The organism is Nocardia amamiensis NBRC 102102 (genome assembly GCF_001612745.1).
Taxonomy (GTDB): Bacteria; Actinomycetota; Actinomycetes; order Mycobacteriales; family Mycobacteriaceae; genus Nocardia; species Nocardia amamiensis.
Genome location: NZ_BDBA01000002.1, coordinates 56,091 through 113,163, shown reverse-complemented (window position 1 = coordinate 113,163; position 57,073 = coordinate 56,091). Strand labels below are relative to the sequence as shown.

53 protein-coding genes and 1 tRNA gene are annotated in these 57,073 nt (G+C 65.9%); 44 read left to right on the top strand and 10 right to left on the bottom strand.

From position 1 onward, the window contains the following. The first annotated feature begins 110 nt into the window (after positions 1-110). Complete coding sequence (locus tag NA4_RS00795; RefSeq protein ID WP_067462219.1) at positions 111-1,076, top strand: NAD(P)-dependent alcohol dehydrogenase; 966 nt, start codon at positions 111-113, stop codon at positions 1,074-1,076. A 50-nt stretch (positions 1,077-1,126) separates the two neighbouring features. Next, positions 1,127-1,978: a helix-turn-helix transcriptional regulator gene (locus tag NA4_RS00790; protein ID WP_307188560.1), complete on the top strand. Its 852-nt coding sequence runs from the start codon at positions 1,127-1,129 to the stop codon at positions 1,976-1,978. Between the two features lie 125 nt (positions 1,979-2,103). Here NA4_RS00790 and NA4_RS00785 read toward each other — a convergent pair whose 3' ends face one another. Continuing rightward, positions 2,104-2,508: a VOC family protein gene (locus NA4_RS00785; RefSeq protein ID WP_067462216.1), complete on the bottom strand. Its 405-nt coding sequence runs from the start codon at positions 2,506-2,508 to the stop codon at positions 2,104-2,106. A 54-nt stretch (positions 2,509-2,562) separates the two neighbouring features. Next, positions 2,563-2,976: an arsenate reductase ArsC gene (locus NA4_RS00780; protein ID WP_067462213.1), complete on the bottom strand. Its 414-nt coding sequence runs from the start codon at positions 2,974-2,976 to the stop codon at positions 2,563-2,565. A 273-nt stretch (positions 2,977-3,249) separates the two neighbouring features. Between NA4_RS00780 and NA4_RS00775 the strand changes: the two genes are divergently transcribed. Next, positions 3,250-3,996 (top strand): SIR2 family NAD-dependent protein deacylase, encoded by a 747-nt coding sequence (locus NA4_RS00775; protein ID WP_067462210.1) that lies wholly within the window; start codon positions 3,250-3,252, stop codon positions 3,994-3,996. A gap of 42 nt (positions 3,997-4,038) precedes the next feature. On the opposite strand, the gene NA4_RS00770 is transcribed toward NA4_RS00775, so the two are convergent. Together NA4_RS00770 and NA4_RS00765 are read right to left on the bottom strand one after the other, a co-directional pair. Further along, positions 4,039-5,337 (bottom strand): D-arabinono-1,4-lactone oxidase, encoded by a 1,299-nt coding sequence (locus NA4_RS00770; RefSeq protein WP_067462207.1) that lies wholly within the window; start codon positions 5,335-5,337, stop codon positions 4,039-4,041. 54 nt (positions 5,338-5,391) lie between these two features. Further along, complete coding sequence (locus NA4_RS00765) at positions 5,392-6,069, bottom strand: TetR/AcrR family transcriptional regulator (RefSeq protein ID WP_067462204.1); 678 nt, start codon at positions 6,067-6,069, stop codon at positions 5,392-5,394. A 112-nt stretch (positions 6,070-6,181) separates the two neighbouring features. Here NA4_RS00765 and NA4_RS00760 point away from each other — a divergent pair, with 112 nt between their 5' ends. The 5 genes from NA4_RS00760 to NA4_RS00740 all read left to right on the top strand — a co-directional run bounded on the left by NA4_RS00760 (position 6,182) and on the right by NA4_RS00740 (position 11,758). Then, positions 6,182-7,681 (top strand): MFS transporter, encoded by a 1,500-nt coding sequence (locus tag NA4_RS00760; RefSeq protein ID WP_067462201.1) that lies wholly within the window; start codon positions 6,182-6,184, stop codon positions 7,679-7,681. A gap of 433 nt (positions 7,682-8,114) precedes the next feature. After that, entirely contained in the window at positions 8,115-8,477 is a 363-nt protein-coding gene (locus NA4_RS00755) for a DUF190 domain-containing protein (protein WP_067462198.1), read from the top strand. Beyond that, positions 8,474-8,725 (top strand): hypothetical protein, encoded by a 252-nt coding sequence (locus NA4_RS00750; protein ID WP_067462195.1) that lies wholly within the window; start codon positions 8,474-8,476, stop codon positions 8,723-8,725. The genes NA4_RS00755 and NA4_RS00750 overlap by 4 nt, the downstream gene beginning before the upstream one ends. Positions 8,726-8,772: 47 nt before the next feature. Further along, positions 8,773-10,416, top strand: a complete 1,644-nt coding sequence (pgm, locus tag NA4_RS00745; RefSeq protein WP_067462294.1) for a phosphoglucomutase (alpha-D-glucose-1,6-bisphosphate-dependent) — start codon at positions 8,773-8,775, stop codon at positions 10,414-10,416. Further along, positions 10,406-11,758 carry an MFS transporter gene (locus tag NA4_RS00740; protein ID WP_084496661.1) on the top strand — a complete coding sequence of 451 codons (1,353 nt, stop codon included), beginning with the start codon at positions 10,406-10,408 and terminating at the stop codon, positions 11,756-11,758. Before pgm ends, NA4_RS00740 begins: the two co-directional genes overlap by 11 nt. A gap of 325 nt (positions 11,759-12,083) precedes the next feature. On the opposite strand, the gene NA4_RS00735 is transcribed toward NA4_RS00740, so the two are convergent. Then, positions 12,084-12,482 carry a GNAT family N-acetyltransferase gene (locus tag NA4_RS00735; RefSeq protein ID WP_067462192.1) on the bottom strand — a complete coding sequence of 133 codons (399 nt, stop codon included), beginning with the start codon at positions 12,480-12,482 and terminating at the stop codon, positions 12,084-12,086. 288 nt (positions 12,483-12,770) lie between these two features. Here NA4_RS00735 and NA4_RS00730 point away from each other — a divergent pair, with 288 nt between their 5' ends. From NA4_RS00730 to NA4_RS00720, 3 genes are all read left to right on the top strand, one after another. Beyond that, positions 12,771-13,472 carry a DsbA family protein gene (locus tag NA4_RS00730; RefSeq protein WP_067462189.1) on the top strand — a complete coding sequence of 234 codons (702 nt, stop codon included), beginning with the start codon at positions 12,771-12,773 and terminating at the stop codon, positions 13,470-13,472. 393 nt (positions 13,473-13,865) lie between these two features. After that, positions 13,866-13,938 (top strand) — tRNA-Ala (locus NA4_RS00725). A 763-nt stretch (positions 13,939-14,701) separates the two neighbouring features. Further along, positions 14,702-15,655: an NAD(P)-dependent alcohol dehydrogenase gene (locus NA4_RS00720; protein WP_067462186.1), complete on the top strand. Its 954-nt coding sequence runs from the start codon at positions 14,702-14,704 to the stop codon at positions 15,653-15,655. Positions 15,656-16,059: 404 nt separating this feature from the next. Here NA4_RS00720 and NA4_RS00715 read toward each other — a convergent pair whose 3' ends face one another. Then, positions 16,060-16,356, bottom strand: a complete 297-nt coding sequence (locus NA4_RS00715; RefSeq protein ID WP_067462291.1) for a DUF1330 domain-containing protein — start codon at positions 16,354-16,356, stop codon at positions 16,060-16,062. A 188-nt stretch (positions 16,357-16,544) separates the two neighbouring features. On the opposite strand from NA4_RS00715, the gene NA4_RS00710 reads away from it, so the two are divergent. The 3 genes from NA4_RS00710 to NA4_RS38565 all read left to right on the top strand — a co-directional run bounded on the left by NA4_RS00710 (position 16,545) and on the right by NA4_RS38565 (position 19,487). Next, entirely contained in the window at positions 16,545-17,447 is a 903-nt protein-coding gene (locus tag NA4_RS00710; protein ID WP_067462183.1) for a LysR family transcriptional regulator, read from the top strand. A 709-nt stretch (positions 17,448-18,156) separates the two neighbouring features. Further along, positions 18,157-19,077 (top strand): hypothetical protein, encoded by a 921-nt coding sequence (locus NA4_RS00700; RefSeq protein WP_067462177.1) that lies wholly within the window; start codon positions 18,157-18,159, stop codon positions 19,075-19,077. Continuing rightward, on the top strand, positions 18,993-19,487 hold the full coding sequence (locus NA4_RS38565; protein ID WP_084496659.1) for an NAD-dependent epimerase/dehydratase family protein: 495 nt from the start codon (positions 18,993-18,995) through the stop codon (positions 19,485-19,487). Before NA4_RS00700 ends, NA4_RS38565 begins: the two co-directional genes overlap by 85 nt. Here the strand turns inward: NA4_RS38565 and NA4_RS40000 are convergent. Then, a complete protein-coding gene (locus tag NA4_RS40000) occupies positions 19,472-19,681 on the bottom strand; it encodes a hypothetical protein (RefSeq protein WP_157128724.1) in 210 nt (69 codons plus the stop codon). The genes NA4_RS38565 and NA4_RS40000 overlap by 16 nt on opposite strands. Before the next feature lie 149 nt (positions 19,682-19,830). Here NA4_RS40000 and NA4_RS00690 point away from each other — a divergent pair, with 149 nt between their 5' ends. From NA4_RS00690 to NA4_RS00590, 21 genes are all read left to right on the top strand, one after another. After that, positions 19,831-20,913: a ParB/RepB/Spo0J family partition protein gene (locus NA4_RS00690; RefSeq protein ID WP_169810956.1), complete on the top strand. Its 1,083-nt coding sequence runs from the start codon at positions 19,831-19,833 to the stop codon at positions 20,911-20,913. A gap of 1,015 nt (positions 20,914-21,928) precedes the next feature. After that, the gene (locus NA4_RS42380; protein WP_245671014.1) at positions 21,929-22,765 is read left to right on the top strand and encodes a hypothetical protein; all 837 of its coding nucleotides are present in this window, start codon (positions 21,929-21,931) and stop codon (positions 22,763-22,765) included. 173 nt (positions 22,766-22,938) lie between these two features. Next, positions 22,939-24,009, top strand: coding sequence for a type III polyketide synthase (locus NA4_RS00680; protein WP_174552891.1), 1,071 nt, complete (start codon positions 22,939-22,941; stop codon positions 24,007-24,009). Between the two features lie 61 nt (positions 24,010-24,070). After that, the gene (locus NA4_RS00675) at positions 24,071-24,601 is read left to right on the top strand and encodes a cupin domain-containing protein (protein WP_067462171.1); all 531 of its coding nucleotides are present in this window, start codon (positions 24,071-24,073) and stop codon (positions 24,599-24,601) included. Positions 24,602-24,607: 6 nt separating this feature from the next. After that, positions 24,608-25,765 carry a DegT/DnrJ/EryC1/StrS family aminotransferase gene (locus NA4_RS00670; RefSeq protein WP_067462168.1) on the top strand — a complete coding sequence of 386 codons (1,158 nt, stop codon included), beginning with the start codon at positions 24,608-24,610 and terminating at the stop codon, positions 25,763-25,765. Then, positions 25,762-26,760 carry a methyltransferase gene (locus tag NA4_RS00665; RefSeq protein ID WP_067462166.1) on the top strand — a complete coding sequence of 333 codons (999 nt, stop codon included), beginning with the start codon at positions 25,762-25,764 and terminating at the stop codon, positions 26,758-26,760. Before NA4_RS00670 ends, NA4_RS00665 begins: the two co-directional genes overlap by 4 nt. Before the next feature lie 26 nt (positions 26,761-26,786). Further along, positions 26,787-27,704 (top strand): aromatic prenyltransferase, encoded by a 918-nt coding sequence (locus tag NA4_RS00660; RefSeq protein WP_084496655.1) that lies wholly within the window; start codon positions 26,787-26,789, stop codon positions 27,702-27,704. A gap of 89 nt (positions 27,705-27,793) precedes the next feature. Beyond that, complete coding sequence (locus NA4_RS00655) at positions 27,794-28,258, top strand: TetR/AcrR family transcriptional regulator (protein WP_067462163.1); 465 nt, start codon at positions 27,794-27,796, stop codon at positions 28,256-28,258. 190 nt (positions 28,259-28,448) lie between these two features. Next, positions 28,449-30,584: an MMPL family transporter gene (locus NA4_RS00650; protein WP_067462159.1), complete on the top strand. Its 2,136-nt coding sequence runs from the start codon at positions 28,449-28,451 to the stop codon at positions 30,582-30,584. Positions 30,585-30,718: 134 nt separating this feature from the next. Beyond that, positions 30,719-32,380 (top strand): AMP-binding protein, encoded by a 1,662-nt coding sequence (locus NA4_RS00645; RefSeq protein WP_067462156.1) that lies wholly within the window; start codon positions 30,719-30,721, stop codon positions 32,378-32,380. Beyond that, positions 32,377-33,546 (top strand): acyl-CoA dehydrogenase family protein, encoded by a 1,170-nt coding sequence (locus NA4_RS00640; RefSeq protein ID WP_067462277.1) that lies wholly within the window; start codon positions 32,377-32,379, stop codon positions 33,544-33,546. The genes NA4_RS00645 and NA4_RS00640 overlap by 4 nt, the downstream gene beginning before the upstream one ends. Then, entirely contained in the window at positions 33,543-34,670 is a 1,128-nt protein-coding gene (locus tag NA4_RS00635) for an SDR family oxidoreductase (RefSeq protein ID WP_067462152.1), read from the top strand. The genes NA4_RS00640 and NA4_RS00635 overlap by 4 nt, the downstream gene beginning before the upstream one ends. After that, the gene (locus tag NA4_RS00630) at positions 34,667-35,665 is read left to right on the top strand and encodes an NAD-dependent epimerase/dehydratase family protein (protein ID WP_067462149.1); all 999 of its coding nucleotides are present in this window, start codon (positions 34,667-34,669) and stop codon (positions 35,663-35,665) included. The genes NA4_RS00635 and NA4_RS00630 overlap by 4 nt, the downstream gene beginning before the upstream one ends. Further along, positions 35,658-37,148, top strand: coding sequence for a PEP-utilizing enzyme (locus NA4_RS00625; protein ID WP_067462145.1), 1,491 nt, complete (start codon positions 35,658-35,660; stop codon positions 37,146-37,148). Before NA4_RS00630 ends, NA4_RS00625 begins: the two co-directional genes overlap by 8 nt. Continuing rightward, the gene (locus NA4_RS00620; RefSeq protein ID WP_067462143.1) at positions 37,141-37,398 is read left to right on the top strand and encodes an acyl carrier protein; all 258 of its coding nucleotides are present in this window, start codon (positions 37,141-37,143) and stop codon (positions 37,396-37,398) included. The genes NA4_RS00625 and NA4_RS00620 overlap by 8 nt, the downstream gene beginning before the upstream one ends. Positions 37,399-37,407: 9 nt before the next feature. Then, positions 37,408-38,001 (top strand): hypothetical protein, encoded by a 594-nt coding sequence (locus NA4_RS00615; RefSeq protein WP_067462140.1) that lies wholly within the window; start codon positions 37,408-37,410, stop codon positions 37,999-38,001. Between the two features lie 11 nt (positions 38,002-38,012). Continuing rightward, a complete protein-coding gene (locus NA4_RS00610; RefSeq protein ID WP_067462137.1) occupies positions 38,013-39,050 on the top strand; it encodes a PEP-utilizing enzyme in 1,038 nt (345 codons plus the stop codon). Continuing rightward, positions 39,047-39,808: a maleylpyruvate isomerase family mycothiol-dependent enzyme gene (locus NA4_RS00605; RefSeq protein WP_084496648.1), complete on the top strand. Its 762-nt coding sequence runs from the start codon at positions 39,047-39,049 to the stop codon at positions 39,806-39,808. The genes NA4_RS00610 and NA4_RS00605 overlap by 4 nt, the downstream gene beginning before the upstream one ends. Before the next feature lie 32 nt (positions 39,809-39,840). Further along, positions 39,841-40,452, top strand: a complete 612-nt coding sequence (gene wrbA / locus NA4_RS00600) for an NAD(P)H:quinone oxidoreductase (RefSeq protein ID WP_067462131.1) — start codon at positions 39,841-39,843, stop codon at positions 40,450-40,452. 36 nt (positions 40,453-40,488) lie between these two features. Continuing rightward, positions 40,489-42,069: a class I adenylate-forming enzyme family protein gene (locus NA4_RS00595; protein ID WP_067462128.1), complete on the top strand. Its 1,581-nt coding sequence runs from the start codon at positions 40,489-40,491 to the stop codon at positions 42,067-42,069. Further along, positions 42,026-43,156 (top strand): methyltransferase, encoded by a 1,131-nt coding sequence (locus tag NA4_RS00590; protein WP_218022223.1) that lies wholly within the window; start codon positions 42,026-42,028, stop codon positions 43,154-43,156. Before NA4_RS00595 ends, NA4_RS00590 begins: the two co-directional genes overlap by 44 nt. 33 nt (positions 43,157-43,189) lie before the next feature. Here the strand turns inward: NA4_RS00590 and NA4_RS00585 are convergent, their stop codons facing one another. After that, on the bottom strand, positions 43,190-44,110 hold the full coding sequence (locus tag NA4_RS00585; RefSeq protein WP_067462125.1) for a hypothetical protein: 921 nt from the start codon (positions 44,108-44,110) through the stop codon (positions 43,190-43,192). Positions 44,111-44,329: 219 nt separating this feature from the next. On the opposite strand from NA4_RS00585, the gene NA4_RS00580 reads away from it, so the two are divergent. The 4 genes from NA4_RS00580 (at position 44,330) to NA4_RS00565 (ending at position 48,203) form a co-directional block, all read left to right on the top strand. Continuing rightward, positions 44,330-45,241 carry an alpha/beta hydrolase gene (locus tag NA4_RS00580; protein ID WP_373862746.1) on the top strand — a complete coding sequence of 304 codons (912 nt, stop codon included), beginning with the start codon at positions 44,330-44,332 and terminating at the stop codon, positions 45,239-45,241. A gap of 515 nt (positions 45,242-45,756) precedes the next feature. Further along, positions 45,757-46,836, top strand: coding sequence for an amidohydrolase family protein (locus NA4_RS00575; RefSeq protein WP_218022222.1), 1,080 nt, complete (start codon positions 45,757-45,759; stop codon positions 46,834-46,836). 115 nt (positions 46,837-46,951) lie between these two features. Then, positions 46,952-47,650, top strand: a complete 699-nt coding sequence (locus tag NA4_RS00570; protein ID WP_157128723.1) for a class I SAM-dependent methyltransferase — start codon at positions 46,952-46,954, stop codon at positions 47,648-47,650. After that, positions 47,637-48,203, top strand: a complete 567-nt coding sequence (locus tag NA4_RS00565) for a TetR/AcrR family transcriptional regulator (RefSeq protein WP_067462119.1) — start codon at positions 47,637-47,639, stop codon at positions 48,201-48,203. Before NA4_RS00570 ends, NA4_RS00565 begins: the two co-directional genes overlap by 14 nt. Before the next feature lie 35 nt (positions 48,204-48,238). Here NA4_RS00565 and NA4_RS00560 read toward each other — a convergent pair whose 3' ends face one another. Then, positions 48,239-49,747, bottom strand: coding sequence for a lipase maturation factor family protein (locus NA4_RS00560; RefSeq protein WP_067462116.1), 1,509 nt, complete (start codon positions 49,745-49,747; stop codon positions 48,239-48,241). Between the two features lie 355 nt (positions 49,748-50,102). Further along, complete coding sequence (locus NA4_RS00550) at positions 50,103-51,467, bottom strand: flavin monoamine oxidase family protein (RefSeq protein ID WP_067462265.1); 1,365 nt, start codon at positions 51,465-51,467, stop codon at positions 50,103-50,105. Positions 51,468-51,699: 232 nt separating this feature from the next. On the opposite strand from NA4_RS00550, the gene NA4_RS00545 reads away from it, so the two are divergent. The 5 genes from NA4_RS00545 (at position 51,700) to NA4_RS00525 (ending at position 57,040) form a co-directional block, all read left to right on the top strand. Continuing rightward, positions 51,700-52,953 (top strand): cytochrome P450, encoded by a 1,254-nt coding sequence (locus tag NA4_RS00545; protein WP_067462109.1) that lies wholly within the window; start codon positions 51,700-51,702, stop codon positions 52,951-52,953. 133 nt (positions 52,954-53,086) lie between these two features. Next, positions 53,087-54,343 (top strand): cytochrome P450 family protein, encoded by a 1,257-nt coding sequence (locus NA4_RS00540; RefSeq protein ID WP_067462106.1) that lies wholly within the window; start codon positions 53,087-53,089, stop codon positions 54,341-54,343. Positions 54,344-54,406: 63 nt separating this feature from the next. Then, positions 54,407-55,351 (top strand): metal ABC transporter substrate-binding protein, encoded by a 945-nt coding sequence (locus NA4_RS00535; protein WP_084496644.1) that lies wholly within the window; start codon positions 54,407-54,409, stop codon positions 55,349-55,351. 35 nt (positions 55,352-55,386) lie between these two features. After that, the gene (locus tag NA4_RS00530; RefSeq protein WP_067462262.1) at positions 55,387-56,130 is read left to right on the top strand and encodes a metal ABC transporter ATP-binding protein; all 744 of its coding nucleotides are present in this window, start codon (positions 55,387-55,389) and stop codon (positions 56,128-56,130) included. A 25-nt stretch (positions 56,131-56,155) separates the two neighbouring features. After that, positions 56,156-57,040: a metal ABC transporter permease gene (locus NA4_RS00525; protein WP_067462101.1), complete on the top strand. Its 885-nt coding sequence runs from the start codon at positions 56,156-56,158 to the stop codon at positions 57,038-57,040. Positions 57,041-57,073 lie beyond the last annotated feature (33 nt).

Sequence of the window (57,073 nt, the reverse complement as noted above, 5' to 3'; positions counted from 1 at the left end):
CAGGGTGGTGTCGGGGTGTTTCCGGATAGCGCGCCTATCGTCTGGTCGCATAGCCTGCGATTACCGAGCCGGAGGCTTCGGTAATGCGCCGACGCAGGGAGTAGAAGCCGATGAAAGCGGTCGTTTTCGACAGGTACGGCGCGCCCGAGGTGCTCGAGCTGCGCGATGTCGGCAAGCCCGTCCCCGGAGACCGTGCTGTGCTGATCAAGGTGCATGCGACAACCGTGACGACGGCAGAGTGCATGCTGCGCGCCGGGAAGCCGAAGTGGGGGCGAGTCATCAGCGGCATCACGCGGCCCCGCAAGAGCATGCGGACGCTGGGGACCGAGCTGGCTGGTGAGGTGGAGGCAGTCGGTCGGCAGGTGCGACGGTTCCGGCCCGGCGATCAGGTTTTCGGGTTTGCCGGCTTCCATATCGGCGCGAACGCCCAGTACATATGCCTGCCCGAGACAGCGTCGCTGGCTTTGAAGCCCGTCAACCGGACCTACGAGGAGTCGGCCGGCGCGGTTGACGGGGCAACGACCGCGCTGTACTTCCTCATGGGCAAGGCGAAGCTCCGCAGCGGTCAGCGCATCCTCATCAATGGGGCGTCCGGCAGCGTCGGCACCTACGCTGTGCAGTTGGCCAAGATCTGCGGAGCTATGGTCACGGCCGTGTGTGGGCCCAGCAACGTCGAGCTGGTCAAGTCGTTGGGGGCCGATGATGTAATCGACTACACCCGCATGGATTTCACCCTCAACCGTGATTCGTATGACGTCATCTTCGACGCGGTCGGCAAGAGTTCATTCGCGAAGTGCAGGAAGGCACTCACGAGCAGAGGTTGCTACTTGCCGACGAGCGGGTTGACCAATCTCCTTTGGTCGGTCTGGACCTCGATCACCGGTGGTAAGAGAGTGCTGACGGGGATGTCGGTCCGGAAGAACGAAGGGCTGGTATATCTGCGAGAGCTGCTCGAGGCGGACAAGCTCACCATCGTCATCGACCGGCGTTACGACCTCGACCAGATCGTCGAGGCCCATCGGTATGTCGATCAAGGGCACAAGCGCGGAAACGTGGTCGTGACTGTGCCCAACTAGACGGGACCGGTTTGCTCAGGCGGCACACTCCGTGCTCGGCCGATGGCACCGTGTGGGCATGGCTGGCGCATCATCAGTCGGGTCAGCCGGTAGGCGCCGCCGATGTGGCCCCGGTGGCCGGGATCAGCATCGCGCTGTTCGCGACAGTTGGCTTCGCGGCGCCGTCGGTGGTCCGGGGTAGCGTCGGCGACATGGACGATGTCGCGGCTGGCTATCGCGAGCGGAGGTCGCGGTACGAGGGCGCCGTGCTGTGGACCAAGACCGTCGACGGCCGCGCCTCAGCGCTGCCCGTGCTCCCCGACGGGTGCATGGATCTGATCTGGATGGCGGGGCGGCTGGTGGTCGCGGGTCCGGATACGCAGGCATACCACCCTGCCGAGCTGCGCAGCGGCCGGTACGTCGGCATCCGATTCTTCCCGGGTACCGCGCCCGCTCTGCTCGGCGTCCCGGCGCACGAACTGCTGAACCAACGGGTCGATCTCGCGGACCTGTGGCCTTCGGCGGCGGTCCGGCAGCTGATCGGTCGGCTCGAGTGCGCCGACGATCAGAGCATGGCGCTGGAACGAATCGTGCTGCGGCGGTCGACCGGGGCCGAACGGGCCGATCCGCTCATGCGGCGAGTGGCCGCCGCGCTGGCAGCTGGGCGGTCGGTGGCCGCGGTCGCCGAGGCTGCGGGACTCGGCGAGCGGACCCTGCACCGGCGCTCGCTGGTCGCCTTCGGGTATGGCCCGAAGACTCTGGCCAGAGTGCTGCGCCTGCAACGTGCTCTGGCTTCGGCCCGCGGCGGTGTTCCACTTGCGGAAACCGCGATGCTGGCGGGATTCGCCGACCAAGCGCACCTGTCCCGAGAGGTGCGCGCGCTGGCCGGGATTCCGTTGCGGGAGTTGCTCGCCAGGTCCTAGGTGATCCGAGAGCACCTGGCCCGCTGACGATCGCGATCAACGCCACCGGGCGCGGTGGCTTCGACGGCGCTGGTGACGGTCGCGATCAAGGCCACTCGCGCCGACTATGACGGCGCTGAGGGCGGCTATTCGGCGGCCGTTGGGAGCGCGGCGTACAAGTCGACCCCGTTGCCGTCGGGATCCAGCACCACCGCGTACCGCTGCCCCCAGAAGGCGTTCCACGGCTTCATTTCGCCGTGGTATCCGGCGTCCACCAGCTCCGCGTACACGGCGTCGACCTCCGCGGGGTCGGCGCAGCGGAACGCGATCCCGACGCGACCCGCTTGGGTCGGAGGCGTCCACTCGGAGTGGAACGACTTGATGACGGCCTCGGTGTCCAGCGCGAGCCGCAAGCCATTGGGCGACGCTGCCTCGGCGTGCCCTTCTTTTTCCGAGCCCGAGGGGAAATCGAGGCCGAGACGGCGGTAGAAGGCCACCGAGGCGGCCATATCGGTGACGATGATGCTGATGACGTCGAGTTGTGGAGTCATAACGGCAGAGTAGGCAGCGGCGCGCCGGACAGTCTTGAACGAATCGGACAGCGTTCAGCGCGCGGGTGCGGGGACCAGTTCGGCGATCAGGTTCTCCACCAGGATGCGGATGCGGTCGCGGATGGTGCGCACCACGTCGATGCTCTGGTCGGCGGGGTCCGGCAGCACCCAGTCGCGGTAGCTGATGCCGGGGAAGAACGGGCAGGCGTCCCCGCAACCCATGGTGATCACGACGTCGGAAATGCCGACCGCGTCCATGGTGAGCGGCTTGGGGGTGTGGCCGGAGATGTCGATGCCGATCTCGGCCATCGCGTCGACCACGGTGGCGTTGAGTGTCTCGGCGGGTGCGCTGCCCGCCGATCGCACGTCGAACCGGTCCCCGGCGAGGGCGGTGAGAAACCCGGCAGCCATCTGCGAGCGGCCCGCGTTCTGCACGCAGACGAACAGCACACTGGGCTTGTGGGACATGCGAACGCCTTTCGATGAACAGGGTGGAGCCTGCGTGTGCTGGCCGCCGGACGGGCCGTCCGGTGTCGTGGTGGAGCCGAAACGCTGTCGTAGCGTACGAGATACGTATACCAGCGCGCCGCGAAGTGTTACCGCCGGCCGTGCGTCGAGGCGACGAAACACGGAAAGATCGCAGGTCATCGGCCTGAAGGCGTTGTCGCGCAGCTGTTGCTGCGATGTGGCGTCGGGGAGCGCGTCCGAGCCTGCCGCCGCGCTGTCCCTAGGCTGGCAGGCATGACGACCGAGTGGCGCAGTCGGACCGGCCGGATCGGAGTGCTCACCGGTGCGGGCATCTCCACCGATTCCGGTATCCCGGACTTCCGCGGCCCGCGCGGGGTGTGGACGAAAGACCCGATCGCCGAACTGCTTTCCACCTATCAGAACTATGTGGCCGATCCGGATCTGCGGAAGCGGGCTTGGCTGGCCAGGCGGGACAATCCGGCGTGGCAGGCCGTGCCGAACCCGGCGCACAACGCGCTGGCCGATCTGGAACGGGCCGGTCGGGCGGTCACCATCATCACGCAGAACATCGACCGCTTGCACCAGCGGGCGGGGTCCTCGCCGGAACGGGTGGTCGAGATCCACGGCAACATGTTCGACGTGGTCTGCATCGAATGCGACTACCAGACCACGATGTCCGCCACTCTCGAGCGTGTGAGCGCGGGCGAACCCGATCCGCCCTGTCCCGACTGCGGCGGCATCCTCAAAGCGGCCACTGTGATGTTCGGCCAGCAGATGGACCGGCGCACCATGGCCAAGGCCGTCGTCACCGCGGAGACCAGCGACATCTTCCTCGCGATCGGGACATCGCTGCAGGTGGAACCGGCCGCATCGATGTGCGCCGTCGCCGTGCGCAGTGGCGCCGACCTCGTCATCGTCAACGCCGAGCCGACGCCATACGACGAACTGGCCACCGAGATCATCCGCGAGCCCATCGGAACCGCCGTTCCCCGACTCGTGGCCGAGATTCTCGCGGCCTGATCGCTGAATCCGCAAGTGGCCGCGGCCCTGGCGTCTTTCGCGTCAGCCGACCGGGCCGAGCACCCGATCGAGGTAGGCGTTGGCGAAACGACCTTTGGGGTCGAGTCGGCGGCGCACCTCCGCGAAGCGATCCCAGTCGGGGTAGCGGTCGCGCAGGGTCGCGGCGGTCTGGAAGTGGCGCTTGCCCCAGTGCGGTCGTCCCTGGTAGCGATCGAAAACCGCTTCGCAGGCACGGAAATACGGATCGAAGTCCATGCCGCGGTACTGGTGCACGGCGATGTAGCAGGTTTCCCGGCCGCCCGTGGGGGAGAGGAACGCGTCGTCCGGCGCGACCCACCGAACCTCGATGGGCATCGGCGTGTCGAATTCGGTGGCCAGTTCCTTGATCTCGCGGATGGCGTCGGCGGAGTGCTCGCGCGGGATGGCGTACTCCATCTCGGTGAAGCGGAGCAGCCGCGGCGAGGCGAACACGCGGTAGGACCGGTCCACCTGGCGGCGGTAGCTGCCGGCATAGGCGGCGCTGCGGTGGATCAACGGGACCAGGCGCGGCTGTCGGCGGCTCAGCTTGCACAGGCCGTCGAACAGATAATTGGACATCAGGATGTCGGCGAACCAGTCGACGGACTTGGCGCGCGGCCGCTCCGGCAGGGGCACGCGGTTGTTGCGCTTGGTCATGGCCAGCGAGCTGTGCGCGAACATATAGAATTCGAAATGCTCGTTGCCGTCGACGAATGCGTCCAGATCGGCGAGCACGTCCTCCACCGGGACCGGGCGCTCGATGCCTTCCAGTACGAAAGAGGGCACCATGCGCAGCGTCACGGCGGTGACCACACCCAGGGCGCCGACACTCACCCGCGCCGCGCGCCAGCCGTCCGGGTCGGTCTGCTCGTTCAGCTCGACCCGGCTGCCGTCCGCGAGCATCAGTTCCACGGAATGCACTGCTGCGGAGAGGTTCTGCAATCTCGCGCCGGTACCGTGGGTGGCGGTGGCGGTGGCGCCTGCCACGGTCTGCACGTCGATGTCGCCGAGGTTCGGGAAGGCGAGGCCGTGCTCATGTAAGGCGGTGCTCGCGGCGTTCAGGGTGATGCCCGCCTCGACCCGGACGAGGCCGGTTGCGCGGTCGACGTCGAGAATGCGGTTCAGCCGCTCCAGGTTCAGCAGCATGCCGTCGGTGAGGACGGCATCGCTGAACGAATGACCGGTGCCTGCCACGCGCACGGTGTGCCCCTCGGTCTCGGCGTTGCCGAGCAGATCGGCCAGTTCGTCGACCGAACGCGGCGTGGCCACAATCGCGGGCGCGCACTGCTGATCGCCGGCCCAGTTCACCCACGAATTGGTCATATGACCAACTCTACGGCAGCAATCGTGACACGCGCTACTTATGCGGCGATTTCGCTACCGCCTGCGGCTTCCGCAGGCGTGCTGCTTGGCGTGTTCGACTTCGTCGTCGGTCAGCGGCGGGACGACGAGATGCTGGCGCGGCGTGCCGTCCGCGCGTACGCCATTGAGCGCGATGGCCATATAGCGCTGCCACACATCCGGATTGACCGGCCTTGCGAACTCGGCGACGCCATCGACCATGTGCACGAGCGCGAAGAAGTCCGATGGCTCGATGCCCTCGGCCAGCACTCCCGCGTCGCGTGCTCGGGCGCAGATGGCCGTGACGGTGGGCTTGATTCGATCGCGCACGACGACGAAACGGTCGGTGTCGTCGTCCTCGAGTTCGAGCATCACCTCGCTGAACCCGCGATTGGTGGCCAGGTGCCGACAGGCGTACTCGAAGAACTCGACCAGTCCGAACCAGGGATCCGGATGTCGGTAGGCGGCGTCGGCGGCGTCAGCGAAATCGTTGAGGTTCTGATCGAAGACTTCGACGATCAGTTCCTTCTTGTTCGCGAAGCGGCGGTAGACCGTGCCGACGCCGACGCCAGCACGCTCGGCCACGTCGTCGAGGGTGATCTCGAGCCCGTGATCGGCGAACAGTTCGCGCGCTGCGGCGATGATCCGCTGTTGATTGCGCGCGGCATCGGCCCGCAGGCGCCGGGGCGGAGAGGCGACCGTGGCGTGATTCACATACCCATTCTATCAATATCCGGGATTAAGTGGAGGCGTTGTCTCCGTTAACGTGATAGGTTTATCAGTAAGCGGAGGTATCGCCTCCGGATCATTGAGGCAAAGGGGACACATGACTACCGCGATCGATCGTGGGGCACCCGCCCCCGCGAAGACGGGAAGCGGCAGGCGCGGCTCGCACGCGCTGCGCTGGTGGGTACTCGCCGTCCTCGGCGTCGCTCAGCTCATGGTCGTGCTCGATGCGACCGTGGTGAACATCGCGCTGCCAGCCGCGCAGCAGGACCTCGGCTTCAGCGACGGCGACCGCTCCTGGGTGGTCACCGGATACGCGCTGGCATTCGGCAGCCTGCTGCTGCTCGGCGGACGTCTCAGCGACCTGTTCGGCAGGCGCAACACCTTCATCGTCGGCCTGGTCGGTTTCGCGGTCGCCTCCGCCGTCGGCGGCGCGGCCACCAGCTTCGAGATGCTCGTCGCGGCTCGTGTCGGTCAGGGTGTCTTCGGCGCGCTGCTGGCGCCCGCCGCCCTGTCGCTGCTCACCGTGACCTTCACCGAACCCTCCGAGCGTGCCAAAGCATTCGGCATCTTCGGCGCGGTCGCCGGTACCGGCGGCGCTATCGGCCTGCTGCTCGGCGGCGCTCTCACCGAGTGGGCGTCCTGGCGCTGGGTGATGTTCGTCAACCTGGCCTTCGCCGCCGTCGCGTTGGTCGGCGCGGTGCTGCTGCTGGCCAAGCACGCGAGCACCGAGCGGCCCAAGCTCGACATCCCCGGCACCGTCGTGGTCACCGCGGGCCTGTTCGGCATCGTCTACGGGTTCTCGCACGCGGAATCGGACGGGTGGACCAACGGCGTCACCCTCGCCTTCCTGATCGGTGGCACCGCACTGCTCGCGGTGTTCGCCTGGCTGGAGACCCGGGTCGCGCATCCGCTGCTTCCGGTGCGGATCGTGCTAGACCGGATGCGCGGCACCTCCTACCTGACGGTCTTCGTCATGGGCATCGGGATGTTCGCGATCTTCCTGTTCCTCACCTACTACATGCAGCTGACGCTGGGCTACTCGCCGATCATGACCGGAGTGGCGTTCCTGCCGATGGTCGCCGCGATGATCGCGTCGTCCACAACCACCCCGTCGCTGCTGCTGCCGAGGATCGGACCGAAGATCGTGGTCAGCGGCGGCTTCCTGGTCGCGGCGGCGGGCATGCTCTGGTTGACCCGGATCGGTTTGGACACCGGCTACGCCACCCACATCCTGCCCGCCCTGATCCTGTTGGGTCTCGGCCTCGGCGGCGCGATGGCGACGGCCTTCCAGGGCGCGACCTCGGGCGTGCAGCACGAGGACGCGGGCGTGGCCTCGGCCATGATCAACACCAGCCAGCAGGTCGGCGGGTCGATCGGCACGGCGCTGCTCAGCACCATCGCCGCCTCCGCGGCCAGCGACTACCTGTCCGCCCGGAAGCCGGATCCGCTGACCATCGCCCAGTCCGCGATCGAGAGCTACACCACCAGCTTCTGGTGGGCCACCGCGATCTTCGTGGCGGGTGGCATCCTCACCGCGGTGCTGATGCCGAGCACGGTACCCGTGCCCGCCGAGGGTGAGCCGGTCCTCGCTCACTGACCGAACACGGCGCCGATCCGGCGCCCGAAGCAGCGGCCGCCGCTCCCGCGATCTCCTCGCAGGGGCGGCGGTCGTTCGTCTGCATCGGCCTCGCCCAGCGGCGGGGAGACGCCCCCGTCCGACTCGGACCGTAATTGTCGTGGGATGCTTTGCAATAGGAATCTCGATGATTCCGGCCGCCGCGGCGTGGGTAGCTAAAAGACTGCTACGTCCCCTTCCGCGGCACCGGCGTGCGCGGCGGCGGTACCACCCTCTCCACCCAACCCGCGAGGTTCGTAGACTCCTCGGATCGAGCGCGGTACTCCTCGCGCTCGTCCGCCGGGGAGTGGCGGTGGCGTAGCCGGGGCGTCGAAGCCCGGCGGGGGACAGGCACGGCGGCTACCTGGTTCGGCTCGGCGATGACGGGAACGGCACGACGAAAGGGGGTCAGGCAGTGAGTGGTCCGCAAACGGGTTCTCCCCCAGCGGGACAGTGGCGGCCGGCGGCACGGCTCACCGTGCTGCTGGACGAGGACGACAAGTGGCGGCACACGCCCCTGTACCACGAGATCGTGCGGCGGGCCAGGGACGCCGGACTGGCGGGTGCCAGCGTATGGCGCGGCATCGAGGGATACGGCGCGTCCGCGCACGTCCACACCACCAGGATGCTCGATATGGCCGACCATCTTCCGCTGATGCTGGTGCTGGTCGACGAGCCGGAGCGCCTGCGCGCGTTCGTCGAGCAGAACGCCGAACTGTTCGACTCGGTCAACGTCACGATGGCACCGGTGGAACTGTGGCAGGGAGGTGGGCGATGACAGTACCGTGCGGCGTACCAGCGGATTTCGACGCGCCGGTGCCGAAGGGGGCGTCGACCGTTACCATTGTCGGTTCGGCGCGGCTGGGTGATCGCAGCGACGCGAGGACTGGCGTGCGGCGGCTCGCCGCCGCGGGATCGGATGCCCGCACCGCGCCGACCACGTGCAGCACGTTCGGCTACAAAAGGATCCGGCTGGTGATCGACGTGGCCGTGGGGCCGGCGGTGACCAGGCGGTCGTGGACATGATTCTGATGACGAGCCGGGCGCAGCCGATACGGAAGGGAGACCCGAGCATGGCCCACGATCGAGCCGGGCGTCCCGCACGTCCCACCGATCTGGAGGACATCGCGCACCTGGTGACCGCGTACTACAGCCGCGTCCCCGATGTGCTGGATCCGGCCCAGCGTGTGGCGTTCGGTACCTCGGGGCATCGCGGCTCCAGCCTGGACAGCGCCTTCAACGAAGCGCACATCCTCGCGATCACCCAGGCGATCGTCGAATACCGTGCCACCCGTGGCATCACCGGGCCGGTCTACCTGGCCAGGGACACGCACGCGCTGTCCGAGCCCGCGTGGACCACGGCGCTCGAGGTGCTCGCAGGCAACGGCGTCACCGCGGTGATCGACGCGCGCGATCGCTACACCCCCACCCCGGCGCTGAGTCACGCTGTGTTGCGCCACAATCGAGGCGGCGCCAAGCACCAGGCTGACGGCATCGTGGTCACCCCCTCGCACAACCCGCCGCGCGACGGCGGCTTCAAATACAACCCGCCGCACGGCGGCCCGGCCGACAACACGGCCACCGACGCCATCGCCGCCCGCGCCAACGAACTGCTGCTCGGCGGGCTGGCGGAGGTCAAACGCACCGCACTGTGGCGTGCGCTGGCAACGGGCGTGGAACGCTACGACTACCTCGGCCACTACGTCGACGACCTGCCCAGCGTGCTGAACCTGGACGCCATCCGCGGCGCGGGCATCCGGCTCGGCGCCGACCCGATGGGCGGCGCCAGCGTCGACTACTGGGAGGAGATCGGTCAGCGCTTCGACCTCGAGCTCGAGGTGGTCAACCCGTTCGTGGATCCCACCTGGCGGTTCATGACGCTCGACAGCGACGGCAAGATCCGGATGGACCCGTCCTCGCGCTATGCGATGGCTTCGCTGATCGCGATCAAGGACGACTACGACATCTCCACCGGCAACGACGCCGACGCCGACCGGCACGGCATCGTCACGCCCGACGGCGGGTTGATGAATCCGAACCACTTCCTGGCGGTGGCCATCGAATACCTGGTCGCCAACCGGATGGGCTGGGACGCGCTGACCAAGATCGGCAAGACCGCGGTGACCTCGTCCATGGTCGACCGGGTGGTCTCCGTGCTCGGCCGGGACGTGCACGAGGTGCCGGTCGGATTCAAGTTCTTCGTGCCCGGATTGTTCAGCGGCAGCCTGGCTTTCGGCGGCGAGGAGAGCGCGGGCGCGTCGTTCCTGCGGATGGACGGCACCGTGTGGACCACCGACAAGGACGGCATCCTGCTGGCACTGCTCGCGGGGGAGATCGCCGCGGTCACCGGGCAGAGCCCCTCGGCGCGCTACGTCGAACTGGAACGCCGCTACGGCAGTCCCGCCTACGCGCGGATCGACGCATCCGCCACCGCGGAACAGAAACAGCTGCTCGCGAAGTTGACTCCGGACATGATCACCACGAAGGAGATCGCCGGAGAACCGGTCACCGCCGTGCTCACCAGGGCGCGCGGCAACGGCGCGCCGCTGGGCGGCCTCAAGGTGACCACCGAGAACGCGTGGTTCGCCGCCCGCCCCTCCGGCACCGAGGACAAGTACAAGATCTACGCGGAATCGTTCCACGGCCCCGAGCACCTCGCCGAGGTGCAGACGGCCGCGGAGGAATTGGTCGGGCGGGCGCTGTCCGGTGACCAGTAGTTCCAAGCCCCTGCCCACCGAGATCTGGGTGCTGGTCGGGGGCGCGTTCGTCATCGCCATCGGCTTCGGTCTGGTCGCCCCGGTGCTGCCGCAGTTCGCGCGGGGATTCGGTGTCGGCGTGGCGGCCGCTTCGGCGATCGTTTCCGCGTTCGCCTTGATGCGGTTGCTGTTCGCGCCGGTGAGTGGACGACTGGTGCAGCGACTGGGGGAACGGTCGGTCTACCTCGGTGGGCTGCTGATCGTCGCACTGTCCACCGGTGCCAGTGCGCTGGCCCAAAGTTATTGGCAGCTCATGGTGTTGCGCTCGCTCGGCGGCATCGGGTCGACCATGTTCACGGTGTCGTCGCTGGCGCTGGTCATCCGGATGTCGCCGCCCGAACAGCGCGGCCGGGTATCTGGGCTGTGGTCGACCAGCTTCCTGGTCGGTTCGGTGAGCGGTCCGCTGGTCGGCGGCGGGTTGTCCGGCCTCGGGCTGCGGTGGCCGTTCGTGATCTACGCGGTCGCGCTGCTGGTCGTCAGTGTCGTCGTGCACCTGAGCCTGCGGAATTCGGCATTGGCCGCACCCGAACCGGTCGGCGGCGTCCGGATGATGTCGTTCCGGGAGGGATGGGCGCGGCCCGAGTACCGGGCGGTGCTGCTGTCGAACTTCGCCAATGGCGCGGCCGTGTTCGGTGTGCGGATGGCGTTGGTTCCGCTGCTCGTCGTGGAAGTGCTGCACCAAGCGCCAGGGATGGCGGGCGTCGCGCTGACGGTGTTCGCGGCGGGCAACGTCGCGGTGCTGTTCGCCTCCGGAAGGCTGTCCGATCGGTGGGGGCGGAAGCCATTCGTGATCGTCGGCTCGCTGGTGTGCGCAGCGGGCACCGCGGGACTCGGCATCGCGACGAGCCTGCCGTGGCTGCTGGCCACCTCGTTCCTCGCCGGGCTTGGTTCCGGCATGTTCACCCCGACCCAGCAGGCAGCGGTGGCCGACATCATCGGCCCCAAAGCGCGCGGCGGACCCGTCCTGGCCGGTTTCCAGATGGCCGCCGACTTCGGCACCGTCGTAGGCCCAGTTGCCGTCGGCGCCCTGGCGCAGCAGGTGTCCTACGAGCTCGCCCTCGGCGTGACCGGCGCCCTGCTCGCCCTCGCCGCGATCGTCTGGTCCGTCGTCCCCGAGCCGCTGCGCCGCCGTCCCGTGCACGCGGAAAGCCCCGCGGATCGGCTCGGCGGTGAACTTCAGGCCACCGCTGTCGGCGAGGCGGTGAGCGGCCCGTCCGGCGTTTCGGTGGCCGACAAGCCGGTAGCGGCGGGGTCCGGGATGGCGGCTTGCAGTTCGTCGGGAGATTCGGCGTGTGATCCTTGAACAGCGACGGTTGATCCCGGAGCGCTGCGGGATGAGCCCGCGACGGTCGGCGGTGGACAGGACGTGCTGGCAGGTAAACAAGGCGACCGTCCAGCAGTAGGGGCCGATTTCCGAGCAGCGGTGGCCGGACCGGGCACAGTGGTTGCCGAATCGGAAGTGTCACCCGCCACTGCGCGCCGTGCGATCTCCCGCCGCAAACGGCGACGTTCCGTCCCCCGAAGCGGCCGCAATCGGTGAACGAATCTCGTGATTGTCGCCGCGCCCACGGGAGGCCGAGAAGGACGACATCGAGCGGCAGCGGCATTCGTCGCGGCCTTGTTCGAGGTCAGTTCAGTCGTAGTAAGCCGGCGTCGGTGGTTCGGAACCCGCATGTATCGCGATAGAAACTGTCGAGGTGCGGTTCGTAGTCGACGTGGAGCCATTCGGTACCGAGTTCATGTAGGTCACTGATGAGAGCCGCGACCAGGCTGGTTCCGATGCGCTGATGCTGGAGCTCCCGGGCGACCATGGTGTCGAGCAGGAACGCATGCCGACCTCCATCCCAGACTGCGTGCACGAACCCGACAAGCCGATCGCCGGCGAATGCGCCGACCCACGATCTGCTGTGCCGTTCCAGACGCGCTTTCCAAGGGCTCAGCACATGGGCACCGCCGAATGCGTCGGCGTGGAGCTGGGAGAGCATCTCGTCGTCGACAGCGAAACGGATGCGGAGGTCCGCGATCATGCGGGGTCCTCTCAGCGCAGATCGTCTTCATGAATCAGGTCATCATGGCATCAGGGCGATGAGAGATCAGCCTATTTTGTAGCGCTGTGTGGCCAAACGAGTAGTGGACGTCGCAAGTGGCGGTGAACTGCAGCGTGTGCCTCCATATCTGCTGGCAAATCAGGGTATGGGGCAAGGTGGTTCTACCTGCCGCCGTTTGCGGATGTACCGCCCGGCGGTGGCTGGAGAGGTTCGGTGGGGCAAAGTGTCAATGTGAGCGAATCTCGTTCGAACTACACGCCGCGGCCGATGTCCAGTACGACCACCTACGCGTTGGGTGCGGTTGCCCTCGCGTTGATCGTCTTGATCGTGATCGCGGCAATCCGCTGGGGGCGGGATGAAGCGACTGTCCGCAACGACGGCTACGGTCCGGTGCGGGATCTGGCGGTGCACTCGGTGCTCGAGCAGAACGGCTCGATCCTGCTGGGCCGCCCGGAGGCTAGGAAGACCATCGACATCTTCGAGGACCCGCTGTGCCCCGGATGCGGCAACCTGGAGCGCATTCACGGCCAGGAAATCGCCCAGAAGATCGATGAGGGCTCGCTCGCGGTGCGCTACCGCCTGGTGAACTTCCTCGACTCCCGCTCCCAGAGCAAGGACTACTCCACCCGCGCCGTCGCCGCGAATCAGTGTGTGGCCGAAGCCGGTTCCGGACCGATCTACTCGAAGTTCCACACCGAATCGTTCACCACGAAGCGCCCCGGCGAGGGCGGCAGCGACCTGAACAATGAAGCACTCGCCGCCATCGCCCGGGAGGCCGGTGCTCCCGAACCGGTGCTGCAGTGCATCACGACCGGTGCCAAGGTCGACTTCGCACGCACCACCGCCATGGCACAGACCGCCGCACTCGGCGAGGCGCTCGGCGGCTCCGCGGCCACACCAGCGGTCTTCGACGGTCCGACCAAGGTCGACGCCAACGACGAGAACTGGGTGATCTCACTCGCCCGGTGATCACTGGATCCACCGCCTCAGGCGCGGACAGCTGATCGACCAACGGAAGGGCCGGGACGCCGACTCCACCAAATCGACGACCCGGCCCACTCGACAGCGCGATCCGACATCCCAGCCCCCGAGATCGCCCACCGAGTTTTCAGTTGGTCAAGGGGCCGGGCGTCGGCTCCACCTGCCGACACCCGGCCCGCGCACTCGACAGTCCGGTCTCACCCCCTGTCCAAGACCGCACCTCGAGATGCCATCCCGTTCCCCACCCATGATCGAACACGTGTTCGACTATACATCGTTGGTTCACCCCTGTCGCCCCGAATCGAGGCGATTTGGTCGCCGACACACCGGTGGTGTAACTTCACTAAAGCGCGGCGGGGAAGCCCGGAGCGCGACCCACCAGGGGCTATGGCGCAGCTGGTAGCGCACCACACTGGCAGTGTGGGGGTCAGGGGTTCGAGTCCCCTTAGCTCCACAGAAATAGCAGGTCAGGCCCGGTCTAAGACCGGGCCTGACCTGTTTTTTGTGTCTGGCCCCCCGTTTTGGTTCTGGCTTCTGTTCGGCCTAGTGCCACCTGGGCGGTTGTGTACCCGCTGTGGCTACCGTCGGGCCCGGGCCGCTGTCCCCGACAGGACATGCGAAACACGGGCGACTGGAAACACCTGGTCATCGTAGATTCCTATTTGATCTGACGATGCGCGGCGCGCCGGTTTAGGGGGCGGTTCCCGTTCCCGTCTCGATGCGCCCACGGCGACGTACATCGAGACGGGAACGTCTTAGGGAACCGACGACGCTACCGCGCGGCGATCTCGGCGCTGTCGGCAGGCACGAGCGATAGAGCACGCACCCGCTGCCGTCTGGTCTCGGTTAAGCGGGGGTCCTGGTCATTGGATCCTTCGCTCCCACCACGAGCGGGGCTCAGTCCATCCGAACCTACGAAGGACCTGCTGGCACGGCAAACTCATAGACCCAACAAGATGATCACTGTGGGCACTGCGGCATCGACACAAACTCGGCGCACGTGGTCAAATCAGGCTCGCGCAAGAGGCGACCAGTGAAGCTGTCGTACCTCTCTGGCACCGCGCACTATGCGGTAGTACTGGACGTTGCTGGTTTACGGGAGAGGGTTCGGCGAGTCGCGCCGAATGCCGACGTACAGTTCGCCGGTCGCGGGGCGGCCCGCCGACTAGAGTTTGTCGTGTGTCAGGCTGTCGCTCGATCCTCGGTGCTGGAATCGCATGAGGGCCGTCGTGTACGACCGCTACGGCGGCCCCGAGGTGCTGTCGGTCGTGGAGGTCCCAGCGCCTTCCCCAGGGCCGAAGCAGGTGCTCGTCCAGGTGCACGCGACGTCGATCAACCTCTCCGACTGGGAGACACTGCGGGGGACGCCGCTGTATTCGCGCATCGGCGGGCTCCGGGCACCCAGACGCCCGGTTCTCGGATCCGATATCGCCGGACGGGTCGAAGTCGTCGGCTCCGAGGTCACACGGTTTGCACCGGGTGACGAGGTCTACGGCGACAATCTCATGCTCAAGGGCGGGTTCGCGGAATATGCGGTGGTTCCTGAATCGGCGCTGGCTCACAAACCGGTGTCGCTGAGCTTCGCCGAGGCGTCGACGCTGCCACAGGCGGGGGCGATAGCACTGCAGGGCACGGCCGGCATCGCAGCCGGTATGTCGGTGTTGATCAACGGAGCGGGCGGCGGGTCCGGAGCGTTTGCGATCCAGTTGGCCAAGAGTGCCGGGGCGCATGTGACCGGGGTGGACAACGCCGCCAAACTGGCGTTCATGCGCACGCTCGGCGCCGACGAGGTCATCGACTACCGCGCTGAGGACTTCACCCGAACCGGACCGTACGACCGGGTACTCGACCTCGTCGCCCACCGGTCGGTCTTCGCTTATCGCAGGTCGGTCGCGCGTGGCGGCCGGTACCGCTGCGTCGGCGGCACCACGCGCGCGTTGCTGCGGTTGGCAACGGTCGGAGTGGTCGCCGGGATGGTGACCGGCCGCGGGCTCGGAGTCCTCGCGGTGAAGGAAGGGCCCGCGCACTTCACACCCCTCGCGGAGTCGTGTGTCGCGGGACGGATCGGTATCCACATCGACCGCAGTTTCCCCCTCGACGAGACCGCGAACGCGCTGGCCCACGTCGGTGCGGGACGCGCCCTGGGCAAAGTGGTGGTCGAGATCCGCTGATCGGCACCACCGGATGTTCTGAGCCGCAACCGGTCTGGCCCGCCGACTACCACGACGTGGCCGCTTCGCTCAGCGCTGTGGGCGGCGGTTGAGTGTGTTCGGCAGCTGGCGCCCTGCCCTCAGGATCGCGCGGATCGCGGCAACACAGTGCGTTCGACAGAACGTGGTCCCGCCCCGGCGGCCGCGCTAATCGCGGGACGACCAGACCCAGGGGACGGGCGATACGCCCCCATCCCTGAATCTTGCCCCGAGCCTCTGCGATCCGCCCGACAGGGATCAGGCCGTCGAGGACGTCGACGACGAGCTGGGGCGCGGGGCATCGCTTCAAACTCGTCTCGTGAGTCGTCGTTCAGCACCGTGGCCGTATCAGGTGACGGATGCTCAGCAATGGTTGGGCCCGCCGGTCAGTCGATGCCTTCGATGATGCGGAAGTCGCGCTCGACGCCGTCGGGGAGGGCCACCAGCGCCTTCTGGTATGCCTCGCTCTCGTATGCCGCGACGGCCTGTTCAAAGCTGTCGAACTCGATCAGAATGACGCGTTGCGTGATTCCGGCCTCGTGGGCGACGACTCGACTACCGACATGGGACAGGAGGCGCCCGCCTCCAGCCTGGATAGCCGGACCGGCCAGCTTGTCGTAGGTAGTCAGCCTCTCAGGGGCGGAAATGGCGGGGTAGACACTGACCCAGTAGCCCTTAGCCATGGAAACCTCCTGTGTTCGGCCGGACACGTCCGACTTCGAATTGACACTCAGATCGATCGATTCCGGCGACCGGTACTGCGGTCAGTTGAATCGTCATATGCGCAGGTTAGGGCTTGATGTGCGGTCGAGGGAAAGACCGATACGCGATAGACTCAGAACGGATCGTTATCAATTGGCAGGGAGGGCGCGTGGCGCCGGATACAGTGAGCCTGCGGTACTTCCTGGTGCTGGCGCAGGAGTTGAACTTCACCCGCGCGGCCGCACGGATCGGTATCGCACAGCCCGCACTCAGCGCCCGGATGCGCCGATTGGAGGCGGAACTCGGTACGGCCCTGCTGGTCCGCAACACGCGTAGCGTCGAATTGACCACGGCCGGTGCGGCTTTGGCGGAGTCCGCGCCGCCCGCGCTGGCGGCTCTGGACCGGGCATGGGGCACCGCCCGGAGCGCGGCGGCCGGTGAACTGGGCACGCTGCGCATCGGATACAGCCTCAGCACCGGAGCTGAGACCGCACCGGCCCTGGTGGACAGGCTCATTCGCAGCAGCCAAGGACTCGAGGTCGGCGCGGTCCCGATGGCGACACCGGAGATCTCCCCCGCGGTCGCCGACGGCCGCATCGATGCCGGGATCACCCGCGGTGAACAGCCGGGCCGTGGCGTGCGCCGGTACCTGCTGCGGCGTCAGCGCGTCGGGGTCCAGCTGGCGCAGCACCATCCGCTGGCCGAACATCAGGAGATCGAGATAGCCGACGCGGCCGCGTACCCGCTGCGACTCCCGGGCCGTGCGGCCAACCCCGTGATCCACGATCAGCTGTCCGCACTGTTCCGAGGCATCCGACCACCCCCCCGATTCCACACGCCCGCAGTCTCTTTCGACATGTCTCAGCGCGACCTACGCGACGGGGTCACCCTCGCTCCGGCCGGAGAAGCCGCGGTCACGGCACAACCGGCCGGTCTCACCTGGCGCCCGCTGCGGGGCGCGCCCAGCCTGACGCTCCACCTGGTCCTCCCACGCGAGCAGTCGCCGCTACACCGCCGCATCCGTGCCGTCGCCAAAACCCTGGCGCACGAGCTGCACTGGCTGCGGGACTGACGCGCAGGAGGTCAAGCGAGACGGACGTCTGCGGTGGCGAGGCCGAAGACCTTGCGCCCGGCGGACTTCGCGGTGATGACGATGACGGCGGTCTTGCTGAATGTCCGACACTTCGCTACGCCGGCGGATCAGCATCCGATGATGGCCTTTGCGATCTGCTTGCCTGAGTCCTGTCGCTGCGCCCTGTATTGCAACGGCAGAAGAGTGCGTTCGGTCGTCGACGCCGACGCAGGGGGACACGCCAACCGGTGGCGTCAGTTTTTGCCGATGTCAACCGATCTCGACCTCGCTGCGCGACGTCAGAGTTGGCCGATGATCGACGTCGAATTTCACCGGCACAGCCAGTCGGCGCGGTCGGCGAATCCCGACACCGCTGTGGCGAGCTCGCGGGTCGCCGGCGAGTACGGGTTTGCCTCGCGCGGACTCGGGAACCTGCGGCGAGGCCGCCGGTGTGAGCCCGGCTCGCCTCGCCGCAACAATTGCCCGCGAGCCGAATTCCACTCGTGCCGTTCGCATTCCGGAAATGGACGAGAGAAATTCGGGACCGGAGTTTCTTTCCACGTTCCGCTTGACATCGGCCCTGGTATCGAGCGTCCATGGAACCGGGAACGACACCGACCCCCCGGGGAATTCGCCCCGATCGGTGTGGTTTCCGTCCCGGCCGGGACATCACCCGAATTCACCCGAACCATTGTTGGAGGGACCTGTCATGTCCAAAAGGAAGAACACCACCGCCGCGCCCCCGGCACCGGCCGCGCCCGCCCCGGATGCCGCCCCTGCTGCCCCGGACAGCGGTTCGGGGGCGGCGGGTGTGCCCGTGCTGCGCACCGACACAGACCGGGCATTGTGGGCGGCACTGGGCACCCACCCCGGTGGCACCACCGCCGTGTTGGCGGATGCGGCGGGGATCGGGCTGTCGACCGCCCGGCGCTTGCTGTCGAATTGGGAATCCGCTGGGGCCGTGCGGTCGGACACCGACCCCGCATCGCCCCGGGCCGCCAAAACCTGGACCACCGCCGGATCGGCCGCGCCGGAACAGGTCGCGACCGAACCGGCCACCCAGGAACCGGACCCGGCCGAACCCGCCGCGCCGGAACCGGTTTCGATCGACCCGGCCGGGCCGGAACCGGCCGATCCCGCCGAGGAGGAGGCACACGCCGACCCCGTGCCGGATACCGCGCCGGAGGCGGCGGCTGCTGCCCGCACGGGCGGCGATCCGACCGATCCGGCCCCGGTCCCGGCCGATGACGCGGCAGCGGCCGAGCTGGAGTCGGTGGTGCGGTTGCCCGCTGGTGCGTTGCGGGGGCAGGTCGAGGATTTCCTGCGCGATCACCCGGGCGAGGAGTTCGCCCCGCACCAAATCGGCAAGGCGCTCGACCGTTCGAGCGGCGCGGTTCACAACGCCCTGGTCACGCGGAAGTACGGTCGGCTGGAACGGGCGCCGTCGCTGAGCAATGTCTCGGACACGGGGGTCGCCAACCTCCGCTCCGCGTCCGGTGTGTCCGTCAAGATCCAGTTGCTGTTGACACGCTCGGCGCGGCAACGCTGCGCTACTTCAACGCAGCCGGAGCGGTCCTCACCGCGGGCGGGGTCCACCTGGGTGAACGGCACGAGCCGGAATCGCATCTGATACCGATCCTGCTGCAAGCCGCCGATGGCCAGCGTGACACCTTCACGCTATTCGGCACCGACTACGAAACCCGAGATGGCACATGCATCCGCGACTACATCCATGTCGCCGACCTCGCGGCTGCCCACCTACTCGCTCTCGAGTTCGTTGAGCCGGGACGCCACGACATCTTCAATCTCGGCAACGGCCAAGGGCACTCGAGCCAGCAAGTCCTCGACACAGTCCGCGAAGTCACCGGAGTCGACTTCCCCGTACACATCGAGGGACGCCGACCCGGCGACCCGGCGGTGTGTATCGCCTCCAGCGAGAAAGCGCAACGCGAACTCGGCTGGAAACCGCAACGGCCCGACCTTGCCGACATCATCGCCGACGCATGGCAATTCCATCAGGCTGCTCACTCGTGGGCGTAAGGGTCACGCGACTCGGAGGTCGAGTCGGAACCACGAAGCCGAAGCGGCTGTCGTCGGACGCGCTGCGCGGGATGGTCGAGAACTGCCTGCGCGACTGCAAGGGCGGGAGGCCCGGCCGAAACGGCCTTTTCGCGCTCCTCATCGACGATCCGCGCAAACTGGTCGCCCGGATAATTCGGGGGCTTGTTGTTCATCAGTTTGACGAGTTCCAGCCGGAAACCCTTCGTTGTCCGTCAATGTCACGGATCGCACCCTCGACTATAATTTTCCAGCAGCCTAAACCCCTGGGGTTTAGGCTGTCTGTACCTGATTTTCACCGGCCCTGGGGGTGGGGATGGACAACGTGATCGACGGTTTAGCCGGATTCGGCATCAAGGCCGTGGTCGACGGGTGGGATGAACTCATCGGTCGGCTTCCGATCGAGTCGCTGCCTGTATCACAGTTGCGTCCTGCCGATACGCCGCGGTTGGGTGACCAGGACCAAGCGTATGTCGCCGCGATCGCCGAGGCCGAGGGCGAACTGCCGCCGATTCTCGTTCACCGACCGACGATGCGCGTGATCGATGGCATGTACCGCCTGCAAGCGGCGATTCGTCGTGGCGAGGAGACATTGGCGGCGCGGCTCTACAACGGCAACCATGACGATCTGTTCGCACTGTCGGTGCGGGCGAACGTCGGGCACGGAATGCCGCTGACACTGAAGGAGCGCAAGGCAGCGGCCGAGCGACTGGTCGAGAAACATCCGCAGTGGTCGGATCGGCTGATCGCACGCGCCAGCGGACTGTCGCACAACACCGTCGGCACGATTCGGCGCCGTGCAACTGGAAAAGATGGCCAGTTGTACGAACGGCTGGGGCGAGACGGCAAAGTCCGCCCAGCGTCCACGGCCACGGGCCGCCGCCTGGCCGCAGAAGCGATCCGCCGTGACCCGGCTGCTTCGCTGTCGGAGATCGCGCGGCAATCAGGGCTGTCGATCGGCACCGCTCGAGACGTCCGCCTGCGACTCGGGCGCGGCGAGAGTCCCCTCCTCGTTGGTCAGCAATCGCCTGTCGAAGGCGTGCATCAAGATGTCACCGAGCGCGACCGTGCGACGGCGTCAACGGATGCGCGACACCCGTCGGCGGCGCAGAAGTCGAATCCGGTTGCCGGGCTCGCTGTTTCGGAGGTTCTTCAGCGGTTGCGGAGCGATCCCGCGATGCGGTTGAGCGAAAGCGGGCGGACCGTCATTCGTCTGCTCACCATGTCCGTCGCGGCCGCCGCACAGTGCGAGGCTCTCATGAGCGCCGTTCCCCAGCACCGCACGGCTGCCATCGTCCAGCTTGCCCAGTGGCAGGCCCACTTCTGGTCCGCACTCGCGGACCGCGCCCGACTGCGGCTGGCCGGCGAGACTGCTGACGCTCCCACCGGCGATGCTGTCGCGTCCTGAAATGGACGGATCGCTGAATGTTTGTGGGTATGAGCACCACTTCGAATCATTTTCCTGGCAGTACCGCGCATCGGTAGTTGCGGCGAACCATGCATTTGGGCCTTGCTGCGCACCGCCCGGTTCCCGGTCCACATAATCAGCCCACGTACGCATCGGGATTCGCGACTTCAGCAACGGTCCCGGCTTGGTATATGAACGGCCCTCACCGCCGGCGGCGACTTGGCCTTCGCCAAATGGCGGTCGATCGTGGCCGCCGACCTCCCTATCAGTATCGCCGCTGTGCCGTTGTCGATCGACAACTCCCCGAACTGGCGTAGCACCGGCGCGATCTGCGCCGATGCCCGCGCTCGGCCGCATACCAGCCAGCGCGTTCATTACAGTCCAGCACTTCTCCGGCGCCGCGACAACCTCCGGATCGTCCACCGGCTCGCGCGCATATTACCGATCGGTAACCGGTCACCGCGCACACCGAATTCAGAATCGCCGCCTTCGTGCCGTTCCGATACCGCACGCCTCCGACCGCGTGATCGCCCTCCGACTCGCCATTGACAGCTCCATCACCCGTATGAACCGGAAACATGCAGTTTGCAGACGGAGGCGCGCGCGCTGGACCGATCCGGACTACGCAACGAATCGATCTACGCGGACCTTTTGCTGAGTCGACGCTGCGAGTTGACGCCGAACAATGGCTCTGTCACGCTGTCTGTGGGGCGGAAGCATGCCCAACTCAGCGGTTCGGATGTAGTAGCTTCGATGTATTCGCTGTGACCTCCATCGATTGCAATGCAGCGCCGTGCTGTGTCGCTACCGAGTTCAGCATTATCGGTTGCGTTCTTGGTCTGCGGGACAGGTTCGAGTCTCGTCCCCGCACGTGGAAGAAAAACGAACCCCGAAAATTCTGGAGTGGACATCACTTTCGTGGTGACAATGACTTGCACTTCACCGAGACTGATGAGCAGGGCGAGATGCCGTATCCGCCGGTTGAGTCGAGAACGATATTCACGAGGTCCAGTAAATGGAAGAAATACCGACCAGAAATGTCATGCCGGCAGCTTCGGAACGCACGGTGATATGCGAGGTCGACCGCCAAAATACCGGCTCGCCTTCAGTCGGTGCGGGGATCGCGCTCCGGTTGTGCCGAGACTGCATCACTGCTACAGAACAACGGCTCGCCGCGCTCCCATGGTTGGCCGCGCAATGTGTCGGTCCGTTCCAATGGGGGTATTGGGATGCAGGCGACGGACGTCGGCGTGATCAACGCACACTGCCGCTTCCGTCAGGCGCAATCGCCTTGCGGGTCTGGATCAGCTCGATCCTGGAGTCATGGGTGGATCTCGTCCTGAGTGAATGCCCCACGATCTCGCCTCCCCGTCGCGACACAGCGTCGACAGCGAAGTTCCTCGTCGGCCGGATCGGCTGGCTGGCAGCCCATCCGAGTGCCGCGGATTTTGTCGTCGAGATCGGCGATCTCTTCCGCGACGTCTTGCGATTCGTGGAGCGAGAACACGGCTCGGCAGCGGCGAGCGGAAAGTGTCGCGATCCTCGATGCGTTGCGCCGGTCACCGTAGAGTTGGACGGCATCAACAAATGCGCTGTCGTCAGATGCAAGCTGGGACACCGTTGGACGGTTTATGAATGGTTGTCCGATGAACGCCTGATCAGCGACCCCTCGGCGGAAGAGTCGAAACGGCGAACTTTGCCGACGAAGGTCGCCGCAGAAGCCTTCGGAATTCAGGAAGCAACGATCCGCCAATGGGCCAAGCGAGGACGGCTGACTCGATATGGATTGCGCGACAGAGCCGAATACGATATCGATGAGATCGCACATCTGATCCATGTGCGAAAGCATTGATCGACATGCCTTCCGCGGCAGTGTGCGGATTCCCGATCGTTCGGGCGCAATGCAATTCTCGAATAGCCATTGCCTTGCCCTGTCCCTATTCCGGAGGCGCAGGGCGGCGGCATTTTCGTATCGAAGATTCCATTCGGAAAACTTGAACCCGGTCGAGAAAGTAGATTCCAGACATGTCCACGCTGTGCAAACCGTCGGTGAGTGTGCCGGAAAACGTCCTGAGCATGGAAGATACTCTGGAATTTGCGGAAAGAATGTATGCCGGAAATCCTAATCTTCCTTTGGCACTCAAATTGATCCAGAACACGGGCGTGCGGAAGCGGCACATCGTGCAGGATATCGACAGCACCCTGCGCCACCCTGGGTTCGAGGAACGCAACAGGATCTACGAGCGCGAATCCAAGAAGCGATGCCCTGAGGTCATCGAAAAAGCCCTGGCGAACGCGGGTGTCGTGGAACGGGAAATCAACGCGATCATCTACGTGTCCTGTACCGGATTTCTCATGCCATCGCTGACCGCATGGCTGATCAACACTATGGGGCTTCGGTCGGACACCCGCCAGATACCCATCGCGCAGCTGGGTTGCGCGGCAGGTGCCGCGGCGATCAATCGCGCCCACGACTTCTGCGTGGCCCACCCAGGGAGCAATGTTCTGATCGTGGCGTGCGAGCTCTGCTCGCTGTGTTACCAACCCGACGACGACGATGTCGGTTCGCTGCTGTCCGACGGACTGTTCGGTGACGCGGTCGCGGCTGCCGTAGTTCGGGGAAACGGCGGTACCGGCGTAGCGCTGGAGCGCAATGCCTCGTATCTGATTCCGCACACGGAGGATTGGATCTCCTACGCCGTTCGTGCGACCGGCTTCCACTTCCAGCTGGATCGCCGGGTGCCCGGGACGATGGAGCCATTGGCGCCGGTACTGCGTGAGCTCGTCGCCGACCATGGCTGGGACATCGGCAAGCTCGACTACTACATCATTCACGCAGGCGGTCCGCGGATCCTCGACGACCTCAGCACGCACCTCGATGTCGAACGCACGATGTTCCGGCATAGCTGGGCGACTCTGACCGAGTACGGGAACATCGCCAGCGCGGTCGTACTCGACGCGCTGCGCCGGCTGTTCGAGGAAGACTCGCCGATGCCCGGTGCCAAGGGTGTTATCGCGGGTTTCGGTCCCGGCATCACCTCGGAGATGTCGGTAGGTCGATGGACCGTCGACGCGCCGAGCGGCATGAATCGATGACAACGGGGCGCGTCGGCGCCACGCCTACAGCGAGATTCAACTGACATGGGAAAGGAATGACATGAGCGGTGTTGTTGTCCGGCCCGGCGCGGGTCGAAAGCTGATCACAGACAAGCAGGAAATCACCTTCAAGGTCACCGGGGCGAACGGGTCCGTCGTATCGAGCTTCGAGGTGGTGGTTCCGCCCGGCTTCGACGTCGGGGCGCATTCCCATCGCAACTCGCAGGAGTTCTTCTACGTCTTGGAAGGAGAGCTGGACCTGCTGGCGTTCGAGCCGAATCAGCGTACGCCGGACGGTTGGCACGACTGGGAATCGCCGGATGGCGATCGAGTCGTCCGCGGGGGTCCCGGTAGCTGCATGTTCGTTCCGGCCGGATGTCCGCACGCGTTCAGGAATGCCACCGACAAGCCGGTTCGAATGTTGTTTCAAAGCTACCCATCCCCCGATCACGAAGTCTATTTCGAGGAGATTGCCGCGATCTTCGAGTCCGGCCGGTCGGTGGATGTCGACGCCATTCAGCGGCTGCGTGACCGCTGCGGCATCGACCAGATCACGCCGCTGCGTTTCGAACCACCGAGCAGCGGGAGGTGAATCACGATGGGCTCCATTCCCCTGGTGCGCGCAAGTCTGGGTGAGCGGGAATTGGCTGCCGTCGCCGAGGTCTTCGCCTCGGGCTGGCCGGCCGGACAGGGTCCGCGGGGGAAAGCGCTCGAGGTCGAGCTGGTCGAACGCTACGGAGTCGGTGGCGCGGTCGCATTGAGCAGCTGCGGCGCGGCACTACACCTCGCCTTGCTTGCGCTCGGTGTCGAACCGGGTGACGAGGTGATTGTTGCCGATTACACGTTCCCGGCTCCAGCCCACGCGGTGCGCTACGTCGACGCGGTCCCGGTCTTCGCCGACGTGCGTTCCGATACCGGCACCGTCGACCCACAGGCGGTAGCGGATCTCGTCGGTCCACGAACGGTGGGTGTGATCGCGGTGGACACGGTCGGTCTCCCCGCCGACTACTCGGAGCTGAGGTCGATCGCGGACCGCTGTGATCTGTTTCTGATCGAGGACGCCGCATGTGCCGTAGGTGCGACCTACCAGGGGACACCGGCTGGTGCCCTGGCACCGGTGTCCTGCCTGTCCTTCCACGGGCGCAAGGGAATCACCAGCGGCGAGGGCGGGGCCCTGCTCACGGCCGATCCGGCGCTCGCCGACGACGTGCGGCTGCGGTCGTCATTCGGTATCGGAAGCATCTTCGCGGATGCGCAGGTCGTTGGCTTGCCGATCCCGGAATTCACCGAGGTCGGCTACAACTACAAGCTGTCCGACATCGCCGCAGCGATCCTGCAGGTACAGCTCACGCGAATGGGCGAGCTGCTGGATCGTCGGCGCGCCGTCGCAGCGAGCTATGCGGAACTGTTCGCCGACGACGAACTCCTCACCGTTGCGCATGTGCCGCCCGACCGCACCCACGCATGGCAGTCCTACCTGGTGACGTTGGATCCGCGTGTCGACCGTGCGGGTGTCGCGGCCGATCTGCGAGCTCAGGGCATCGGCTGCGGGCACGGTGCGTGGGCGTGCCACCTGCAGCCGGTGTACGAGCCGAAGCAGCCGTGCCCGGTCTCGGCCGACCTCTTCCAACGCAACCTCGCCATCCCCATGCACGCCGAGCTCAGCGACGGCCAGGTCGAACGAGTTGCGGGGGCGCTGCGAGCCGCGATCCGAACCCACGCACGCTCATACGGAACACGAGAGGGGGCGGCATGACCGAGATCCTTCCGACTCCGGATCGGATCATGCAGCTGATCAACGGCTACTGGGCCACCGGCATCGTCGGTGCTTCGGCGAGCCACTCGCTGTTCACCCACCTCGAAGACGGTGCGGACACTGCCGACGAGCTCGCCGTCCGCGCAGGGATCTCCCAGCGGGGGGCGCGAACCCTCCTCGACGGGCTGGTCAGCCTCGGCCTGGTCGAGCTACACGACGGCCGCTACCGCAACACCGCAGAAGCGGCCACGTTCCTGGTCGACGGCACACCCGCCTGCTTGAGCAGATTCGCCACACTCAAGCTGACCCAGATGGGCACCTTGGCGACTCTGCCCGACGTCGTGCGCGCGGGAGGGCCGATGGCGAATCCGGTGGTGGAGGTGGCCGACAATCCGCACTGGGCGGAGGTTGTCCCGGCCATCGCCGCGCAGTCTGTGCCGGTGGTAACGGTCGCCGCCGACCTGTTGCAGCTGGCAACTGCCGGCGAGATCTCCATCCTCGACGTGGGCGGCGGTTCGGGCATCTACTCGGCGATTTGGCTCGAGCGCAACCCTGCGGCGCGCTCGACTCAACTCGACTGGGCACCGGTGAACGCAATCGCCGGCCGACTGCTCGCCGAGCGAGGCGTGGCAGACCGGTTCACCTGCATCGACGGTGACTTCCATACCACCGACTTCGGCGCCGACATGTACGACGTCGCGGTGTACTCCCACATCGCGCACCAGGAAGGACCGGAGGAGAACGTCGCGATCTTCGCGAAGCTCAGGGCGGCACTCAAACCCGGTGGCACATTGGTCATCTGCGACTTCGTCGTTGATGACGACCGCAGCGGCCCGCCCTTCGCCCTGATGTTCGGCGCGGAAATGCTGCTCAAGAGCCGGCAAGGCGGGACCTGGCGGCGGGCCGATTACCACACTTGGCTCGGCAAGGCCGGCTTCGACGACGTTGCATTCCACCCGACACCATCGCCCGCAACGTTGGTTTTCGCCCGGTAGTTACAATTCAAACCCTTGGAGGCAAAATGCCTGATACCGACAGAGCGGCTGAGATCTTGTCGGTCGTCGAGGAAACGGCTCGGTCACTGGGTGTGGCCTGCTCATCCGACAAGGTTTCGCCGGTTCTTGCCGCGTACCGAGACGTACTCGCGGAATCCATGGTCGTCCTCGGCATTGACGCAGACGAGCCACGCAGCGGTGAGATCGAAATTACCTTCAGCGTGCCCCCGAGCGATGTCGATCCATACGACCTTGCGGTGTTGAACGGATTCATTGCGGAGACCGGCCATCCCGCCGCGACGCTGCTCTCGGAAATCCGAGATCGATGTGCAATCACCGCTTACGGTGTCGACTGTGGAGTAATTCGCGGTTTCCGGAAATCCTATGTCGGGTTTCCGCTGGATAATTGGCAGGCACTTGCCACGCTGTCCGGCCTGCCGTCCATCCCACCCGGTTTGGCCGCGAATGCCGAGGTTCTCGCGGGCTACGGCCTGGATGAGAACGTCTCGATGCTCGCGATCGACTACCGGGCCAGGACGATCAATGTGTACTTCGGCGGGCTGCCCGACGGCATTCTGCAGCCGGAGACGGTCTCATCGATGCTTCGTGAACTCGGGCTTCCGGAACCGAGTGAGCAAATGATGGAGTTCGTCCAAAAATCCTTCTCGATATATCCGACCTTCAGCTGGGATACTCCGGAGGTCCAGCGGATATGCTTTTCGGCCGTAACTCCGGAGCCGATACCACTTCCGACACCGGCCGGGCCGGTGGTCAGCCGATTTCTGAAGGATGCGCCGTACTCGTACGCCGGCAAGCGGATCATTGTTTACGGTGGCGTAGTCTCATCCAGTGGCGAGAATTACAAACTCGGCTGGTATTTTCAGGAGCCGCATCCGACGTGGCGGAAATTGGAAGTGTTCGACGCTATCGAGGACAGCGCATAGCGCAAGTCGGCACAGTTACTTTTCGATCATCATGATGACCTTTGAATTACCGAGTCCCTGCTCGGGCGGGGCTGATAGATGGAGGGAAAATGTCCACAGGAGCCGATAGGGAAGGGCCGGACGCCCTGACCGCATACGGGGAGGCGCTGGCCGCGGCCGCGGTCGGGTCGGACAACGGGGAACGAAAGCAGTTGGGCGAGAACCTCATCCGTACCTTCCTGCAGTTCTGGGACGATCCCCAGGTGCGGCCGGCGCTCCTCGAGCGGTATCGAGCCGCGTTCACCAGCGACGCGGGTGCGACGCAGATGCGAGAGTTCATGTCCTCTACGGTGTTTGCGCAGGCGGTCGGGAAGATGGCGGATCCGCCCAAGACCATCGAGGAAACGGCGAAGCTGCTCGGGGTGCCGCCGCTGCACCTCAACGCGGCAGTGTCGCAGGTGATGGGCGTGATCATGCTGCGCTACATTGTGCAGGTGGAGCCGATTGCCTCGGCAGCGCCCGATGAGATCCTCGGCGTCATCGCGCCAACTATCCAGCGTTACCTGGTCGGCTAGCCGGGAAGGAGGGTCGCTTCGGCCCTTCTTCCTTCGCCGCCTGACCACCACCGTAACCCGACACTGCACTCCCATCAAAGGCGAGAGCCCGCGTCCTGACAGACGGCGTGACAGGCACCGAATGCGTATGTCACGCTTTGTGATGTCGGTGATCGGACGCGATCCGCTGTAGTTCACGACGGAGGAATCGATGAGTCTTTCGACGTTCGACGCGACCGGTGCCCTTGGCCGACTCGCGCAAATCCCCACTGGCAGAAGGTCCAAGTGGGTCGTTGTTATCGCATGGATCATCGCGCTGGTCGCCATCGGCGGATTGGCTTCCGAGTTGAAAGGCGCCCAGACGAACGACGCGGTCGAGTGGTTGCCCGGCAGCGCGGAATCAACCCGCGCCTTCGAAGCCTCGCAAAAGTTCCTCGATGCGGACGAATCGTCCGCCGTCCTCGTCTACGAACGTCCGAGCGGCATCACACCCGCCGACGTGTCGGCAGCCGAGGCCGACGTCGCAGCGCTCGGGAAGAGCGAGCACGTCATCGCGGAAAAGGTTGTCGGGCCGGTGCCATCGAAGGATGGACAGGCGCTACAGGTCTTGCTTCCGATACACACGGCCGGCGGTGCCTGGCCGGACATCGCGAAAATCGTGGACGAGCTCAAGGAGCAATTGCCTCCTCGGACCGACGGCCTTGCGTTCCACATCACGGGCCCCGTCGGGTATGCGGCGGGCTACGGCTGGGCGTTCGGTGCTATCGACGGTGTCCTGGTCTTGGCAGCGGCCGCTGTCGTCATCGTTGTCCTGTTGATCAGTTACGGTCCCGTGCTGTGGTTGTTGCCGCTCATCGCAGCGATATTCGGCTTGGTGGTCGCGCAAGGCGCCGTGTACTTGGCGACCAAGGCTGACGTGACGGTCACCGCGATGGGTGCGTCTGCGCTGATGGTGCTCGTATTCGGCGCGGGCACGGACTATGCGTTGCTGCTGGTGGCGCGCTATCGCGAGGAACTGCGACGGCATGAGGACCGCCATGAGGCGATGGCGATCGCGCTGCAGCGGGCCGCTCCAGCGATCATGGCAAGCGCGGCGACGGTCGTGGTGGGGATGCTCGCTTTCCTCGCCGCCGACATGAACTCGACCAAAGGGCTGGGACCGGTTTGCGCTATCGGCGTTGTGGTCTCGTTCGCCGTGATGATCACATTGCTGCCCGCGCTGCTGGTGATTGCTGGTCGAGGGGTCTTCTGGCCACGTCACCCTGCGGTTGGATCCATCGAACCGAGCGAAACCGGGATCTGGAAACGCATCGGCAACGCGGTCGCGACTCGGCCGCGGGCAGTATGGATCGGCACAGTCGCGGTACTGCTCGTGGCGGCAGCCGGAGTGATCGGCTTCACAGCGGACGGAATCGCGACCAGGGACTCGTTCGTCGGCGATGCCGACGCAGTGGCCGGCGAGGAGATTCTCGGTCGGCACTTCGACATCGGCGCCGGCAACCCGTTCTTCATCGTCGGCTCTGCCGACCACGTGGCGGCAGTCCAGTCCGCATTGACGAGCGTCGATCGCATCGGACCCGTCAAAAGTCCGGTGGTGAAGGACGGGCAGTTCTACATCGAAGGCACACTCGCCGATCCTCCCGACAGTAAGGCCGCGGAGGACACGGTCGACCGCACCCGTGCTGCGGTGCATGCGATCGACGGTGCCGAAGCGAAGGTCGGTGGAAATACGGCCGTCACGCTCGATACCGAGCGTGCCCAGGTGCGAGACAACAAGGTGATCGTGCCGTTGGTGCTCGTCATGATCATGTTGATCTTGATGCTCCTGCTGCGCGCGGTGCTGGCGCCCGTCTTGCTGATGGCAACGGTCGTGCTGTCGTTCTTCGCGGCGCTCGGTCTGAGCCGGTGGCTGTTCGAGTTGTTCGGATTCAACGGCGCCGATCCCTCACTGCCGCTGCTCGGCTTCGTCTTCCTCGTCGCACTCGGCGTCGACTACAACATCTTCCTGATGTCCAGGGTGCGCGAAGAAGCATCGCACCACGGAACACGCCGCGCGGCGCTGATCGCGCTGGCCTCGACCGGAAATGTGATCACCTCGGCCGGCCTGGTGCTGGCCGGTACATTCGCAGTGCTCGCAACGTTGTCCATTGTGTTCATGGCCGAGATCGGCGTACTCGTGGCCGTCGGCTTGCTGCTCGACGCGCTGATCGTGCGCTCGATCCTCGTGACGGCACTGAACCTGGACATCGGTCCGACGATCTGGTGGCCGAGCGCTCTTGCTCAGCGGCCGGAGAAGTCACCGCTCGCCGAGGAGGAACCTCCTCGCGAGCTTGCTCGGACGGACTGAGCCACTCGGCAGGCGGAACCTCCGCAAGCCACACCGAGACCGAGGATTGCCTGTCGGCAACCCTCGGTCTCTTCGTTTTCGCAGCCGGCCTGGTCCCCGGTCTGAGTATCAGCACTACCGAATCGGAGGGACAAATGACTCTGACAGCATGGATCGACCATCCCGCACCAGACCGCGGATTGAGCTTTTGGCGCGACGCGCAGTGGCAGCGGCACAGCTACGCTGAGCTGGCCGCCGGTGTCCGCAGCAAGGCCACCGAATTCCGCGAGGCGGGGGTGCGGCCGGGCGAAGTCGTGCCGATCGTGCTCGGGCAGAGCGCGGATTTCATCCTGAGCTTCTTCGGGCTGATCTGGATGGGTGCGGTGCCGACGGTACTGCCAGGACCGAAGGCGCTGTCGGGGACGAGCGGATACGCGCCCTTCGTTGCGGGCATCGCCGGAATCAGCGGCGTGCGGCACTTCGCATCCGAGCAGCGCTATCGCGAAACCCTCACCGCCGCTTTCGATTCCTCCGGTCGGAAGGTGCGTCCCCTCGAGTTGGGATGGAGTTCGTGCGTCGAGTCGGGCCAGCAGTACCACGACGGTCCCGTGATCATGCAATTCACCTCGGGATCGCGCGGAAATCCGAAGGGGCTGTGCATTACTCGCGAAAACATCGAGGCGAATCTGGCGATGATTCGCGAATGGGCGGGCTTCGGCGATCAGTTCGGTGTGTCCTGGCTTCCGCTGTATCACGACATGGGCCTGATCGGCGGCATGCTGACGCCGGTCACGACGCAGGCCGAAGCGAAGCTGATGTCGCCCGGCGACTTCGTGCGCGACCCGCTCATCTGGCTGCGCGAGTACGGGCACAAGCGGTACGAGGTCATGGTCATGCCCAACTTCGGGTTCGAATGGGTCGTACGGCGGGTCCAGCCGCAGGAAGTGCAGGACTGCGATTTTTCGGCTATTCGTTCGGTGATCAGCGGGGCCGAGCGTGTGCAACTGGATACGCTCTCGCAGTTCGGCGCGCTGCTGCAGCCGGGCGGCTTCAAGTTCACCGCACTCACGCCGGCCTACGGGCTGGCCGAGGGTACGCTCGCAGTGACCGGGGTGCGGCCGGGACAGCGCGCGTTGGCGGTCGACCTCGGGCAGACCATCGCGCCATTCGGACGACGTGTCGCGATCCTGAATGAGACCGAAATCGATGGCACCCAATCGATTCGGTCCGGATGGATGGTCAGCTGCGGCATGCCGCTGCGAGGGCTGGAGCTGTCGATCCGTGACGAGGATCAGCAGGAGCTGCCCGAATGTGTCGTTGGCGAGATCTGGGTGCGGGGCGCATCGGTGGCGCGGAGCTATTCGACCGAGAACGGCGTGATCGATACCGACCGGGTGGGCGACTGGCTGCGTACCGGCGACAGCGGATTCGTCTACAACACTGAGCTCTACGTGGTGGGCCGAATCGGTGATTCGATCAAGGTCCGCGGCGAGGCGGTCCACATGGAGGATCTCGAGGGACAGCTGGTCGATGTGTTGCAGCCCAGCCTGTTTCGCCGATCATGCGTCGTGGGTTCGAACTCGATCGAAGGGCCCGCCGTCATTATCGCGACGGAGTTCGCCCTCGAACCGGCAGAGCGTGCCGAAATTCAGCGCATTCTGTCCGGAATCCTCAGCGATACAACGAAAGTGGAATGGCTGCAACTGAAGCCGAATGATCTGCCGATGACAACAAGCGGGAAACCTCGACGTCGCGAGATATGGCGGCGCCACCAGGCGGGCGCCACGGTGACGACTGCGGCCGGGGGACGGATATGAGGTATGCGGGGACCGTCGGCGACTCCGAGCGGGCGCGCCTGGACAAGATCATCGGCGCTGCCGTCGATCGCTACGGCGCCGAGGCGGAGCGATCAGGCATCTTCCCGCGCGGACTCGTCGAGGAGCTGGCGGCGGAGGGCCTTTTCCGGCAGCGGTGGCCGCAGGAGTCGACGGTCGGCGATCCAATCCTGGGACTGCTGATCGCCGAGCGCGTTGCGTACCAGGGCCTGTTCGGTATCTCGGTGGGCCTGAGCCTGCAATTGGAAACCTGTGCCTCGGCGCTGCGGCGATTCGGCGCGAACGCCGAGCACGAGCGGCTGTTGAACGGCGTGCTCGACGGCACGACGATCGGCGCGTTCGGCGCGTCGGAGCCCGTGGGCGGATCCGATCTGCTCGGGATCGAAACCCTGATCACGCCACTCGGCGACGGTCGCATCAGGGTGCGCGGCGAGAAGAAGTACTTGTCGTTGGGCGAGGTGTGCGACTTCGCAGTCGTGCTCGGCAAGTACGTGGTCGAGGAGAACCGGCCGCCCTTGCTGACGACGGTGACCGTGCCGTCGGCCGCGATCACCACGATGAAGCGGCATACCAAGGCGGGCACCGCCTGCCTGGACACGTCGTGGGTCCGAATCGATGCGGAGGTGGGTGACGAGGCGATCCTCGGCCGGATCGGCGGCGGACTGGCGGTGGCTTCGTGGGCGTTGATGCACGAGCGGCTGTCCGTCGTCGCCCAGCTGGTCGGCGGCTGCAATTACACCCTGGGATTGGCGGTGTCGCATGCGCGCAGACGCCGGCAGTTCGGCACGCCGCTGATCGATCACCAGGCGTTGCGGTTGCGGCTGGCCGAGCTGGCGGCCCAGGTGCGGATGGCGGAGTTCGCGGTCTACGCGGCGGGGGAGCGGCTGGCCGCCGGAAGCGGTTGTGGCGCACGCGATGTCGCGGGGCTCAAGGTGACAACCGCCCGGCTCGGTGAGCGAGTCATGAGCGACTGCATGCATGTCTTCGGCGGCTCGGGCTATCTCGAGGACGAGACCCCGCTGAGCAGGCTGTGGCGCGACGCCCGCCTGGCCCGGCTCGGCGGGGGCAGCGACGAGATGATGCTGGAGATGGTCGCCGGCGGCCTGCGGGGCGAGGATCGCTACGACTCCGACGTGAGGGTGTCATGACCATCCTCGTGGCCGGCCTCAGCGGACAACTCGGGCACGCGCTGGTCGACCACGTTCCGGCGCAGACGGTCGGTCTCGTGCGCCGTTCGACCGGGACCACTCGGCTGCGGCGGCGGATCGAATCCCATTCGCGGGATATCGAATTGGTCGATGGCGACATCACCGCACGCGACTGGGGACTCGACCGCGCAGCGCTCGAGCGGCTTGCCGAGAAGGTGACCTGTGTCGTCAACTGCGCTGGGAGCACGGATTGGCAGGGCACTGCGGAGTCGCTGCAGGTGAGCAACGTTGTCGGTGCGGTGTACGGGGTCGGATTCGCCGCGCGGCTCGCTGAAATCTCCGGCCGCCCGGTGCCGTACCTGCAGACCTCGACGGCGTATGTGGCCGGGTCGGCGGTGGGCGTCGTGCCCGAGACCCGGCTCGGCGCCGGTGGTGATCGTACGCGATACGAGCATTTCAAGTGGATGGGCGAACAAGCCGTGCTGCGCCGGGCGGCCGAGCTGGGCGTGCCACTGTTGCTGGCCCGTCTGCCTGCCCTGCTCGGCGACTCGCGGACGGGTGAGACCCTGTACAAGAACTCGCTGTACCTGTTGTCTGAGCGCTGGAACGACCTCCCGTTGGGGCTGCTGCCCGCGATGAAGAACGCGCGCGTGGACTGCGTGCCGCGTGACACCGCGGCAAAGGTGCTGATCGCCCTTGCGGACGGCCTTGCAACACAGTCAGTTTCGGATGTCGAGATCGTGCACATCACCAACGGCGCTCAGGCGCCCGCGCTGCGTGCCCTGGTGGAGGCGGCCCGCATGATCGACCAGCACGCCTTCGGCAAGTGGGTGCGCATAGTTGCGGCCGGCCGCGACCACGTCGTCAACGTGTCGGCCCTCGGCGAGCGCTTCGGCCGCCTGAGCGCCAAATGGCAGAACACGCTGATCGGGCTGCGATACATCGGCCTGGACCGCTCGTTCGACCGGGTCAACCTGCTCACGGTGCTCAGCGCGCTCGACAAATCGGCAGTGGCACCGTCGATCTCGCTGGAAACAGCGGCACGGCTGACTTTCGGCCTGCATCCCGCTCGCGAGTCGATCGTCTCACCGAAACATCGTTCGCTTGTGAGGTTCGAAGCATGAAAGTGGCTGTCTTCGGCGGCAGTGGCTATCTCGGCGAACTCGTCGCCGAGCGGTGCGACTCCCGCGGACACCAGGTTGTCGCGCTGTCCCGCAATCCGGGGATGGGAACCTGGGAGCACCGGCGGTGTGATCTCACCGCGCCGGGCCTCGGAATGGACGAGAATACGCGCGCGGTGATCACCGAAAGTGACGTGTGTGTCTTTGCCGCCGGTAGCGTTTCGTGGCAGGCGACCAGCACCGAAAGCCTGCAGATTCACGATCGGGGCATCGCGGCCCTGCTACGGCTGGTGGAGTCCGCGAAGCGGCCGCCGCGAATCGTGCACGTGTCCTCGATCCTGGCCCTCGGCGAGCCGGACAAACCGGTGACCAGCGACCAGCTCTACGTCGGGCAGCGTTTCCGAAACTGGTATGAATACGGCAAATATGTGGCCGAACATCGTGTGCGGCATTCGAATACGCAGCACAACATCGTGCGGTTCGGGCCGCTGCTCGGTCTGGGATACGACCGCACGGTGCCGTCCACCAGCGACGGCCTGCCCGCGATCTTTCCGCTGGTGTTGGCCGGCTATCCGCTCCCGATCACAGACGGCGGTCGCTATCCCTGCTATGTCGGCGACGTGCTCGGTGCCGCGGAGCTGGTCGCTGACATGGTGGAGTGGACAGCGCACGGCCGCACCATCACCTGGTTCGATCCGGAGAATCCGAGCCTGCTCGAGATCCTGAGCCGGGTCTGTCGCCCGTTCGGCAAGTATCCCCGCATTCTGAAGGCGGATGTGAAACGCGCCGAGTGGTTGTTGCGAATGGCCATGCGCCGCATCGGGACCGCCCCCAACCTCGCCGACTACGCGCACCCCTGGATCGAGGTCTCTTGCGGTGCGGACCTGCCAAACGCGGGGGCCGCGCGCTGTCGCAAGGACTACATCCAGGCCATGAGTGCCGCCATGGCGGGCCAGGTGTGGCCCGCCCCGATCGAGGCGAGGTATACCCATGCGTGAACCCAAGAGGCTCGGCGTGGTCGGCCCGCTCGACACCGATCCGCATCCGGTGTTCCGCACCTACTCCGCCGGAAACTTCGGCGAGGTTGCCCCCGAACGGTTGTCCCCGTTCTCCTGGTCGCTCGTCGGCCCGCCGATGGAGGCGGCGACCCGTCGGATGACGACCAAGATGTGGGGTGAGCGGGCGTGGATATCGGGGGAATTCTTCACCTTCCTCGGATACATCAAATGCCGCCCTTACCACAATTATTCGGCCTATGGACAGATCGCGGCCTCGGTACCGGGAATCGAGGCGGACGATGTCGGCCAGGCGTATTTCGAGGGCGTGCCCGCACCGGAACCGTACGACGCTCTGGCCGAGAATCCACTGATCAAGGCGAAGGGCGTCGTGACGATTGCGCGGGAGGTCGCGCTGGCGGTCGTCCGCATCCGCAATCTCGAGGAGTGCCTCTTCGAGCTCGAGGCGCGGGCCTGCGAGGCGGGATTCGACGTACGATTGCTGGCGAGCGAGGCGATATCGCTGCTGAAATCGTGCTGGTACGAGCATATTCTGTCGACTACGGCACTGGTGCCGTTGACCAGATATCAGGAAAAGATCCTGAAGCGGGTCTGCGACGAGCCGGAGGACATCGTCGCATTGCTGACCCGGCCCGACGAACTGGTGTGGAAGCGGCTGCACCGGCTGACCACCACCGGTGACCTGAACTCCGCCGACTTCCTGAATCATCCGTTCTACGAGGTCGCGCATCGACACCCACTGTGGGCGAAGTATTCCCACCGGCTTCAGGTCGAGTCCGACGGCACCGAGGCGTTCGAATCGTTTCTGGCACCGGCGGATGCGATTGCCGGGATGTACAAGGGCGTTCGATATCGGGTGATCGCGGGTGTCACGAAGACCGTCGCCGAGACGATGGCGTGTCGCGAGCATTCGAAATCGATAGTGATCCGGGTGCTGCACGTCTTCCGCACGCTCGGTCCGGCTTTGGCGGCGGCGCAGTCGATTCCGGACGATCTGTGGCCGTTCCTCACCGTGCAGGAGCTGGTGAACGCGCCGCGTGGCGACCTGCGCGAAATCGTGCAGGACCGGGTCACGCTGTGCGAGGAAGCCCTTGCCGTGGTCCTGCCGGAGAATATCGAGATCCTGCCCGACGGTGCGATTGTCGAGCCGATCGCGGCCGCAGTGCGGGTGCAGCCGCGCGGTGTCTCGGGCGGCAGCGCGAGCGGAATCGCGGTTCGGCCGGAGGAAGACGTCCCTGACGAGGAATTCATCATCGTCTGCGAGGCCGCCGACGCGGATGTCGTTCCGCTGCTGAGATTTGCCTCGGGGGTGGTCAGCCGGCGGGGCAGCGCGATGTCGCATCTGGCCATTTTGTGCCGGGAATACGGCATACCCTGCGTCGTCGGTGCGGATATCGACAGTATCCCGTCCGGAGCCGTCATCGCCATCAACGGCGGGACAGGAAAGGTGAAGAATCATGAGTGAAACCAAGGTGAGTGTCGCGGATATCGCTGAGGCGTTTGCCACGGCGACCAACATCGCGCGGGATCTGCGGCCCGACGATTCGTTCGCGAAGGATCTCGGTATCGATTCTGTCGCGAGCATCGAAATGATGTGCCTGCTGGAGAGCCGATTCGGGGTGCGCCTGATCGACAACCCGAGGATCGTGGGCGTCGAAAAGGTCCAGCAGCTGATCGACCTGATCAATGAATTGCGCACCGGCCGTGTGGCGTAGGAGTCGAGAATGTTCGATACGAAGGTGGCCGAGGCGTTGCACGTCATTCGCTTCCGGTCCGGGGTGAGCGTCGAAGAACTGGCCGATCTGGTCGGTGTGCCGGACGACGATGCCCGGGCGCTGGTCGATGGGTTCCGCAAGGCCGGGTATGTGCGGTCGGTGCGGGGGAATTTCATCGTTACGGCCGACGGTGTTGCCGCCGACGACGCGGCCGTACACCAGTGGCGGGACCGGGCGCCGCGAGCGGATCTGGATTTGGTCGAGGAATTCGATCGCCATTTCCTGAGCACCAACGAGATCGTGAAGGCGGCTATCTCGAACTGGCAGGCCAATCGCAGCGAGGAACTCGTGCGCGAGGTGGCCGCCCAATTGCGCAGCGCGGTAGTCGCTCTCGCCTTCCCCGCGGACGGCGACGGCGATGTCGCACGGCTGTTGGAGACGTATCGGCAACGGCTGACGAAGCTGGTCGAACGCGCCGAAGGCGGTAATCCATCGGCGCTGTCGGGGATTCGGGCCGAATCGTTCCACTCGGTCTGGATGGAGCTGCACGCCGAATTGCTGCAACTGAACGGCCGCGTGCGCACGGACGCGGATGGCTACTGACAGGAATCGAAGTGAACGAGATTCGCGCAATCGATACGATCGCCGAATCGTCGCTGCCGCTCGCCGAGATCGCGGCGGAATTCGGAGGCAAGGCGGCGGGGCTGGTTCGGCTGCGACGCTCGGGGTTTGCGACTCCGCCGACGTGGTTCGTGTCGCCGTCCGTCGCAGTGGAGGCGATCGATGGTGCCGGGCTCGACCCGGACGTGGCTCGGTGGGCGGTTCGTTCGTCCGGCGCCGGTGAGGACGGTAAACGGCGGTCCTTCGCCGGGTTGTTCTCGTCGGAGTTGGCTGTCGAACCGACCGCCGTGCCCGCGGCGGTGGCTCGCGTTCGTGCTTCAGGGACGAACCCGCGGCTGCGAGCTGGATATCACGTCGTCGATCCTGGGCCGATACCGGTTGTACTGCAGCCTTTCCTGGATGCCGCGCTGGCCGGGGTGTGGATCGGCGACGGTGCGGGTGGCGGAGTTCTGGAATGGTCGTCGTCGGGGACCGATGCTGTCGTCGCGGGGACCGTCACGCCCTACCGGGAGGTTTGGCGGACGGGAGAACCCGCGAGCGGCAATCCACTTCATGCGGAGGGGCACCAGGTCGGTGCTCGTTGTCTGCTTGTGGAGCAGGCCGTCGGTGCGGCGTGCGATCTGGAGTTCTGTGTGCACGCCGGGCAGCTGGTCTGGTTGCAGTGCCGGCCTGTGACGGCTCGGATTCCGGTGGGCGTATCCGGCGATGCCAAGGGCGATGTCGTGGTGAGTGGATTCGCGGCAGCCGGGGGAGTCAGCACCGGACGGCCGCGGGTGATGCTGTCGCCGGAGGATGAGGCCTGGGAGCACGGCGATATTCTCGTCGTTCGCTTCACGTCGATCGACTGGGTGCCGCTCATGACCGAGGCGTCGGCGATCGTCACCGATATCGGCGGTGTGCTGAGCCATGCGGCGATCATCGCGCGGGAGCTCGGAATTCCCTGTGTGACAGGCACGGAAACAGGCACACAGAAGCTGGGCTCCCTGGAGCGGGTCACCGTGGACGGTGACGCCGGTAAGGTACGGCGTTGATTCCGCATCGGCAGCGCTTGGATGTTCTGCGTCGCGAGGTCCAGCTCTTCCAAGACACGTGCGCGGAGCTGGGATATCACGATCTGGGCGTGGAAACCCGATGTCCCGGCTGGACTGTGCGCGATCAGGTCGCCCACCTTGCGGATACGGATGAAGTTGCAGCCGACACCGTGCGCGAGGGGCCGCGTGCGTTCGCTCGCGTGGTCCACGAGTTCCCGACTCCTGAGGCTTTCACCAGAGCGGGCTGCGATCGAGGCAAGGATATGACGCTGGCCGAACTTCGCGAGTGGTCGGTGGCGGCATCGCAGTCGTGCGTGGCCGCGCTATCTGATTGCATCGGAACCGAGCGCGTGCGTTGGGGGTTCGGTATGCAGGCGACGCATCTGGTGATGGGCCGCATCATGGAGTACTGGACCCATCACAGCGATATCCGGACGGCGCTGGGAACGAGCGGAAGCGGGTCGGTCGAGGGCGCGATTTGTGTCGCCGAATTGTCCTTGTATTCCGTGCGATACGCGCTGGCGAAGGCGCGCGTCACGGTCGAGCGGTGGCCGGACGTGCGGCTGATTCTGGTCGACGAAGATTCCGGGCGGGTCCATTCACTGGGCAAGAGCGACGCTTCGGAACTGGTGTCGGGGTCGCTGCAGAGCTGGGCGCTGCTTGCCGCCGGTCGCCGAAACCCTCTGCTGGAGCGGTCATTCGACTTCGAAGGTGAGTACGCCCGCCTGTTCATCCAGATCGCGCGAGCGTACTTGTAACAGCTCGCAACCCACGAAGAAAGGAAACCCTCATGGAACCTGTGAATGCCGCAATCATCTATTACAGCGCCACCGGCAACGTATACGGCCTGGCGCGAGCCGCTGCCGAGGGCGCGGAGAAGGCCGGAGCCCGCGTGCGACTGCGCAAGGTCGCCGAGCCGGCAACGTCGGCGGCAATCGAGGCAAACCCTGCCTGGGGCAAACACATCCAGGACACCGCCGATGTCGCCGAGGCGACCATCGACGACCTCGGGTGGGCGGACGCGGTGTTGTTCGGTACCCCGACCCGCTTCGGCACGCCGGCGAGCGCGCTCACGAAGTTCATCGAGGGCGCGGGTGCGCTGTGGCGGCAGGGCACAATCGCCAACAAGGTGTGCTCGGCCTTCACCTCCAGCGGCACCGCCCATGGCGGGCAGGAGTCCACGCTGCTGGCGCTGGGGAACGTGTTCTATCACTGGGGTGGCATCATTGTGCCTCCCGGTTACACCGATCCCGTCCAGTTCGAGACGGGCAATCCGTACGGCACCTCCCACGCGGCCTTCGGTGGCTCACCCAGCGAGGCGACCCTGCGAGCGGCGCATCACCAAGCCCGCCGCGTCGTCGACATCGCGGCGGCACTCAAGACTGGACGTGCCGCCGCCTGAACGGGTTGGCGGCACATCGACGAGGAGATATGTCGAATGAACGGTTTCACGATCTGGCGATCGATACGCCGGCGAGGTCTGTTTCTCGGCACAGTGCCGGAAACGGCTGCTGCGCGGAAGAGTTCGACGCCGCTCACGCTTGATCACGATCTCGATGTCCTTCCCGAGGCGGGGCGGCGACTGACTGTGGCCGAGCTCGCCGACCACGTGGACGACCTCGCGGGCCGGCTCTGGTCGGCCGGGATTCGACCAGGCCGGCACATCGCGATCCACAAGGCCGCCAACTTCGATGTGTGGGTGCTCGCGACCGCTGCCGCACGCATCGGAGCGGTTCCGGTGATGCTGTCGCCCGCCATCGATGGCGTCACCGTCGGTGCCCTGCTGCGCCGACTGGACCAGCCGGCCCTGCTCACCGACCTGCACAAGCTCGACGCACTTGCCGACGTGCCGGTGATGGACCTCGCGCAGCCGGTGATCACCGTGTCCGGAGACAGGCCGGGTGCCGTATCGCTCGCCGGACTCGCCGGGGCTCCCCGAGTCGAGCCGGTGTCCCGGCCGCAGGACGAGCCCGCGCTGATCACCCACACATCCGGCACGACCGGCCTGCCCAAGCTGGTCGTGCATACTCCACGGAGCATGGCCGCCCGGCTCGCGCCGCAATGGCGGTTGCTGTCGCTGATGAGGAAGCGCGAGACCGTCGCGATCCACATCTCCTTCGTCCATTCGCGGATGTTCGCAGCGATGGCTCTGGCGCTGCTCAAAGAGCTGCCGGTCCTGCTCATGAAGGAGTCCGATCCTGACCAGGTCGCCGCGTTCTTTGTCGAGCACCGGCCAGGATTCATCGAGGCTCTACCCAATTCGTTGATGGACTGGGAATGCCTCACCGAGGACCCGCGTAAGCCATTCGCATCGGTGAAGTACTTCAGCAGCACATTCGACGCGATCCATCCCAGAACGATGAGTCGCCTCGTCAATTCGTCCGAGCGCCGAGGGGCGCTGTACTTCCAGATCTACGGGCAGAGCGAGGTTGGGCCAGCAGTCGGGCGAGCCTATTTCCGCAAGACCGCTCACCGAGTGGAGGGGCGGTGCGTTGGTTGGGCAATGCCAGGCTGCGCGAAGGTCCGGGTGGTGAGCCGGGACGGCTCACGGCCGTCCGAGACGAACCCCGGCTTCATCGAGGTTGCGTGGGATGGCCTCGCGAAAACCTATCTTGCCGAGCAGGATCGGTACGACGCGAACCGATTCGGCGACTGGTGGCGGACCGGGGACGTCGGATACCGCACCCGGCGTGGGTGCCTGCACCTGTTCGACCGGGAGGTAGACATGATCCCGGGCGTGCGCAGTGCTCTCGAGGTCGAGGATGTCTTGTTGAGCAGGCTGGAAGAGTTGAGCGAACTCGTCGTTGTGCGAGGGCGGAAGTCCGAGGCGGTCCCGGTGATCTGCACGCACGACGACCGGCCGGTGGACCAGGGTCGCTGGCGCAAGGCCGTCGCCGATTTCCCTCAGCTGGCCGACCCGATCCAGATACCGCAGGCAGAGCTACCTCGAACCGCCACGCTGAAGGTGCAGCGAATTGCGCTGGCGCGTCGGTTCGGGGAACAGCCCACTACCAACTGAAATGAGGATCGCCACAATGACACCGGAACAAACACTCGCTCGATTTCGCGAATACATGGTGGGACCGACTCGGTTTATGACCCTGTTGTCCTGCTTCGAGCTCGGCATTATCGATAGTCTCCGAGACAGCCCGGGGATCACCGCGGCCGAGCTCGGCGAAGCCGTCGGCGCCAAACCGGATGCGGTCGAACAACTTCTGCATCTTCTGGTCAAGGAGGGTTTCGTTGCGCACGACGAAGGTTCGGGCGCCTACTCCCTCGATGCACTTGCGGGCGTCGCCGAGGCCGATCTGCAGCGAGCGCTCACCTACATGAACATGATCAAGGTTGTCACGCTGAGGCAGTTGTACTATCTCGCCGACAGCGTGCGGAGCGGAACGCTCGTCGGCCTGAAAGAGCTCTATGGATCAGACGGAACGTTGTACGGTGCCGTGGCCGAGCACGAGGATCTGCGCGAGTCCTGGGCAACGTTGATGGACGCCGTCACCGCCCGTATCGATCCCTGGTTCTTCGAAAACGTAGACATACCATCCGGCGCGCAGGTACTCGACCTGGCTGGAAACACTGGCGTCGGGGCGATTCACGCCTACCGGCTGAAGACCTCGCCCGGGCTTCGGGTGACCACTTTCGACCTGCCCGAGAAGGAAAGTGAGTGCCTGGAGAACTTCCGGACTCATGGAGTGGACGAACACTGTTCGTTCATCGGCGGTGACGTTTTCGATGGCGTCCCGAAGGGCTTCGACACCATACTCATCAAGCATTTCTTGGATATGTTCGACAAGGACGATGTGCTCGAGATCCTCGAGGGTGTCAACAGCTCGCTGGAGGTCGGTGGTCAGGTCCACATCATGGTGCCCGTCTACCCTGAGAACATCAAAGATTCGGACAATTACAACGCCGACTTCTTCCCGGCCTTCTTCCTCGGCTGCACGATGGGCCAGGGCGGCCCGCAGAAGCTGTCCACGTACCGAAGTTGGCTCGAGGAATGTGGGTTCGATGTCACCAAGGCGATGACCAGGGGCTCCGCCGACCTTCCGCCGGACGTCATTCCCGTGCCGGCCATCCTCTCGGCGACAAAGGTCGCGTGAAGGGCGAGTCAGCGCCCTGAGCATGGATCGGTGCTAGGGGTGGGACCGGAAATGCCGTCCGCGGCGGATGTGTTCGGCGGTGGCGTCGAGTCCGGCGGCGTCCAGGTATGCCTCGGTGGAGATCTCGAGCAGCCGCCGCCAACGGTCCACCCGAGCCTGCCAATCGATCAAGGGCTCGGCGGGCCGTTCTTCGGTGCCCGGCGGTGTCGCCGAAGGCAGGGTGTGGGTGGCGGCGGGGGCGGCCTCCATGGTGCCGAGTTGGTGCCGGCAGTACTCGGGGTCGTATACCTCGGCCCGCAGCTCCGCGGCGGCGGCCCGCAGCGCCCACAGCCGCTCTCGCAGGTTCTCGTCGACACCAGCACCAGCACCGTCGCTGACGGTGTCCGGGCGGTGTTCCACGTCGAGGCCGGGAGGGGGCGGGAGCGGGTCGGGGTGGCTGTTGTTGCCGTCGTCGGGGTGGCGAACGCGTTCGATGCGGAGACGTGCGTCGTCCACGGCTATCTGGCCCAGTAGGACCGCGGCGTCGGCGACCTCGTCCTCCGTGACCGGCCGATGGAGCAGGCGGCCGGTCAGGATCGCCACGGCATTGTCGTGAGCGTCGAAAACGGTGGTGGTGACCAGGACGGGCGGAACGGGGTCGGGCTGGCCGTCGACGCGGGCGTCCAGCACCGCGTCTCGGTGGTACTCGACCACCTCGTCACATACGTCGGCGAACACCGCCGCAGCCACGGCGGTGTGGCTGCGGTGGGCACCCGCGGTGTAGGCGTCCTCGGCGTCGAACCGGCCCTCGCCGCGCAAGGCCGGTCGTTGCTGCCCGGCAGCGTCGGCTACGGTCGTCGTCCACCGGTAATCCACCGGTTCCGCACTATCTGCCTGCGCTCCAGTAGAACTGGTGCTCGTCTCCAGCATCAATGGCTCCAACGATTCCTCGGCGCTGTCCCTGCCGACAGTCACCCATGGTGGCATGCGGCCGCCAACTGGCCTTCCCGATGGTGGGCGGGGGTCGCGGACTCGCAGGAAGTAGTCTGACCTGAGCGACAACCGAATTCGTGTCTCTTCGGTGAATTACCGGGGAAGTAGGAGGTGTGCGGGGTGGCTGCGGCAGCGCTATCTGGGAACCAGCGGGTGCGTGGTTGGTTGAGGAAGACCGGTGCTGTCATTGCAACAGCTGCGCTGGTGTCGGGCATCGGTGGGGCGGTAGCCAGCGCCGCACCGATCGCCGCGCCGGTATTGCGGGCACCAGCAGGTGGTTACCAGGAGCTCTCGGTGCCCTCCAGCATGGGGCCGATCACAGTGCAGGTGCAGTGGGCGGCCCGGGGTGGGAGTGCGGCCCTCTACGTGCTAGATGGTCTGCGTGCGCCGGGTGATCACAACCAGTGGACGAGTGATACCGACGTGCTGCGCCAGTTCGCAAGGGACAACGTCACGTTGGTGTTCCCGGTCGGTGGTCGCTCGAGCTTCTACACCGACTGGTACCGGCCGAGTGGTACGAACCGCCAAGCGACGACGTACAAGTGGGAGACCTTCCTCACCAGAGAGCTGCCCAACTTCCTGGCAGGGTACGGCGTGTCGCGAACCAACAACGCCATCGTCGGGGCCTCCATGGGAGGCAACGCCGCTCTGACGCTGGCCGGGCACCATCGCGACCAGTTCAAGTTCGCCGGATCCTTCTCGGGATTCGTGCACCCGACGTTCCCGCTCTGGAATGAGGCGATGCGCGCTGCCATGTGGGACGAGGGCAACTTCAATGTGGACGACATGTGGGGCACGGCCGGTGATCCCGCCTGGAATCGGAACGATGCCACCGTGCAGGCCGAATTGTTGCGCGGACTGCCGATATACGTCTCGACGGGTAATGGCGCGCCTGGTCCGCTCGACGTGCCGTACGGGGCCGGCAACACGGTGAACGCGATGAGCCTGGAGGCGATGACGATGGCCGCCGCCCAGATGTTCCGTGATCGAGTCGCGGCGCTGGGCATCGCCGCGCGCATCGACTTCGTCAACGGGACGCACACCTGGCCCTACTGGCAGCAAGCGCTCGCGACGGCGCGTCCGATGGTCCTCGACGCGCTGCGCGCACACTGACGCAGCTGTCCTGGGATCGACATATAGATTCCCGAGGACGAGGGTGGCGCTGAATCCGAACTGTACATGCCACCGCTGCACATATCGTGCCGCTCGGTCGCCGCGAGTGAAGCAGTGTGGTTTGCCGTTGTCCCGCGGCTGTCGCGGGTGAGGATCCGGGTGTTGTAGACGCCGAGGAGGGCGGGCAGCAGGGCGATGGCGACGGCATGGAGAGGCAACCATGATGTGGCGGCGATGGCGAGGCCGTCGAGAAACCGTTGTCACAACCGCATTGCCGGTATAGCGGTGCTGACGATCGCGCCCGCGAACACCACGGCGCGCCCGGCGGTGCCCATTGCAGTGGCGACCCGCGTCCGCCGGAGTGGCCCGCAGCCGGAAAACCCCCAACACCGCAGGCTTGCTCATCAGGGAACCCATATGTGAACTAACAAGTATCTCGACTCCACGATTCTATGGTCGATTTAGATACGGTAACGTACCTTGCGAGTGCAATACCGACCAGAGGGAGTTGAGTGATGGGATCGGTGTCGCGACGCCGGGCGTTGAGCATCAGTGCCGCCATTGCCGAGGTGGTGGCTTGCGGATTCGGTGCGACCGGTGCCGATGTGATGGCACGCGATCGCGGCGAGGACGACTCTGGTGACCGGCGGGTGGATGTCCACCATCACTTCACGCCGCCGCAGTGGCTGGATTGGGCGGAGGCGCGGGGATTGGTGATCCGTGGGGTATTGCCATGGTGGACGCGGTGGGACCTCGATTCCGCGCTGCGGGCAATGGATTCGGCGGGCATCGAGACGGCCGTGGTGACGGCCGCGACACCAGTACCGCGCTATGCGGACACCGGCCAGCACCGGGAGAGCCTGATCGTGGCCTACGCAGCCATGGTCGACGTGGTCGCTCGAGCGCCGGGCCGGTTCGCCTTCTTCGCACCTCTGCCGCTGGACGACCTCGAGCTGGCCTCATGGTCGGCCCGATATGGACGCGACGCCGGAGCTGTCGGCATGAACGCCATGACCCACAACTCCACCGGGGTCTACCTCGGCGATCCGGTATTCGACTCGTTGCTCGCCGAACTCGACAGCGGCCCCACGGTGATCAACCTGCACCCCACCGAGCTGCCGGGCAGCTCACCACTCGCCCCAGCGCTGCCCGGCGTTCCGAGCTTCCTGTGTGACTATCCGCTCGACATCACGCGCGCCGCCGTCAACATGACGGTGCACCGCACGCTGGATCGTTTTCCGAACCTGTCGTTCATCCTGCCGCACGGCGGCGGTTTCCTGCCTTACATCACCAGCCGGTTCGGCTCCAGCGGCGGCTATCTGGTTCCCGCGGTCGAGCCCGAGCGGGTCGAGGACTATCTGCGCCGCTTCTACTACGACACGGCAGCGCCGATGTCGCCCGCCTCCACCCCGACGCTGCTGGCCGTTACCGACCCGGCGCGCATCCTCTATGGCAGCGACTGGCCCGCCGCCAACACCGATCTCGTCGCCGCGGCCGCATCCGCCCTCGATGCCGACTCCGCACTGACGATCGGTCATAGACTAGATATCAACCGGCACAACGCATTTCGCCTGTTCCCTCAGTTGCGATCCTGACCTGAGGAAGAGGACGACAATGGACACCCCCGATATCTTCCCGCCCACCGCAGCGGCAGTCGAACGCGGAGCGCGCACGTACAACCCGGCGCTGCTCGCTTGCTACGACACCCTCGTGCTCGGCCTCGTCTGCCGATTCGTCTGGCGCGCTCCGCGTAGCCACATGCGGGAAATCTACGAGCGGAACGTGAGCGCGCGGCATCTCGAACTCGGCCCTGGGACCGGGTATTTCCTGCGCCGCTCGTTGCGGCCGGGCCTGTCGACGCGGCTGGTGCTTGCCGACCTTAATCCTTCCGTGCTCACGCACTGTGCGTACCGGCTGGCATCCCACCGGCCCGAAACCTATCGGCTTGACGTATTGCGCCCGTTCGGCATCGAGCCACCACTCTTCGAGTCCGTCGGCGCGAATTTTCTCTTTCATTGCGTGCCGGGCAATTTCGCCACCAAAGCGGTAGTTTTCGATCACGCCGCCGCCGTCGCCGCGCCCGGGTGCCGGATCTTCGGCAGCACGATCCTGGGCCGCCAGGCTCGACACACTCCGGCCGCGCGCATGATGTCGGGCTGGTTCAACCGCACGGGATTGTTCTCCAACACCGAGGACACGATCGAAGACATCGAGACAGAACTCGCCCTCCGGTTCGTCGATTACCGGCTGACCACCCGCGGGTCGGTGGCGTTCTTCGAGGCACGATATACACAGGACTCGTCGACAACGACGTGGCGACACACAGAGGAGGACAGGAGCGGTGACAGCCGGAGCACCGGAAGGCACTCGCCGCCGCAACAAGGAAGCTCTGCGCATGGCGGTCTTTGAAGCCGTGATCGCAGCGCTGGTCGACAGCGGGTACGGTGGGCTGACCATCGATGGTGTGGCCGCCCGTGCCCGCATCAGCAAAACCTCCGTGTACCGCTACTGGCCGAGCAAGGAAGAACTCGTCCTCGACACGATCCGCGGATATCTGCCTCCGATCCAGGACGCGCCCTACAGTGGCAGTATCCGCGAGGATTTCCTTCAGATGCTGCGCAACACCTCGGCTCTGGCCGCGAGCCCCACCGGAATCGCGATCGCCGGACTCCTCACCGAAGCGCACCGCCATCCCGCCCTCGTCCGAGCGGTGTTCGAGCAGATCATCGAACCACGCCAGCGCAGCATGCTGGAATCTCTGCACCGCGCAGCCATTCGCGGTGAGATCTCACCGGGCGCCGTCACCCTCCTCCCGATCCAAGTCGCTGTCGGCGTCGTCAACATCCACCAACTGCAATTCGGCGCACCTCCGAGCGACGACGAACTGATCCAGATCGTGGACCACGCCGTCCTGCCCATCCTTGGCCTGACCCCTGACCGGTCACGACCCGACATCGCATAACGTGTCCACGGCGGACAACACGGACACCCGCTGCCTCATTCGGCTGTCCGGGAAGGTCGGTCGGCCGGACTCGACACCTCCGGTTCGGCGTCAGGCGGCGGGGCGGCGTGGTCGGTGTCCGGGGTTCCGCGCAGCGTGGCAGGCGGCAGGTATTCACCGACGCAGCGGCGGGTCCACCAAGCCCCCGTACGGCGGCGTTCCTCGCGCGTGGTGAAGCGGTAGACGTAGAGCAGGATCCGCACGTACTTCGGCGGTCGCTCAGGGAAGGGATTCGTCGCCAGCAGACGCGATATTGCGGTTTCGCCTTGCAGCAGTTGGACCACCATCGTCAGCAGCCAGGATTCCGCATACCGCGGTGACATGGCCGCGAACCACATCAGCCAGTCCAGCCGCAGGTGATAAGGGGCCACCTGCCTCGGGCGGCGGGTGAGGGTGCCGGGCTTGGCCCGGAATTCGTACGCCTTCCAGGTCGTGTCCGGTTCGGGCTGCTCGTCGGTGCCTTCGATGACCAGTTCGAGTCGCGTGCGGGTGATCTGTCCGAACAAGCCGTAGGTGTTGCCCAGATACAGCCGGTTGAAGGCGGCGTTCATCACCTGGTGCCGTGACGCCATATTGCGGACCGGCGCCCAACTGAGCACCACCATCGCCAGCGTCATAATCGTCACCATGATCGTGAACCACAGCGGTCCATCCGGCGCCGGCGCCGGCTCGACAGGAACCAGCGCCGCGAGGAACCGGCCGTCGAGCGCCAGCGTGGCCAGTGCGATCGTGAGCAGGTTCAGCCACGCGAAGTTCCCGCTGACCGTCAGCCACAGCTGCGTCACGATGATGATCCCGGCGGACACCGACGCGATCGGCTGAGGGCACAGCAGCCCGAACGGCACGACCAACTGCGCGACATGGTTGCCCAGCACCTCCAGCCGATGGATCGGCTTGGGCAGATGGTGGAAGTACCAGCTGAACCGGTTCGGGATCGGCTGGGTCTCATGGTGGTAGTAGAGCGCGGTGCGATCCCGCCACGCCGGATCATTGCGGATCTTGATCAGGCCCGCGCCCACCTCGAGCCGCACCAACAGCCAGCGTAGGAGCAGCACCACCGCGATCGGCGGGGCCGTGTCCGCGTTTCCGAGGAAGATCGCCAGGAAGCCTGCCTCCAACAGCAGCATCTCCCAGACGAAGCCGTAGAAAGTCTGCCCGGCATTGACGAACGACAGGTACAGCACCCACAGCGTCGCCCACACCGCCATCGCCACCGGCAGCGGCACCATGTCGGTCAGGCCGAGCACCACCGCGCCGGACAGCACCACACCGAGCGCGGCCAGAGCGGCGGCCAGCCGGTCGGAGTAGTGGAGGTGGAGCAGGCTGGGCGACCGCCGGAACCCCGCCGCCCGCAGATACCGCGGCGCGGGCAGCAAGCCTCGCTCGCCGCACAGTGCCCGGAATTGGGCCAAGGTCGACAGAAACGCGATGAGATACACCAGGCCGAGCAGCCGCTCGAAGAGCAGCCGGGCCAGTACGTAACCGGAATCGTAGAAGCCGAACATCGCTGGTTCGCCCACGCTCGAATACGAAGCTCCTGATCAGGACAACGCTCGGAGCGGCCGAATTCTTTCCGGCAACCTCGCGGAAATCGGTCCGGAAGCAGGCACTCATCCCGCCTGACCGATCCCCGACCTCATCGGTGGTGGCATCGACCGTGACCGAACACCGGCCAGGAACATGCTGATCTGCGCCTGATCGGCCGGACGATGCAGATAGCTGACCAGCCCGCGCGCCACTGTTCGCGCCAGAGCGGGACCGTGGTCGTCCTCGATCAGCGACGATGAGCACGCGCCGAACCGCATCCACGTCCGCAAGCAGCATGGACCCATGGTGCCCATACGCACTGCGAGCGGACCGTCAACCCACCGCCGCGGTTTCGTGTTCCAGCACTTCGCTCGCTGCCCGTTCGCCCGAGCGGATGGCTCCGTCGATCCAACCGCACATGGCCGCGGAGCTTTCCGTTCCGGCCCAATGGATCCGGCCGCAGGGTTCGCGGAGGGCGTGGCCGAATTGGGTGAGCACGCCGGTCGGTGCGTGGCTGAGCATGCCGCCACCGGAGTAGCGGTCGGCGCTCCAGTTCTGCTCGATGTAGTCGATAGGGGATCTCGCCTTTTCGCCGAATCGATCGCCGAGTTCGCCGAGTATCGCCTTCTTTCTTTCGGCCGCGTCGAGTTGTCCGACCTGACGTGCGATGGGTCCCTCGATGATGACGCACAGGACTCCGGGGCGCCCGGTGTCCGTGCAGGCGTCGATCGTGATGGTCGCGGGTGATCCTGGCGAGACGGATTGGCCCGACAACCCGTCGTTGCGCCAGAACGGTTCGTCGTACACGACGGAAATCTTGATGATCGAGCCGCTCGGCATCCGCTGGTGGAGGAACGAGCGATCGACCGGCAACATCGGTTCGTAGCGAATCTGGCTCGCGACCGCCAAGGGCACGGCCACGATCGCCCGGCGTGCGCGCACGCTCACCTGATCGGTGCGAACCGTCACCCCGTCGGGATCCTGCTCGATGCGCCGGACCGGCTGGGCGAGGCGGATCGACTCGCCGATCTCGGCGGCCATGGGCCGGTAGATGGCGCCCATGCCGCCGACCGGGCGGGCGTCCTGCGCGCCGTCTTTGACGCCGAGGACGAAGCCCGGCCCGCCACCGGAGGCCATCTGGTAGAGCACGAAGAGCATCGACACCTCCGCGGCGGCCGAGGTGTAGCAGCCGGCGATGGCGGTCTCCAGGAGTTCGTGGGCGGGTTTGGACAGGACGTTGCCATCCAGCCAATGCGCCAGACTGACCTGATCCCACTTGTCGGCCTTCTTCGCGGCCCACGGAGCCTCCAGCGGGACCGACTTGCACAGGTGACCCAGCTCGAGCAAGACCGCGCCGAGGTTCATCGCCGCCCACGGGCTCATGGTCCACGGGATCGTGCCCGTGTAGCGGTGCTGCTTGCCGTCCACCACCATCAAGGCCTCACCGTCGGTGTACTGCTTGTAACTCGGTACCCCGAACTCGTTCATCAGGGCCTGGATCCGGTCCTGTCCCGGCCCGATCCACGCGCCGCCGCGATCGATCCAGGACCCGTCCGGACGCACTTCGGTGAACGTCCGCCCACCGAGCCGGTCGCGCGCTTCCAGCACGACCACCGATCGGCCGGTCTGTCTCAGCCGCAGCGCGGCCGTCAATCCGGCGAATCCGGCACCGATGACGCAATAGTCGACGTCTGTCATGAAAGCCGCCCTCGTGTTGGAGTTCTGCGCGGCACCGCCGCGCGATCGCCGCACCCGGCACAATGGGTGCGATCAGCCTTCGATCAGGCACACGACTCGAATATCCAGCAATTCTATAGCAAATTCCGTGTCCGGTCCGGTCCGGCGACCTGACCCCTCGTTTGCGGTGCGTACGCTCCGCAAGCTGCTTAGGCTCACTGGGCTTGTTGTTCGACCGCCTGGAGTTTTCCCGATGACGATGTCTTCGTCCCCAATGCACAGCTCATCCGGCCGTGCACCGCACGGTTCGCCGATCGATAACGACGGTCCGCGAATTCCGCTGTACGCACCGGAGTTCGCGACCGATCCACACGGTGCCTATCGCGAGATGCGCGAACGGTACGGGTCGTTCGTGCCGGTCGAGTTGGCGCCGGGCGTGCCCGCGACCTTGGTGATCGGGTATTACACCGCGGTGCGGATCCTGAACGACCCGGATCATTTTCCGGCCGATCCGCGCACCTGGCAGCAGGGCATTCCGCCCGACTGCCCGGTGCTGCCGATGATGGAGTGGCGGCCGAACGCGCTGCGGAATGCCAGCGCGGAGCACGCCCGCTACCGGCAGATCAATGTCGCGGGTCTCGGCAAGGTCGATCAGTACCGCCTGCACGACACCGTGGCGGAGATTGCGATCCCGTTGATCAACTCGTTCTGTGCGGACGGGTCCGCGGATGTGGTTCGCCAGTACGCGTTTCCGCTCTCCTTCGCGGTGCTGAACGCTTTGCTCGGTTGCCCGGCCGGGATTGCGCAGCGCGCCGCGAGCGGTATGGCCGCAATCTTCGAGGGCATCGACGCAGAGCGCGGAAACAAGATGCTCATCGATGCGCTGCTGGAGCTGACCCTGCTCAAGCGCGCCGAACCCGGCGACGACGTGACCACCCGGATGCTCCAGCACCCGGCCTCGCAGAGCGATACGGAAATCGTGCACCAGTTGGGCACGCTGTACGGCGCGGGCATCGAACCGCAGCAGAATCTGATCGTCAACACCCTGCTGCTGATCCTCACCGACGAGCGGTTCGGCGGCGTTGTGCTCGGCGGGAGCCTCTCGACCCGCGATGCCCTCGACGAGGTGTTGTTCAACGACCCGCCGATGGCGAACTTCTGTTTCAGCTTCCCGAAGCAGCCGATCCTGATCGAGGACGTCTGGCTGCCCGCCCACCAGCCGGTCGTGATCAGCATCGCCGCCTGCAACACCGACCCGGCGATCAGCACAGACCAGTACGCGGGCAATCGCGCCCATCTGTCCTTCGGGGGCGGGCCGCACGCGTGTCCGGCGGATTCGCTGGCTTACCTGATCGCCCAGGATGCCATCGACCAGCTGCTCGACGCATTGCCGGAGATTCGCCTCGCGGTGCCACCGAGCGAGCTGGCCTGGCGGCCGGGTCCGTTTCACCGCGCATTGACCGCTCTGCCGGTGGTGTTCCCGGCGTCGCCTCCGCTGCCCGCCTAGTGGCGCCGGGGATTGCATAGCAAACTCCGTGGTCCGGTCAGACCGGTGACCAGACCCGTCGTTTTCGGTACGCGCGCTGCGCAAGCTGCTTAGGCTCACTGGGCTTATTGTTCAACCGACTGGAGTTTCCTCGATGACGATGCCTCCGTCTCCAACGCAGAGCCGATCCGGCCACGGGCCGCACGGTTCACCGATCGATGACGACGGTCCGCGGATTCCGCTGTACGCACCGGAATTCGCGGCGGATCCGCAACGCGCCTACCGCGAGATGCGCGAACGGTACGGATCGTTGGTGCCGATCGAGGTGGCTCCGGGCGTGCCTGCGACCCTGGTGATCGGGTACTACACCGCGGTGCGGATCTTCAACGACCCGGACCATTTTCCGGCCGATCCGCGCACCTGGCAGCAGACTGTTCCGGCCGATTGCCCGGTGCTGCCGCTCATGCAGTGGCGCCCGAACGCGCGGCGTAACGACGGCGCGGCGCACGCCCGTTACCGCCAGGCCAATGCCGCGGGCCTGGACAAAGTCGACCGGTACAAACTGCACGACACCGTGGCGCAACTCGCCGTCCCACTGATCAACTCGTTCTGTGCGGACGGGTCCGCGGATCTGGTCCGCCAGTACGCGTTTCCGCTCTCCTTCGCGGTGCTGAACGCTATGCTCGGCTGCCCGGCCGAGATCGCGCAGCGCGCTGCGGCCGCGATGGCCGCGATGTTCAACGCCGTCGACGCGGAGCGTGGGAACAAGCTGCTGATGGCCGCGCTGGCGGAGTTGATCGAACACAAGAAAGCCGAACCCGGCGACGACGTGACGACTCGAATGCTGCAACATCCGGCTGAGCTGACCGATCTGGAAATGGCCAATCAGGTGGGCACCATGTACGGCGCGGGCATCGAGCCGCAGCAGAATCTGATCGCCAATACGCTGCGGCTGATCCTCGCCGACGAAAGGTTCGGCGGCAGTGTGCTCGGCGGGAGCCTCTCGACCAGGGACGCCCTCGACGAAGTGTTGTTCAACGACCCGCCGATGGCGAACTTCTGTTTCAGCTTCCCGAAGCAGCCGATCCTGATCGAGGACTTCTGGCTGCCCGCCCACCAGCCGGTCGTGATCAGCATGTCCGCCTGCAACACCGACCCGGCGATCAGGACGGACCAGTACGCGGGCAATCGCGCCCATCTGGCGTTCGGTGGCGGGCCGCACGTGTGTCCTGCCCGGTCGCTGTCCTACCTGATCGCCCAGGACGCCATCGATCAGCTGCTCGACGCCTTACCTGAGATTCGCCTCGCGGTGCCACCGAGCGAGCTGACCTGGCGGCCGGGCCCTTTCCACCGCGCATTGACCGCTCTGCCGGTGGTATTCCCGGCGTCACCTCCGTTGCCCGTGGAGTAGCGAGCCGGACTTCAATGGCTCCAACTTGAAAGTTAGGGGAGGCGAACATTATGCTCTCGGTGCATGAAGGCTCGGCTGCACCGTTTGCTTGCTCTCCCCCCGCGCCGGTTGGCCGCGGCCGCCACCGTCGGTGTCCTGGCGTTGGCCCTTACCGGGTGCGGGGCAAGTGAGGCCGGGCGTCATGATCGACCGGTGGTGCTCACCACGTTCACGGTCCTCGCCGATATCGCGCGGAACGTGGCAGGCGAGCACCTGACCGTCGAGTCGATCACCAAGGCGGGCGCTGAGATCCACGGCTACGAGCCGACTCCCGGCGACATCAAGAATGCCTCGAAGGCCGATCTGATCCTGGACAACGGCCTGAACCTGGAGGCGTGGTTCGCCCAGTTCGTCTCCGATGTGCGCGTGCCGCACGCGGTGGTCAGCGATGGCGTCGCGCCGATCGGTATCAGCGAGGACGCCTACCAGGGCAAACCGAACCCGCACGCGTGGATGTCGCCGCAGAACGCGCAAATCTACGTCGACAACATGGTGCGCGCCTTCGAGGGGCTTTCCCCGCAGCACGCGGCCGATTTCCGGGCCAACGGCGAGCGGTACAAGACCGAACTGCGCAAGGTGCACGACGAACTTCTCGGCACCCTGAGCGCGCTGTCGCCGGACGAGCGCGCCTTGGTGACGTGTGAGGGCGCGTTCTCCTACCTGGCCCGCGACGCCGGTCTCACCGAGAAGTACATCTGGGCGGTCAACGCCGAGCAGCAGGCCACGCCCCAGCAGATCGCCTCGGCCATCGACTTCGTCCGGCAGCGCCGGGTGCCCGCGGTGTTCTGCGAGTCCACGGTGTCGGACGCGCCGATGCGGCGAGTGGTCGAGGCCAGCGGCGCCCGGTTCGGAGGCGTGTTGTACGTCGATTCGCTGTCGGAGGCCGACGGCCCGGTGCCGACCTACCTGGAGCTGATCCGCCACGACGCGCAGACCATCGGTTCCGCACTGACGGGACGCAGGCCATGAACGAGCGAGTTATCGAGACAGCCGCTGTGGCGGTCATGCCGGAGCCGAGCACGCCGGCGATCGAGGTGCGCGGTGTCACCGTCCGCTACGGCGACGTGCTTGCGCTCGACGGGGTCGACCTCGCCCTGGATTCCGGCCGGGTGTGCGGGCTGATCGGCATGAACGGTTCCGGCAAGTCGACCTTGTTCAAGGCCATCATGGGCCTGGTCCAGCCCGATCGCGGAACCGTGCGAATCAACGGTGACGCGCCGGTCGCGGCGCGGCGGGCGGGCGTTCTCGGTTACGTGCCGCAGAGCGAGGATGTCGACTGGAGTTTCCCGCTCTCGGTGCGCGACGTGGTGATGACCGGTCGTTACGGCCACATGGGGTTCACCCGCCGCCCGCGCAAGGCCGACCGCGAGGCCGTCGCGCACGCGCTGGAACGCGTGGAGCTGACCGACCTCGCCGACCGGCAGATCGGCCAACTGTCCGGCGGGCAGAAGAAGCGTGCCTTCGTAGCGCGCGGGTTGGCGCAGGGCGCGACTGTCCTGCTGCTCGACGAGCCGTTCGCCGGGGTCGACAAACGGTCGGAGGCCACGATCACCACGCTGCTGCGTGAGCTGGCCGCCGATGGCGCCACGATCCTGGTGTCGACGCATGACCTGAACGCCTTGCCCGGTCTCGCCGACGAGGCGGTGCTGCTGATGCGCACGGTCCTCGTGCACGGCGATCCCGGTTCGGTACTGCGGCCGCAGAACCTGGCGAGGGCGTTCGGCCTGGATGTGATGGACCGGGTGTGAACCCGGCGGAGCGCGAGACAGACCAATGAATGTGACCGAATTCTTCATCGATCCCCTGCGCTACGAGTTCATGGTGCGCGCGCTGGCGACCACCGTGACGGCGGCGGTGGTGTGCGCGGTGTTGTCCTGCTGGCTGGTGCTCATCGGGTGGTCGCTGATGGGGGACGCGGTCTCCCATGCGGTGCTGCCCGGTGTGGTGCTGGCCTACATCGTCGGACTGCCGTTCGCGGTGGGCGCGATCGTGTTCGGGTTCCTGGCGGTCGCGCTGATCGGGGTGGTCCGCGACACCAGCCGGATCAAAGAGGACGCCGCCATCGGCATCGTCTTCACCACACTGTTCGCGTTCGGGCTGGTGCTGGTGTCGGTGACGCCCAGTCAGACCGATCTCAACCACATCGTGTTCGGCAACCTGCTCGGCGTCAGCCGCGCCGAGCTGATCCAAGTCGTGCTGCTCGCGGCGATCACCCTCGCCGCGTTGATCCTCAAACGCCGCGATTTCACGCTGTATGCCTTCGATCCCACGCACGCGCACGCCATCGGACTCAGTCCCCGGCTGCTCGGCACCGCCCTGCTCGGCCTCTTGGCCCTGACGGCTGTCGTCGCCCTCCAAGCGGTCGGCGTCGTTCTGGTGGTCGCCATGCTCATCATCCCGGGAGCGACCGCCTATCTGCTCACCGACCGTTTCGGCCGCATGCTGATCATCGCCCCGACCGTCTCGGTGGCCTGTGCGGTGACGGGTCTGTACGTGAGCTACCACCTCGACACCGCGCCGGGCGGGATGGTCGTCGTCGTCCAGGGTCTCGCCTTCACCGCCGTCTACCTGTTCGCGCCGCGCCAGGGTGTCATCGGGCGGCGCATTTCGGCGATCCGCCGGCAGCGGAGCGCGAACTCGCTCAGCGCCACCCAGTGAGTTCGTTTCGCGGCCGGAAGCTCTGCAGCGCTG

Bases quoted from the DNA above. Each gene is read 5' to 3' on its own strand.
- NA4_RS40000 (WP_157128724.1), bottom strand. From the start codon at position 19,681: ATGAACAACAAGCCCCCGAATTATCCGGGCGACCAGTTTGCGCGGATC.
- NA4_RS00655 (WP_067462163.1), top strand. From the start codon at position 27,794: ATGTCCACAGGAGCCGATAGGGAAGGGCCGGACGCCCTGACCGCATAC.
- NA4_RS00545 (WP_067462109.1), top strand. From the start codon at position 51,700: ATGACGATGTCTTCGTCCCCAATGCACAGCTCATCCGGCCGTGCACCG.
- NA4_RS00595 (WP_067462128.1), top strand. From the start codon at position 40,489: ATGAACGGTTTCACGATCTGGCGATCGATACGCCGGCGAGGTCTGTTT.
- NA4_RS00650 (WP_067462159.1), top strand. From the start codon at position 28,449: ATGAGTCTTTCGACGTTCGACGCGACCGGTGCCCTTGGCCGACTCGCG.
- NA4_RS00615 (WP_067462140.1), top strand. From the start codon at position 37,408: ATGTTCGATACGAAGGTGGCCGAGGCGTTGCACGTCATTCGCTTCCGG.
- NA4_RS00735 (WP_067462192.1), bottom strand. From the start codon at position 12,482: ATGATCGCGGACCTCCGCATCCGTTTCGCTGTCGACGACGAGATGCTC.
- NA4_RS00640 (WP_067462277.1), top strand. From the start codon at position 32,377: ATGAGGTATGCGGGGACCGTCGGCGACTCCGAGCGGGCGCGCCTGGAC.
- NA4_RS00730 (WP_067462189.1), top strand. From the start codon at position 12,771: ATGTCCAGTACGACCACCTACGCGTTGGGTGCGGTTGCCCTCGCGTTG.
- pgm (WP_067462294.1), top strand. From the start codon at position 8,773: ATGGCCCACGATCGAGCCGGGCGTCCCGCACGTCCCACCGATCTGGAG.
- NA4_RS00560 (WP_067462116.1), bottom strand. From the start codon at position 49,747: ATGTTCGGCTTCTACGATTCCGGTTACGTACTGGCCCGGCTGCTCTTC.
- NA4_RS00635 (WP_067462152.1), top strand. From the start codon at position 33,543: ATGACCATCCTCGTGGCCGGCCTCAGCGGACAACTCGGGCACGCGCTG.
- NA4_RS00535 (WP_084496644.1), top strand. From the start codon at position 54,407: ATGAAGGCTCGGCTGCACCGTTTGCTTGCTCTCCCCCCGCGCCGGTTG.
- NA4_RS00575 (WP_218022222.1), top strand. From the start codon at position 45,757: ATGGGATCGGTGTCGCGACGCCGGGCGTTGAGCATCAGTGCCGCCATT.
- NA4_RS00660 (WP_084496655.1), top strand. From the start codon at position 26,787: ATGCCTGATACCGACAGAGCGGCTGAGATCTTGTCGGTCGTCGAGGAA.
- NA4_RS00525 (WP_067462101.1), top strand. From the start codon at position 56,156: ATGAATGTGACCGAATTCTTCATCGATCCCCTGCGCTACGAGTTCATG.
- NA4_RS00750 (WP_067462195.1), top strand. From the start codon at position 8,474: ATGACAGTACCGTGCGGCGTACCAGCGGATTTCGACGCGCCGGTGCCG.
- NA4_RS00530 (WP_067462262.1), top strand. From the start codon at position 55,387: ATGCCGGAGCCGAGCACGCCGGCGATCGAGGTGCGCGGTGTCACCGTC.
- NA4_RS00780 (WP_067462213.1), bottom strand. From the start codon at position 2,976: ATGTCCCACAAGCCCAGTGTGCTGTTCGTCTGCGTGCAGAACGCGGGC.
- NA4_RS00645 (WP_067462156.1), top strand. From the start codon at position 30,719: ATGACTCTGACAGCATGGATCGACCATCCCGCACCAGACCGCGGATTG.
- NA4_RS00625 (WP_067462145.1), top strand. From the start codon at position 35,658: ATGCGTGAACCCAAGAGGCTCGGCGTGGTCGGCCCGCTCGACACCGAT.
- NA4_RS00700 (WP_067462177.1), top strand. From the start codon at position 18,157: ATGTCCAAAAGGAAGAACACCACCGCCGCGCCCCCGGCACCGGCCGCG.
- NA4_RS00785 (WP_067462216.1), bottom strand. From the start codon at position 2,508: ATGACTCCACAACTCGACGTCATCAGCATCATCGTCACCGATATGGCC.
- NA4_RS00795 (WP_067462219.1), top strand. From the start codon at position 111: ATGAAAGCGGTCGTTTTCGACAGGTACGGCGCGCCCGAGGTGCTCGAG.
- NA4_RS00665 (WP_067462166.1), top strand. From the start codon at position 25,762: ATGACCGAGATCCTTCCGACTCCGGATCGGATCATGCAGCTGATCAAC.
- NA4_RS00670 (WP_067462168.1), top strand. From the start codon at position 24,608: ATGGGCTCCATTCCCCTGGTGCGCGCAAGTCTGGGTGAGCGGGAATTG.
- NA4_RS00620 (WP_067462143.1), top strand. From the start codon at position 37,141: ATGAGTGAAACCAAGGTGAGTGTCGCGGATATCGCTGAGGCGTTTGCC.
- NA4_RS00675 (WP_067462171.1), top strand. From the start codon at position 24,071: ATGAGCGGTGTTGTTGTCCGGCCCGGCGCGGGTCGAAAGCTGATCACA.
- NA4_RS00720 (WP_067462186.1), top strand. From the start codon at position 14,702: ATGAGGGCCGTCGTGTACGACCGCTACGGCGGCCCCGAGGTGCTGTCG.
- NA4_RS00715 (WP_067462291.1), bottom strand. From the start codon at position 16,356: ATGGCTAAGGGCTACTGGGTCAGTGTCTACCCCGCCATTTCCGCCCCT.
- NA4_RS00550 (WP_067462265.1), bottom strand. From the start codon at position 51,467: ATGACAGACGTCGACTATTGCGTCATCGGTGCCGGATTCGCCGGATTG.
- NA4_RS00760 (WP_067462201.1), top strand. From the start codon at position 6,182: ATGACTACCGCGATCGATCGTGGGGCACCCGCCCCCGCGAAGACGGGA.
- wrbA (WP_067462131.1), top strand. From the start codon at position 39,841: ATGGAACCTGTGAATGCCGCAATCATCTATTACAGCGCCACCGGCAAC.
- NA4_RS00775 (WP_067462210.1), top strand. From the start codon at position 3,250: ATGACGACCGAGTGGCGCAGTCGGACCGGCCGGATCGGAGTGCTCACC.
- NA4_RS00565 (WP_067462119.1), top strand. From the start codon at position 47,637: ATGGCGGTCTTTGAAGCCGTGATCGCAGCGCTGGTCGACAGCGGGTAC.
- NA4_RS00630 (WP_067462149.1), top strand. From the start codon at position 34,667: ATGAAAGTGGCTGTCTTCGGCGGCAGTGGCTATCTCGGCGAACTCGTC.
- NA4_RS00540 (WP_067462106.1), top strand. From the start codon at position 53,087: ATGACGATGCCTCCGTCTCCAACGCAGAGCCGATCCGGCCACGGGCCG.
- NA4_RS42380 (WP_245671014.1), top strand. From the start codon at position 21,929: ATGGAAGAAATACCGACCAGAAATGTCATGCCGGCAGCTTCGGAACGC.
- NA4_RS00680 (WP_174552891.1), top strand. From the start codon at position 22,939: ATGTCCACGCTGTGCAAACCGTCGGTGAGTGTGCCGGAAAACGTCCTG.
- NA4_RS00770 (WP_067462207.1), bottom strand. From the start codon at position 5,337: ATGACCAATTCGTGGGTGAACTGGGCCGGCGATCAGCAGTGCGCGCCC.